This is a genomic window from Pseudoalteromonas sp. ATL1 (genome assembly GCF_058933015.1).
The window spans coordinates 57,672-115,342 of record NZ_JBZYXL010000001.1 but is presented as its reverse complement, the minus strand read 5'-3'; the positions used below and the strand labels follow the sequence as shown (position 1 = coordinate 115,342).

Genomic DNA, 57,671 nt, shown 5'->3' with positions numbered 1-57,671 from the left:
ACGCAGTTTGTTGCAGTTTAGACATGCAAAACTTGAACATGTTATGACACCAAGAACGGTTTTATTTAAGATCCACAAAGATATGACGGTTAATGAATATCTATCGGAGCACGGTTCGGTACCTTTCTCGCGTATACTGGTGTTTGATAAAAACAGTGATGACATCATTGGCTTTGTACATAAGAACGATATTATGCTTGCTTATCACAGGCTTGGTGAAGATTATAAAATCGGTAAGTTGGTTAAACCTCTTTATACGGTTCCTGAAACACTCAACGCAGCAACCTTGTTTCAAACTTTGTTGGAAAAGCGCGTGCATATAGCGCTAGTCATTGATGAATATGGTGATATACAAGGGATTGTGACTTTGGAAGATATGCTGGAGTCGCTCATGGGAATGGACATTATTGATGAGCGAGATCAGTCTACCAATATGCAGCAAGCCGCAAAGCGCAAATGGCGTGAACGCGTTGATGCGCACAGCCATTTGATCGAAACCGATTCAGAAGAGCGTTAGGTATTCGAGTTCATCATTCTAAGCCAAGAGTGGATCCAGCGGACAAATTCCGCCTTGGCTTTGGGTCGACTGATCAAAAAGCCCTGCATCAATAAATTATGTTTGTATCTGTCTAGATATTGAAGTTCTTCAATCCGTTCGATGCCTTCGGCGACAATGCCAATTTGTTCGTTTTGAGCGATGTCGATAAGGCCGTCAACAATGACTTGCGAAAATCTATCTGAGTCAATATGGGTAATGAGAGAACGGTCTATTTTTATTTCCGTGAAAGGGAGGGTTTTAAGTTGATTTATATTGGTAAAACCGGTACCAAAGTCATCTAATGAGATTGAAAAACCCCGCATACGTAAGCGGTTTAGCGTCTCAAGTTGCACGCTACTATTTAACGGAATATGTTCAGTAATTTCTAGAATAACATCCTCTGGCTTGAGTCGACTCAATTCTAAAATGAGCGATAACTTGTCTGGGCAATTCAGGTCATCTAATTGCACCGGTGATAGGTTAAAAGCCAGTGTCACGTTGTGAGGGAGTTCCGTACGTATTTCTCTAAACTCTTCCGTTGCTTTTTCAAACAATTGAAAAGTAATTAAATTGATGAGATCAAGATCTTCGGCCAGCGTGATGAATTGCTCTGGCATAACGGTATGTGTTTTTTGTTCAGTGACAATTCTTGCTAATACTTCGATGCTTTCGATTGACTTGGAAGCGCGATTGACTTTTGGTTGATAGAACGGCGTTATTTCTCTATGACTGATCGCGTGTAATAACTCCGACTGCGTGATGGGATCACAATTACGTTTTTCAGGTGCTATAAACGTTTCGAGTTTTTTGAGTAACCGGTCCACTTCTTTTAATTGGATGGGTTTGGTTATATTGCCTATCAGATGTGCGTTTGATTGACGAGCAAGGTTGGATGCTAAGTCGATAATCTTGGGGTCCATATCAGAAATGATCACCACGCCGCCGGGATATTTAATTTCACCAAGCTGACGGATAAACTCCATCCCATCCACTTCAGGCATATTTAGATCGGTAAAAATAGCATCAAAGCTTCTTGGTGCTTGCGCAATCTTCGCGAGGGCTTGAGAAGCGCTTGAACATGCGGTCACGTTTGTGATCCCAAGTTCGGTAAGCATCGCTTTCATAACCATCAAAATGGCTTGGGAGTCGTCTACGACCATGACTTGTCGGTTAGGCGTATTCATATCCAAATCCTTAGGTTGCGTATTCGCATCTCCTAAAGTCTAGTACACCTTGTATGAAATGTAATCAAAATACGTTTGAAATGCATGTTTGTCATGCGTGCCTTTAATTGGGATAATGCTGAAAACAACAATCTTCGATGATTTATGACACGAGTTGAATTTACCATTGGCGAGCATCGCTTCTCGGCATTTTTTAATAATGAACAGCTATTGCAGGTTTTTTACCAACAACAAGCGCTTGCGATTGAACCTATATCAGATGATGTTGTTGAGTGCACCTATGAGCATGGAGTATTGCAATTCGATACAACTCAATTAGGGACGCAGCAATTGGGTATATGCATCGATGGTGTCTCTTGGCAATGGCTGGCATTGCCAGCTACTCAAGTAGAGAATAAAAAAAGCATTTTTGGACTTGCCGCACTGGGCTTTAAGATTTTTAAAAGTGCAAAAGTGGTGAAAGCTGCATTAGCGGGCGCTTCAGTAGCAGGCTACGCGTGGTTATTTTCATGGCAATTTGCGCTCTTGTTGATTGCTTGTTTAGTTGTTCATGAGTACGGCCACGTTCGCGCTATGCAGTATTTTAAAATAAAAACCAAAGGTATTTATTTGATCCCATTTGTTGGAGGGCTTGCGGTCAGCGACGATAAGATAGCCACCCGTTGGCAAGATGTGGTGATTTCTTTAATGGGTCCCGCGTTTGGTCTAATTACCTCCGTTTTAGGTGTGATTTTGTATTATGCCACCGAGATGGAAATATTTGCGGGAGTCGCGGTACTGAGTGCGCTGTTGAATTTGTTTAATCTATTGCCCATCCTTCCTCTGGATGGCGGTCATGTATTAAAAAGTATCAGTTTCTCGATGCGTTCTTGGGTTGGATTATTGGTGTGTATGGGCGGTGTCGCTTTAGGGCTATGGATCAGCTACACATTCGGCTTGATGTTACTGGTGTTCTTTCTATTTATTGGAAGTCTCGAAATCTTATTCGAATGGAGGGCGCGCCATACATCTCATTTGTTGCCGCTAGATAGATATGGCCAGATATTTTCAGCTGTGATGTATGTCTTGGTTGTTGCAGGGCATGTGGCGGTGATGATGCATTTTGCAGACTCAGAAAGCGCTATACTGAGCCTGCCAATGAAAGTCTTAGCGAGCTGATCTCACTGTTTTGAAAACGGCTATGCCCAAGAGAGCAAAGCCGCGATGACTGCACCAGTGACCAACAGCTGCAGTAAACAAAAGCCCATAATGTCGCGGGCTTTCAAACCTGCTATGGCAAGAACAGGCAGTGCCCAAAATGGCTGGATAAGGTTAGTCCACGCATCTCCCCACGCGACAGCCATCGCAACACGGGCAATATCGGCATCAAGCATTTGCGCTGCAGGTATTACGATAGGGGCTTGCACGGCCCACTGCCCACCACCGGAAGGGACGAAAATATTTACAAGACCGGCACTGATAAAACTCCAAAATGGTAAACTTTCTGCGCTGCTAATGGATACAAATGCCGATGAAATCTGTTGGGCCAAACCAGACTCAACCATCACAGCCATAATGCCCGCATAAAAAGGGAACTGGATCACAATACCTGCACCACCTGTAATGGCATTTTGTAAACTTGTTAGCAATCTCTCTGGTGTTTGGTGAAGTAATATTGCCAGAAATAAAAATAGCCCAATCACACTATTGAGATTTAACTTCCCGCCAGCAATCGCAAAGTAGTAAATAAGATAACCACAGCCAAGCAAGCCTACAGTAATGCCAAGCCATTTACTTTGCTCTAAGCGTTGTGCGGGGGTGAGTTCAGTGTCATGCTGAATTGGGGCTTCGCTTTGTGCCTGTAAACGTTTTTTATCAACAGTGACTTGTAGTTCGTTAGGGGGTAAAAGCAACATGTTTAGAATTGGTAAAATGAGCAGTAATGCAACTAAAATCAGTAAATTAAAGCTCGAAAATAACGTGCTTTCAGTGCTGATAATACCGATGGCCTCTTGCGCAAAGTGTCCTTCACTGGCAATGGTTAATGGCACTGAACCCGACAATCCACCGTGCCATACAATAAATCCAGAGTAAGCACTGGCTACAAGTACACGGTAATCCACGTCTATATGTTTGGCTAATGCTTTAGCAAATAGCGCGCCAACAACAAGGCCAAATCCCCAGTTAAGCCAACTAGCCATCATTGCCACAATGGTCACCATGAGAATGGCATGGAAGGGTTTTTTGGCGACGTGAGCTAATTTATTCAAGGCCAGTACACAGATAGGGGTACTAGCAAGCATATATCCTGATACCAATATCAGTAGCATTTGCATTGCAAATTTAAGTAGGTTCCAAAAACCTTGGCCCCATGCTTCAACTGCCTGTATGGGGGTAAATGGTGTTACTGTACTGGCTAAAACGAGTACGACGAGGGTCAGCATTAATACAAATACATAAGGGTCGGGCAAGTAGCGCTCTACTAAACTACTCACTGGGCGCGTGATCCGATATAGCATAAATCATCCTGTCATTATTTTTTGCTCAATCATAGCTAACATTTAAACCAAAAGTTAGCCTTTTAGACTAAATTAAACATGCGCACGTTATGAAGTTTTTGCTTTAATATGTTGATTTATATTTGTTTATTGTTTTTGGCATGGTAAGTGTATTAGTTAACTCAGAACTGATTTGAAATAGAAATAAGAGAGGATGTTATGGCAGGACAAGGTTCAGGCGGTAATGTGATTGCGGCAATTTGTAATTTGTTTTTTCCTGGTTTAGGTCAGCTGGTGCAAGGTCGCGTTGGTGCAGCTATTCTCTTCGCATTATTTTGGGTAATTGCAGGAGCAACAACATGGATTTTAATTGGCTGGGTGCTGTTACCAATCGTTTATATCTGGTCAATTATCGATGCCGCTAGATATGTTGATTACTCAAGGTATGAGCGCCGCTAACCAAGCGGCGAGTGTCAATGCACTTAAGACAGTCGATAGCGCAACGCTACTGGCGAGTATTGCTTGCTGGCGCTTTAATTGGCGAGCAACGAGATAAGCATTGACACCAAGAGGTGAGGCACTCATTAACGTGACGACGGCAATTTGATCGTGGGGTAGGTTCAAACCCCACTTTGCCAACGTATACACACAAAGTGGTAATATAATGAGTTTAATAAGACTGACATACAGTGCGGTGCGCCATGCCTGTTTGATGGCGTAGTTAGTTAAACTGGCACCCAGTACAAATAGCGCGCTATAAATGACTGGATAGGCGAGTGCACTGGTGGTCGCGATAAGCATACTGGGCAGCGGCAATTGAATGAGGTTACACATAAGCCCAAGGCTAATGCTCACCACAATTGGGTTGAGCAACAGCGGTTTTAAAGCGCTTATCCAATGCAATTTTTTGTTCATTGCAAAGAAAAAAGTAAAGGAAAACAATAGGGCACTATGAAAGGTGATGATCATAAAGACCATGGCTCCGTGACTTGCGCCTAAGCTAGCAATAATAATCGGTAGACCCACAACCACTGTATTAGAATAGGTTGATGCGAGCGCGAGGAGTGCAGCGTCATCGGTATTTACTTTAAATAGGGTATGGGTCAACGCAAGACACGCGACATACACGGCGATAACGGGCACATAAAAACTAGCCAGCAACTCAGTCGATAGTACTTGATCCAAATTTGCCTTGTACATTCCTGTAAATAGGAAGATAGGAATGGCAATATTGAAAATAAGGCCTCTCAGCTTGTTTAACCAAGAGTTGTTAATGATGTTCTGTTTCATCGAAACAAAGCCAAGACATACACAAAGCACTAAAGGGAGTAAAATCGTTAACGTGCTCATGGCATTTGCTCTAAATGTAAATGCTGTCCATTATCCTAGTTTGCATGGTATGTCTCAAGCAAGAAAGCGTATAATGTGACGCAAAGAATGCAAAAATAGAGCAGTAATTTGGAATATCAATTTATCCGTGATCCTATCACGGGCTTTAAAGTAAAAATCAGCGATGAACATACGCTTGTTGGGCGCTGGTTGTCGGAAGAGTTACCACACGAAAACGTCGCGCAATTAATCACTCAAGCTAAGCAACTTGACGTAAGCAAACAGCCTATCGTTTTAGAGGGACGTGAAATTCGTTTTACCTTATCTCATGATGAAGCATTATTTGAAGCACACGCTTTATTTCATCAAACTGATGAGCTTGATCAGTATGCCGATGATGCCCTTGAGCTTGATGAACATGGCCTTTGTAATGGTTGTGGGTATGAGGACTTTATTGAATTGTTAGAGGCGTGGCATCTATTTCTAAATCGAAGTTAGATGCCATCGTCTATCACTTATTTGGCGTGCCGTAGATCTGCTCCGCACGGTGAAATAGCACCCAAGAGGTTAAGATATACTTATCGTTTGATATGGGTTTATTCCCTCGATGAGTATGCGTGAAATAACCAGGTGCAATGACCATGGTGCCTTTTTTAGGCGCTATTTTCTTCTGTTGATAATAGAACTCGGTTTCTCCCCCTTCGTGCACATCATTGAGGTAGAACATAAATAATAGTACACGGTGTAAGGCTTCGTTGTGTTCAAGTTGCGGATAAACTTCACTATGCCAATATGGATATCCCCCTTTATTGACTTCGTACTTTTGCGCTTGAATATTACCCAGGCGGAATAACTGCTGTACCAGAACGGGCAGTTGCGGCTTGGCCACTTCTTCAAAGTTATCAAAGGTCACATCCACAGGCTGCCCTGTTTTGGGGTGGTAAACTTTTAGTCCAAAAGCACCAATGATCATAAACAGGTGTTCTTCGGCATAGTTAAACACATGCTGTGCGGTTACCTGTTGAATGTGCTGCAGGTGTTGCGCATATTCTGGGTGTGCGTTTAAGTACAGATCTTGGCTGACTTTTTTGTTAAGGTCGACGCCACCAGATGTCGTGCCTTGTTTTAAATGTGGACTTTGTTCAAATAGATCAATAAATTGATCGCAAAACTCAGCACTGAGTGCGTTGTCATAAACGCCGATGAAATCTGTCATGTTGTACCTACAGTTATTGGAATTATTATGTTGTCAGAAAAATTGATGCCACGATTCAGCGAAACCGATGTTTTGGGCCATATAAACAATACCGTACTCCCCGTATGGTTTGAAGCCGCAAGGGTGCCAATTTTTAAAGTTTTCACACCGGATCTTAATCCACATCAATGGAAGCTGATTGTGGCGAAGGTGGAAGTAACGTTTAAAGGTGAGTTGTTTTACGGACAAGAAGTCGAAATTAAAACGGCGATAGAGCATATTGGCAACAGCTCGTTTGTAATAGTGCAACAGGCTTGGCAGCATGGGCAATGCTGCGCAGAGGGAAAAACGGTGATGGTGCGTTATGACTTCATCAATAAACGCGCTCAACTTTTATCAGAAGCGGAGCGCGGCCAGTTATCAGCCTTTATGGCTGAGTAGATTGTTTGAATTGATGGCCAATTGCGGCTGAAATACACGGCTTAACTTGGTAGCCGTAACTAGTCTCATCTTGCGAATTTTCGAGCTTAATGATCTCCAGTATTTCGTAATCGTTAAGTTCGATCACTCTACTGCCCTGAGTATGTTCGCAACGAGAGCGAGAGTCAGCCTCGTTTTCATAAATAAAATATGCCAAGAGTTGTTTTATTTTGCGTTGATAAGGCTCTGAGCGCTCTACATTACGTTGCGTCACCTTCTCCAGATCCTCAAGAGGTTGTTCCAAGTCTTCTTCTGTTGACTTATTCACATTTTGTTTTTCAGTGGAGTCTTCATCGCTTGTGTAAGACACGTTAACCTCTAGATCAGATACCACACTAGATAGTGTCTGATTTATATTATTCATTGCGCCTGTGTAGCTAGTTAATATAGAAAGTTGAACCAGCAGAAAGAGGCCTGCATTAAACCGAACAAAACCCGTAATGATAGGAAAGCGATATCCTGGTGCATGCCAAATGGTATGTAAACCAAACGGCCGTAATAGCACTAATAATACAATATAAATTGGGATGCAGAATTGGATCAGAAGAAGTACTAAAAGGCTTGTAGTAAAAAACCAAATGGGTACTGATAGCAGCACGCTTAAATTATGTGTGTATGGCAAATGATCGGCACTTACCCCTGTAATTTCATTAACCGTGCCTGAAGCTTGAACTAAGGCATAATTGGCGACGAAACCATAAAATAACAAAATAATCGCCTTGCCGGGCAAGCTATCCCACATGTGAATGAACTTTGGCCAAAACTCACTGACCATGGCTGTTAAAGCTAGTACTGTAATGAGTACAAGTAAGACAGTGCTTTGCTTGTCGTCATTGTAGTAGAACATGCTAGCGACGATTGCCATCAAATAGCAACGCTGCGAAAGGTTGAGGGAGTGCCAAAATGAGTTCAAGGCAAGAATGTGCTTTTTGAGTCTATCTCTTACAGTAGGGTAAAAGGGGAGATTTAGCATGATTATTATTCTTGTTAGGCGTAAAAAGGAATGTAGTCAAACTACATTCCTTTACGTATTAAAGTAAAGGTTTTAGATACTTGCCGGTATGTGACTGCGCACATGACGCGACTTCTTCCGGGGTGCCTGCAACCAATATTTGACCACCACCAGCGCCACCTTCAGGACCTAAATCAACTATCCAGTCGGCGGTTTTAATCACATCAAGGTTGTGCTCGATAACCACCACGGTATTGCCATGATCTCTCAGACGGTGGAGTACCACAAGCAACTGCTGAATATCGTGGAAATGTAGCCCCGTAGTTGGTTCATCCAGAATGTACAGCGTTTTACCTGTGTCGCGTTTTGATAGCTCACGAGCCAATTTAACACGCTGTGCTTCACCACCAGAGAGTGTGGTCGCGGCCTGTCCTAAACGGATATATGACAAACCCACATCCATTAAAGTCGACAGCTTACGATTAATGGCAGGGATTTTTTCGAAGAACTCATGAGCATCTTCTACTGTCATTTCTAGTACTTCATGAATATTTTTACCTTTGTACAGGACTTCGAGTGTTTCGCGGTTATAACGCTTGCCAGTACAGATATCGCAAGGGACGTATACATCAGGTAAAAAGTGCATTTCAACCTTGATAACGCCATCACCCTGACACGCTTCACATCGTCCGCCTTTAACATTAAAGCTAAAACGACCCACTTTATAGCCTCGAGAGCGTGCTTCTTGAGTACCCGCAAACAGCTCCCGAATAGCCGTGAATATACCGGTGTAAGTGGCTGGGTTAGAACGTGGTGTGCGACCAATTGGGCTTTGATCTATATCGATTACTTTATCAAAGTGATCTAGGCCTTTGATTTCTTTGTATGGTGCCGCTTCTGCGGTTGTCGCACCATTAAGTTCAGTGTGAGCCAGTTTGAATAGGGTGTCATTGATCAAGGTTGATTTACCAGAACCTGATACACCAGTAATACAGGTCATCAAGCCAAACGGAATGCGTAAGTCAACATCTTTTAGGTTATTACCCGATGCGCCAAATAGTTCTAACCACTTATCATTGCATTCATGGCGTTGCTTAGGCACTTCAATGGCTTTAGCGCCACTTAAATATTGGCCTGTGAGTGAGTCCGGGTTGTTTATAATGTCATCGCGTGAGCCTTGCGCGACTACGTGGCCGCCGTGTACACCCGCACCCGGGCCTATATCAATTATGTGATCTGCAGCGCGAATTGCGTCTTCATCGTGCTCTACGACGATGACGGTATTACCAAGATCGCGCAAATGTGTCAGTGTGCTGAGTAAGCGGTCGTTATCTCGCTGATGTAAACCAATAGATGGCTCATCGAGCACATACATCACGCCCACTAAGCCTGCGCCAATTTGACTGGCCAAACGAATACGCTGTGCTTCACCTCCTGATAACGTATCAGCACTTCGCTCCAGTGATAAGTAGTTGAGTCCAACGTTAATGAGGAATGACAAACGGTCACGTATTTCTTTAAGGATCTTCTCGGCAATTTGTGCTTTTTGTCCATGTAGCGCGAGGGATTCAAAAAACGCCATGGCTTCGCCAATGCTCATGGTAGTGACATGCGGTAAAGTCGTTTGTCCAATAAATACGTTGCGTGCTTCTTCGCGCAGCCTTGAGCCATGGCAGCTAGGACATGCCTGGCTGGTTTGGTATTTACTGAGTTCTTCCCGCACCGAGGTTGATTCAGTCTCACGATAGCGGCGATTCATGTTGTTTAGAACACCTTCAAATTCGTGATTACGGGTGATCAAATCACCTCGGTCATTACGATAATTAAAAGCGATTTTGGTTTTACCTGTCCCCTCTAAAATCACCTTTTGTGCATCGCTCGACAGGTCTTTAAAGGGCACTTCTAAATCAAACTTATAGTGTTCGGCAACCGATTGCAGCATTTGAAAATAATAAAAGCTGCGTTTATCCCATCCTTTGATTGCACCACCACTGAGGCTCAGTTCGGGGTTTTGTACAACGCGTTGCGGGTCAAAGTACTGACGCACACCTAAGCCATCACAGCTTTGACAGGCCCCTGCAGGGTTATTAAATGAAAATAACCTAGGTTCCAACTCAGTCATCGCATAGCCACAGGTTGGGCAAGCAAAGTTGGCTGAAAAGATAAGCTCTTCGGCATTATCATCTTCCATATTGGCTACCACGGCAATGCCCGACGACAACTCTATGGCGGTTTCAAAAGATTCAGCAAGACGCTGTTGCAAACCGTCTTTGACTTTAAAACGATCGACCACCACTTCAATGGTATGTTTTTTATGGAGCTCTAAAGTCGGAGGGTCGGACAAGTCACATACTTCTCCGTCAATTCTAGCGCGAATGTAACCTTGGCTGGCAAGCTGTTCTAGTAGTTTAACGTGCTCCCCTTTACGGTTTTTTACCACCGGTGCAAGTAACATGAGCTTACTGCCCTCAGGTTGCTCTAACACTGAGTCAACCATCTGGCTGATGGTTTGAGCCGCTAAAGGCAAGTCGTGAGTTGGACAGCGAGGTTCACCAACGCGCGCAAAAAGTAATCTTAAATAGTCGTAGATCTCGGTAATGGTACCCACGGTTGAACGAGGGTTATGTGATGTTGATTTTTGTTCAATTGAAATAGCAGGAGAGAGGCCTTCAATATGGTCAACATCGGGTTTTTCCATCAAGGATAAAAATTGTCGTGCATAAGCTGAAAGCGACTCAACATAGCGCCTTTGACCTTCTGCATATAAGGTATCGAATGCTAACGAGGATTTTCCAGAGCCCGACAATCCGGTTATCACGATAAGCTTGTCTCGCGGGATAGTAAGAGAAATATTTTTTAAATTGTGCGTTCGAGCGCCCCTGACTTCTATTTTATCCATTTTGACCTAACGACAAATTTGATTGGCAACAGTATTAGCGCAACAGTATCGCATACTTTGCCGAAAATTAACTTATCTTTGCTAAACGAACTAAACTAGAAATTAGGATCAACCTCAGAGCGATTATTTTGCGACGTTTGAGCTCGATTGCTTTTAGCTTTTTATTATTTTTCCAAAGTACAGCATGCTTTGCGACCGCTTCCGATTGTCAATTTATTGTTCGTTTTGAAAATTATTCGGCACAATCTCAACAAGATGACTCCCTTCGCTGGCACGGGCTTGACGTTGATTTTGCAAAAGCGCTTTTAGATGAAATGGGCTGTGGCTATCGATTTGTTAGCATGCCTTGGGGAAGGGCGCTTAAGATGCTTGAACAAGGCGGCATTGACTTAATGCTGAGTGTGTCAAAAACAGCGCAACGTATGCGTTACGCTTACTTTATTGGCCCACAGAGAATGGAAAATATCGTCTTCGCCACTCACGCGACGCGCCCTTTTTTTATCGCTACCATAGAGGATTTATTCTCGCTACCTATACCCGTGGCTATTCAACGTGGTGCATATTATGGCTCGGTGTTTGAGCAACGAATGAAGCAAGAAATAGATTCCGAAAAGCACTTTATTTATGTTGCAGACAATCAGTTAAAGTTAAACCTATTGCGACATGGTCGTATCGCGGGCTTTTTGGAAGAAAAATACAACATTATTTATCAAACAGAGCACAATCCTGACTTTGTTGAAATAGATATAGCGCCTGTAGTCGTTAACTCTGAACCTGTCTATTTCGCGATTAGCAAGCGAAGCGTCACAAAAATACAAATAGCCGCATTTGAAGAAGCGTTCGAGCGCTTACGCCATGCGGGAAAATTAGAACAAATTTTAAAAAAGTATAAGTTGGAGTAAGTTTTTTGATAGACTGTTGCGCGCTGAATTAAGCTGAGTTAACAGGTAATATGTCTAATCAATCTTTAAACCTTCTTGAGAAACGTGCTGCGTTATCATTGGCCAGTGTTTTTGCATTTCGTATGCTTGGCCTGTTCATGCTTATGCCTGTGTTGGCGATTTATGGACAATCATTAGAGCATGTTTCACCCATGTGGATTGGCCTCGCCATTGGTGCTTACGGTTTGACTCAAGCGTTACTGCAAATTCCGATGGGGTGGTTGTCTGATAAGTTTGGCCGAAAACCCGTGATTGTAGGTGGATTGCTTGTATTTGCACTGGGCTCGGTTATTGCCGCTTTGGCTGATTCGATTTACTGGGTCACCATTGGTCGCGCCTTGCAAGGTATGGGTGCCATTGCCAGTGCGTTACTTGCGCTTGCCGCTGATTTAAGTCGTGATGAACAACGCCCGAAAGTAATGGCGGTGATTGGCATGTGTATAGGCTTAAGTTTTGCTTTTGCTATGTTACTTGGCCCTATGGTGGCTGCAGCGTTTGGGATCTCGGGCGTATTTTGGTTAACGTCTATTTTAGCGTTATGTGGCATTGTGATTATTTTGTTCGTGGTGCCAAGTGCAGTCAATAAAGCACCGAAGGGAGATACCGTCGCTACTTTCGCAGACATCCGAAAACTCAGTCGTCATCCACAACTTTTACGTTTGGATTTGGGGGTGATGTTACTGCATTTAACGCTAACAACGATGTTTGTCGTATTGCCCGGGCAACTTATTAAAGATGGCTTGAATGCTGATGCGCATTGGCAGCTATACATTCCAGTACTTTTGCTTGCGTTTGTCTTGATGGCGCCTTTGATGATAGTGGCGATTCGTAAGCAAAAAGAAAAAGAAACCTTTTTAGCGTCTATTGCGCTGCTTGTCTTGAGTACATTAAGTTTAATGTGGTGGGCAAATTCAATCGTTGGTATTGCGGTGTGTATGTTGATTTACTTCATCGCCTTTAACTTCTTAGAAGCAACCATGCCGGCGCTGGTATCTAGAATTGCGCCAGCGTCTCAAAAAGGCTCCGCGATGGGGTTGTTTTCATCAGGACAATTTTTTGGGGCATTTTTAGGTGGAATATTAGGTGGTTACATTGCACAAAATTATCAAGCGAATGCAGTGTTTGCGGCGGTAGCCTGTGTTGGGGTAATATGGCTAATTATTGCATGGCAAATGCAGATCCCACCGAAAAGTAAAATTATCAGTTTAATGACTGAGTTGTCTGAGCCTAAGCAGGCAGAAGTACTGGCTGATAAGCTGGTTGCTTTACCCGGTGTGATCGAAGCGATAGTTGTCAGTGAAGAAAATCGCAGCTATCTAAAAATAGATGATAAAAAGTTTGATTTAAACCAAGCTAAGCAAGTACTTGGCTTGCATTAAAAAGTGTGAGGAGAGGGTGCCATGGCACGCGGTGTAAACAAAGTTATATTGGTTGGTAATCTAGGACAAGATCCTGAAGTACGCTATATGCCAAACGGCAATGGTGTTGCAAACATTAGTATTGCCACTACAGACAGCTGGAAAGATAAAAACACAGGCCAGTTGCAAGAACGCACCGAGTGGCACCGAGTGGTGTTATTTGGCAAGTTAGCAGAAGTGGCTGGTGAATATTTACGTAAAGGTTCACAGGTGTATATTGAAGGTCGTTTGCAAACTCGCAAATGGACGGATCAAAGTGGTCAAGAAAAATATACCACTGAGATCGTGGTAGATATGGGCGGCCAAATGCAAATGCTAGGTGGTCGTGGTGAGCAACAAGGCGGTGGTCAATATCAAAGTGCGCCACAGCAAAGTCAAGGTGGCTATGGTCAACAACAATATAGCAACCAAGCACCTCAACAGCAGCAGTACGGCCAACAATCTAATCAAAACCATGGTCAGTCACAGCAAGGTGGTTTTGCGCCTCAGCAAGCACCTCAGCAGCAAAGCAATGCGCACCAAGGTGGTGGTTTTGCGCCGCAACAAAGTGCGCCACAGCAGCAAGGTGGTTTTGCACCTAAGCCTGCACAATCTGGCGGTGCATCAAATCCAATGGAACCACCTATTGATTTTGATGATGATATTCCGTTCTAAGAACTGCGTTAGATAATCAAATTGAGTGAAAAGGCCCTATTTAGGGCCTTTTTTAATGTGCTATAAATCATGAATCGAGTATGGCGCTTTTGGATACGAATGGCTTTTCATCTATTAGTCAAAAGGTTAGATTAGATCTTTAACAATATATCTTTTATAGGGACGTGGAAGTGAAATATTTAACCATTGCTTTGTTATATGTGCTTAGCTTTTCGTTGTGCGCGGAAGTTGCATCACATGTAGATATCTCAATAATAAAGTCGAAGGACAATGTTTGGACATTAAATTATCGGGTAGATATACCAGTAAAAAGATTGGGTTTTATCCGGAATCCTGATCTTTCTCGGATTGAACGCTGGAAACCGTTAGATAATCGGTTTGAAATCACCACCATTGACGGTAAAGAGTATATTCAGACCAAAGATGGAAGCAAATTTAAACACGTTTCACTGAGGTTAACGCCTACTTACAAACCGCTCCCCAAAGATTATGCGCCTTTTTCTCCTTATTCGGATGGTGGTAATTTGATACATACGGGCCGTTTGTTTGCTTGTGCAGAACACTGTGATGACGAGGTGAATCAGTGGCAAATTTCTTTACAAACCTCTAAAAGTGAAAAAATCATTGTTGATGGTGATGTCTATCTAGGCGAAGCGAGTTGGAGTGATAGCAACGACGGGAAAAATATCTATGTTGGTACACAGGAGCTTGTGAAAACGGATAACGTGATTGCAGTTATTGATAATGGGTTACCTCATGAAATAAAAGATGCCCTTGACACTGAATTGCCAAAATTTATGGATTACTTCGAAAATCACTTGGGTAAGCGTCATGGTAATAAGCCAATATTATTTGCTTCCTATGCCAAGGTAAAAGGTGGCTCTTCACAAGGGGGAACGTTACCACAGCAAGTTTTTATGCATTGGAATATCGATGACTTGGACGAGCGAGTAAAAGACAAGCAGTTTATATATAAAACGTTGTGGTTTTTCGCCCATGAAGCTGCACACTTTTATCAGAGCAATGAAACTGAAGGGTTATTTGAGGGCAATAACGCAGCTTGGTTACATGAAGGACATGCTGATTGGCTAGCTGCAAAAGCGTTGTTAGCGCTTTATCCAGAAACGAAAGCCTATGTTGCTCGCAAAAGTGCACACCTTGAAGATAAATGTATAGAGGGAATGGAGCAACTGGCTCTATATGAAGCTGCTGATAAGGGGCGATTTGATTTGCACTATGCGTGTGGTTTTATGATCCATAGAGCCATTGATTTAGCGCTGCATAAGCAAAGTGGTGGACATAAAGATATATTTTCCTTTTGGCGGCAATTTATTCAACAAGCCAAATCTGAAGCATCAGAAGCGACTGTTTTTTTTAAAATGGCAGAGCAACAGCTACCATTACCGCTTGTTCATACTATCAAGAAGTTGGTTGAAACCAAGCTCGCAGATCCACAAACACAGCTTGCGAGTATGAAAATAAAGCTGTAACTGATTAGCGTTTAATAAAGGTTATGATAGCCAAGCACTTAGAGAGCTAATTAAAAGTCGCAATACTAAGCATGTGATACCGAGAAAAGGTAATAGTAAACAAGGAAATGACGACATTGATTGGTGTATATATAGATATCGTTACTTAGTTGAAAATGCGTTTTTGAAAATATATAAACATCGAGCAGTAGCAACTTGATATGACAAATTGGCTAGGAATTACATGAGCGTGGTAGCCCTTGCTTTCTCACTCATGTGGCTGCCGATGTGGGTTGATTAGAAAATGTACTTGAAAGATCAACACGCTCTAACAACGAATCCTAAAAGTATAAAAAATTCCTTTAGAATAGTGTCCTGACTTAGTTGTGCAGAATAAATAGCGAGTGAAAGATACCCAAAAAACACACCGCTCTGTAACCAGAGCGGGTGTAGAGCGAGGTTTAAAATGTGATTGAAATCAATCACGACTCGCTATTTATGGTGCACCAGGAGCGCCTTCTTGGCCCGGTACACCAGGGCGAGTACCCTGACTGAAATCACCAATGTTCTGCGCAAAGCAGGAATAACCTTGTGCAAAGTCATTGCCTTGACTGAAGTCCTTACCACCACTTATTGCGTCAAACAGTTCTAGTGGCAGATCCCACATTTTATTCGTAGACTTGCCTAGCTTCTCGCCCACTTGGTCCTGCAAATTCGTTGATTTTTTCATAATCAATTGTTCCATTTTCTGAGTTTAAAATTTTGAATTGTTTGTACAAGTTAATTTATGTACATAACGATATTATTGAATTTACAAAAATTAATCAAACTTTTGTATATTGTATCCAAAATTTGCTATGTGATGATTTTTTATTTATATTTGCTTTTTTCATTACACGTAAAACGAGTTGGCATGTTACATGGAGTGGTTATCAGTGAATCAGATCAAGTACGATAAAATTGACGCAGTAATAAAGCTTACAGAGCGCTGTAATATAGCATGTACTTATTGCTATATGTTTTATAAGGGCAGTGAATTATATCGTTCAAAGCCGACCAAAATGGGCTTAGAGACTACTCAGGCCGTGGCTAAATTCTTGAAAGAAGGTGCTGCTTTGGTTGGGGCTAAAGTCGTTCGGATCGTTATTCATGGTGGTGAACCACTGCTCGTACAACCAGTCGATTTTGAAGATTTTTGCGCGACACTAAAAAACACCATCGAAGGAGATGGTGTAGGTGTCCAGTTTTCATTGCAAACCAATGCAATGCGGATTAACAAACATTGGATCAAAATATTTAGTAAGTATCAGATATCAGTAGGCGTTAGCATTGACGGTAACAAGGAAGACAATGATAAAAACAGAATAGACCATAAAGGCAAAGGTACTTATGACAGGGTCATGAAAGGGGTCGATATTCTCAAAGGTGCCTACCAACAAGGACTAATATCTAAACCAGCGGTGCTTTCCGTTATTGACCCAGACAAAGATGGCGCGGAAGCGTTCAAGCATTTTGTAGAAGAAGTCGGACTCTCATGGATTGACTTTTTGTTGCCAATAGATACCCACGATACATTTGATCAAAACAAGGCTCGCGCGGTCGGAGATTTTTTGGTCGGGGCATTTAACGCATGGCTTGAATATCAAGACTCCGATATTCAAGTGCGATTCTTCGACAATTTCTATTCGTTCCTTACGGGGGTTGATCGCGCGACTGGGCAACAACTTAAAAATTCAAATGGTACTTTAATCCTCACTTTTTCCAGCGATGGAACCTGTGGTCCAGATGACACACTTCGCATGGTGGATGAAGCGTTATTTTCATTCGATGCAACAAAGGGAATGCTGGATGAATATTTGGCACAACCCAATATCAGGCACCTTGAACAAAGACAAGATGAAGTACTCGGTGACTGTAATAGCTGTGCGTGGAAACTTTATTGTAAAAGTGGAAGCGCCAACGGTCGTTTGGTAAATAGGTACAAAAAAAACAACGAATATTTAAACAAATCAGTGTTATGTGATGGCTTGAAAGAAGTTTATTCGGAGATGGCTGCAAGACTTATTGATGTTGGTTACCCAATCGACGTCATGGAACAGCGGCTTTCTGGTGAAGCTGTAGCAAGGAGTGCTTAGTATGCATGTGCGTTTGACCGAGAAATCACTTGTGCAGGGGCTTGCTGTCATAATGCTTTTTCTCAGCAATATGCTTAGCGCATGGGGCTTCAATCATGTTGGCGAGATAAAATCTGGTGGTATGACCTTTTTAAGGTACAAATCAAATACTTTACAGACTGAATACTTTATCAGCAGAGCAAAGCAAAACGCGCCAATATTGCTTTATATACAAGGTTCGGGCTGTCGACCTGTTTTTCTTTCCCCTTATCAGGGGGATTATATGTCCAGTGTTTTTTCATTGCTTGACGCCGCAGCACAAGGACGATTCGCTGTTATGGTGGTAAACAAGCCATTTGTCTCTTATGAAAAATCCGTTGAACAGAAACCGCGTAAACACGGTTGCTCTGCTCAGTATCACAACCAATTTTCATATGATAATTGGTTGCAGAGTATATCCGGTGCTTATCTACACGCAATGTCCTTACCATTCACAAAAAAAGATAAGGCTCTAGTGATAGGCATATCAGAAGGTGCTGTCATGGCTTCTGGGCTGGCAAAACACCATGCCTCTATCAGTCATCTCGGTTTAATCGGTGCAACCTATTCTCAACTGTTTGATTTTAATATCCAAGCTTTTGAAGGGGAAAGTGACACCGCGATACTCAAAGGGATTGAAGGAAATAGCAAGATTATCAGCAATATTCTCGCCAACCCATCAGATTCAACCCAATTTGTATGGGGGCACAGTTATTTGCGCTGGTCGAGTTTCTTGCGTGTATTTACTGCTAAAAATCTAGAAGGTACAGATGCGAAAATCAGATTGATCAGTGGTATGCAAGATGCCAGTGTCCCGATTACTTCAACAGAGGCGCTTTATAGTACGCTGTATCTGTCGGGGAAAGATGTTGATTTTTTTCGTGTGCCTGAGGCAAGCCATAGTCTTATGGTTCAGGGGGCGTCAGATATAATGCAGGTTCAGTCTTATTTTTCAGATATCAGAAATTGGTATTTTGATAGCGTAAATGAGTAAGTGTGAATATGGATATCGTACAGAGCTTAATTGGATGTGATAAATCACGGTTTCTTGCCGATTTTCGCGGTGATACCAGTTTCGTTGGAGAATATGAGGATACACTGAAAGCTAAGGGCGCATTTTCTGTTGCATTGTTTAACGATTATACCCAAGTCGCTGCTCGCTTAGGGTATTTAAAAATCGTCAACGGTGGTGCTTACGTTGAGGTTGGCTCGTCTAACCACGTCAATCTGCAGTTTATATGGCGTCATTTCTATAGTGGCTATTCGCTCATAATGAACAGTACCCACCTGTTTGTGCAGAGCATTTCAGATATTTGCCATCATTTGTCTTATTCATTGGGGGTCAGCGCACAAGCTAACGCCTATTTTACACCAGCAAATTCAACAGCATTTACACTTCATAGTGACAATCATGATGTTATCGTACTACAGCTATTTGGTGAAAAGCATTGGGAAGTACAAGATGACAGTCTTCCTCATCACGAGTTAACACTTAAAGCAGGCCAAAGTCTGTATATACCAAGAGGGGTAAAGCATAGGGCAAAAACCCATACTTGCAGCTCTCTACATCTGACGATTGGTTTAAAAAACATTTCACAACAAGATTTAGTTCGGCAATTGTTGGGCCAAGGAGGTGAGTTGGCTGAAAACATTTCGAATGAGCTTTTTTACGACGAGTCGCTATCGCAACAGATATTTGGTTCGATAGACGAAACATTGGGCAATGTCGTGGTGAGTGAGCAAAGTGTACGACGAGCTATTTCTGAGTTAAGACGCGGTGTTGCAAGAGCACAATGTAAAGGTGTGAGTGTTTATCACCCAGCACTCAATTTTTCACAAGTCATCTTCGAATCATATATCCCTTTTACATATAGTTATGTGTCTAACGGTGAAGTCGTGAAAGTTGAACAAGGCACCATTGGTGTGAGTTTTAGTTCGTCTGAGTGGGAAGCAGTGACGTTGATTCAACGTCACGAAACAATGCCAATCACTGAGCTATCAGCTATGTTTCCTTCGCTAGATGACAGTTTTTATGAGCGCTTATCGGTGCTTAATCTCGTCAGGTTTGAATAACAATTATGTCTGCCGTTGATGGTTTAAATTTGCCTTCGTCGCTGGTTAACCCCTATGTCGGTATTATCAGTAATGTGAATGAAATAATTACCAATAGTCCGCATGAAGATAACTTGCATTATTTTTCTGCGACAACGGGGGATTTGGCGTGTTGTTTTGGTCATACATTGGCAGATGACAATGTTGTTCATTGCGGGTCGAGCACTGATGCAGTGCGAGATTTTGCCGCACTAAAAGCTGTTGTTGAAACTTCAGAACGTTATGCCGCTGCTATTGTTGAGCCGTTTGAAATGTTATCAGGCGATGCGTTAACAAAAACAACTTGTGATTATTTAAGTGTCGAAGGTTTGCAATATCTAAGTGACTCAGGCACTGAAATAACAACGTATTCCATTTCTCTTAGCGCCCATTCTCACTGGGTAAAAGGGTATTCCGTCACCGAAGGTGTCTCAATACTCGCGCCAGTTAGGTGGGTCCATTTGTTGCCTGATAATGCGATGGTATCCGATTTTTTCAGTAACGATTCTACGGGAACCGCAGCGCATTTTGACTTTGAGGTGGCGGTGAACAATGCCATTTTGGAAGTCATTGAAAGGGACATGGTGGAAAACTTCTGGCTTATGCAGATTCAGTTTCCACAGATAGTCTTTGAACAATGCGAAAGTGAAGTGATAAAAGGTCTTGCGCAGCAGGATGATGTCGCATTTATTGAGCAACGCTACTATTTCTGTAAGTTGGAATTGGCGTTGCCTGTTGTCATAGCAATTCGACGAGTTTCACCTCCACTTGGCAATTTCGTTGTTTTTGGCGCTTCAGCATATCCAGATATCGAACGGGCAATGACGAAAGCGAGAAGTGAATGTGTCGCTGCGCAAATGGCGATTATCAAAGGCAATAAAAATGCACATTGCTACTCCCCTGAACAACTCGCTTTAGCATTTTTAGATGAATGTCATTCTGTCCGATTGTCAGATATTAAAGCGCAAGAGGAGCTTTTTGAGTCGCCAGTAGAAACCGTGACTCAGTTTTTGAAAAGTCGCTCGATGCAGTTGCTGATGTTTAATCTGACAACTGACGACATAAACCTTGTTGGGCTGAACGTTATCAAATGCATTGCTCCATACTTTCAACCGTGTAACGCTAATCGACAATTGCCGCGAATTATAAATACTCGTAGAAGTAGAGACGTAAGGTCCTTCCTGAAGACCAATCGAATTGGTCATGTCTCAAAATACAACCCTCAGCCGAATCCATTTTTCTGACGTTATGAATCAATCTGAAATATTTAAATTTACGGTTTGCGATGAGTTTGGTTCTCGTCTAAAAGCGAAAAGCAGGCAGTCTGTAACTCATATCGAACATGCTGAAGATGTGTTTGACGTCGCAGTTGTGGATCGCTTTAACTGGCACGCCATTGATGGATTTTATAATGTACAACCAGTTGCTAAACCGTGGTTTTTTGTTGCAGCAGCAACCCATCGAGTGATTGTAAGCCCAACATTTACCAAAAGTAATGTGTGCTTGTCATGTTTTTCTAAGAGGTGGCAGGCGAATATTGGGGTTTGGGATGTTAACAGGAAAGTTGAGACAGCGTTGCAATCACTGCGAGCACATGATGTAAAAATCGAAACTAAGGGAATGACCGATGACATATTGACACTCATTCTTGAATGTCTCCTCGCAAAAGTCTCGCAACAGGCTCATGAAAAGCTATGGGTATTAGATTATCTCAATTCTCGTCTAGAAACCTACACAGTCTTGCCCGTTCACGGATGCGAACGTTGTTTCCCAGCCCACGAAGAAGATAGACATCTTCGTGGTTTTTCAGCCTTATTCGGTTCGACGACACAATGAACATTTCTATCAATCCTGCACTGACATATACATTTCTAAGCGAGAAACTATTGCTAGTTTCGGGTGGAGTTAAAACACATATTATTGAAGATTGCGGGCAAATCAATTTTCTCTTACCGTTTTTGAAACATGACGAAGACGGCTATATGACGCCGAATACTGTGTATTTTTCAGCGCGAGGTAACAGTGCTCACGAAGGCAAGTTGCTTGAACGAGGTATATTAATTGATAGCGTGTTACTAACCAAATTGGCATTGCCCGCACATGAGCGTGATTACGCATTGCGATTTAGCCATCTCATTGATCGTCAGGGGCTTACGCATAAAAATATTGAGATCAGAAAACTCATCTGTCGCAATTTGCCTTCGCGGTTAATAGCACTGCTCGGTGCGCGGTATCCCATCGAATCTTATTGTGATAACGAATATGAAACACCTTACATTTACGTAGAAATCGGCCATCAAACAACGCAGAAATTCCAACTAATTATATACAAAGTTGGTGACACTTCCCGCGTGACGCATATTGCGTTTAGGGCACATCCGGTAGAAATGGCAATAGACTTTACACAAGTTTTTACGGAAGCACTTTGTGCTCATTTACTCATTCACTATATCGAATCTCTTCGGCTTGGGACGGGAGGGATAAACACAACATCTTATCCCATTGCCGATACCGATTTTTATCAAAAAAAACGGAAAGTCAATGTAACCAATAAAGTAGTGATTGATTGTAAGTCGACATATCTTGGCGAGGCGAATACCAATATTTGCGGAATTTCAGCAACCGTTAAAGCCATTGTAAGGTATGGTTTTGGACACGCTTTTGATAGGCAGACTCAGCAATTTAGGAGAGTCACCCCTTCAGCTGGTAATCTTTCGAGCAATGTCTGTTATCTCGTTAAATTTAACATTGAGCTGCAAGTGGGGGAGGTCTATTTATACGGCGGCCATCGTTCAGTATTTCATAAAATACGCACTATCAGCAAAGAAGTATTCGTGGCAATAACGCAAGATATCAATAGTACTGTACTCATCTCGGTAGCGAATATAGCCGCGCTGGAAAATAAATACGGATATAAAGCTTCGATGCTGGCTTATAGTGATGCCGGCGCTTCTGCATATAGTGTTTATGTAAGAGCAAATATGGCGGGATTCAATTGCAATATCAAAGAGGTGTCATGTTATCCAGAAATTTCTGGGTTGTTAAATTTACCAGCTTCTAAATCACATATTTTTGTCACGTCGGTAATGGTGATCGGGGGAGAGTCTGTTTTTTCCTATTCTATTGCGCAGCAACTTTCTTTGTTGCTTAAGCATCGTCGCTCTTTAAGAAGCCTATCAACACCGGCGGTATTGAGTACATTGGCAGGCCGCATCGAGTCTCAGGTACAAGAGACGTTCTTGAAACATGATGATGGCCAGTTACAAGGTGTTGAAATGTATCGTGTACTGCGACGCGGCTCAGCGTGCTGTGAGATAACTCGAGTTGACTGTGAGGGGGGGGGCGTTAAAAAAGTGGAACGTGATTTTATTTACTGCGCTATTAATCAACATGATTTGCGCGATGCGAGCTTAGTGTATTTATTCGTCCCTAAGCAACAAATATTGCAAATACATAACGAGCAAATATTCAACCAACAGAGATTCTGGGTTGGTTTTGCTGCAATGATGTACTGGATAGGCGCGATGAGGCAAGGTGCTTCCGGTACTCTCTATGGGGGATTTAGATTACCAATGAACACGACATCAGCTGTGCTATCAACACACAACGTTCAATGTCTTGCATTATGTTTAACTAAGTAAGTGCCATGAATATTGAGAATTTGTTTAGAAAAGAAGCCATCGAGCATAAACAAACGTCCATTGAAGGTAATGTCATTTTATTGCCTCCAGCGAAATTTAGATACCTGACAATGTTGCTTGGCGCTTTAGTTGTCTCGTTTTTCCTCTTTATGATCTTAAATACCTACACACTTAAAGAACAAGTAAGAGGTGTTGTTCATCCAAAACTGGGGGTTATTCAAGTCAAGGCGCCTCGCTCAGGCACGTTGAACGAAGTTTTTGTGACGTTCGACCAGCTTATTTCTAAAGACCAACCTTTGCTAAGTATCCTAAATGAAAAAAATATTTCTTCAGATCAAAATTTGATGATCGCAGAGATCATGAACATAGAAAACCAGATTGCAAACATTGGGAAAATAATTTCAGAAAAGAAGGCGAACAGAACAACCGAAGTCGATTATATCACAGATCAAATTCGCGATTTAATGCAATTGAAAAGCAACGTCGAAGCACGATTTGATATTATTACTCAGCAAATAAAACGCGAAGAAAATCAATTGGATTCCTTGTTATCCCTCAAAGCACAAAATCTACATTCAGAATATAATATTATCGAGAAAGAAAACACAAATTCATCAAGACAAATTGAGCTTCTCAGAATGAAGGAGTTAATTAAGTCATTTGAAATTGATATAAAAGAAGCGAATTACAAACTGGATTCACGACAATTCGAAGAAGAACTATTAAATTTGGAAAACAGAATATTGGCCTTAAAAGCCAACCAAGAATTGCTCCAATATGAAAAGCGTTTATTTCTTAAAGCACCTGAAAGCGGCACTATTGCTAGCGTTAACTTTAAACAAGGAGAGTACGTTGATGAAGGCGTGGTACTTTTAAAGATTCTCCCTCAAGGAAGCGACTTAGAGATTGTTTTGTATATTCCCACGAGTGCATCAGGGTTTGTCGAACCAGGGCAAAGTGTGAATATCAAATACGATGCATTCCCTTATCAAAAATTTGGAATGTATTCTGGCACCATTGTTGAAGTCGAAAAAGCATTGCTGTTCCCGTCAGAGTTAGCCATACCGAATCTTGTTTCTGAGCCAAGCTATAAGGCGACAGTTAGACTTGATGAGACGAAAATTAATGCGTATGCAAAGTCCTTTTCATTGCGAGCAGGAATGACCCTTGAAGCTGATATTATCATGTATGAACGTACTTTCCTCGAGTGGCTGTTTTCACCGATATTTAGTCTCAGGGGAGGGGTATAGCGTTGGACTTTTTCGAAAAGCGTACTCCGTCTTTTTTACAATCAGAAGCGACAGAATGTGGTCTCTCGTGCCTGGGTATGATAGCGTATTTTCACGGGTTTAAGAGCAACATGTCTCAGTTAAGAGGGATGTTCAAAATATCGAGTGAAGGCTTAACACTCAATGACTTAATTCGCTTTTCTGAAAAGTTAGAGCTACTTCCTAGGCCTGTAAGAGTCGAGCTTGACGCAGTTAAAAACTTGAAGCTTCCTTGTATATTACATTGGAAAATGGATCATTTTGTCGTCCTTAGAAAAATCAAAGGCAACAGGTTGTATATAAATGATCCGGCCAAAGGTGAAATCACACTTTCCTATAAAGAGGTGTCACCTCTATTTACAGGCATAGCTCTAGAGTTTACACCTACCAGCCATTTTAAAACTAAGCCAAAGCCGCCTTCGATTGGTATTCGCAGTTTGTTTAGCAAAATGAGTGGTTTCAAGCGTTCAATTCTACTCGCTTTTTCTATTTCAATATTACTGCAAGTTTTGGTATTGGCCGGTCCTTATTACATACAGATTGTTGTTGATGAGGTTTTATCGTCGCAAAGTACGGCGTTACTGGTTGTTTTAGGTATCGGCTTTACAATGATTCTATTGTTTGAAGTTGTCGCACAAGTGCTTAGGTCATTTACGATTTTAAACCTGAGTCAGAGCATGAACTTCCAGATGACATCGAATTTATTTCGTCATTTAATCAGGTTACCTACTGGATTTTTCTCATCCCGACACTTGGGGGATATTGTTTCGCGATTTAATGCCATTCATGATGTCAGAGCACTGTTGACCAATGGCCTTGTTGAGACGCTTCTGGATGGTGTAACCGCGATCTTTACGTTAATGATATTGTTGTTTTTTAGTCCATCGCTGACCGTCGTCATTCTTGTGACGTCCGGTATTTACTTTCTGATTCGATTGGCAATGTATGCGTCGTTTAAAAACAAAAACCAACAAGAGATAGAATCAATCGCTAGAGAAAATAGTTACTTCATGGAATCCGTCAGGTCTATTCAAACCATAAAGTTATATGGAATAGAGCATCTAATTGAAGGGCTTTGGCAGAACCTCATGAGCCGAAGTATCAATGATAATATTGCCATTTCAAAACATCAAATATCATATGGAGCGATTAATCGCACATTGTTTGGTGCGGAGAATATTATTGTTATTGGCTTCGCCGCGATGCAAATCATGTCGACACAGATGACTCTTGGGATGTTTTTCGCTTTTATGGCCTATAAACAAAACTTTATGGGAAAAGTTGCTAATCTGATCGAAAAATTTTTTGAATACAAGATGCTCGCTATTTCGATGGAAAGGCTTTCGGATATCGTGACAACTGAGCGAGAATATATGCATGAATCTACCGCCGAACAAACCAGTGTCGAAGGCCGTGTGTCGTTGGAAAATGTATCGTTCCGATATGGCGAAAATTCGCGCTATATATTCAAAAATTTATCTTTGAATGTTTCAAAGGGGGAGTTTGTATCTATTGTTGGCGCCTCGGGTTCAGGTAAATCGACAATCTTTAAGTTGCTGCTAGGTATCGAAAAACCTGTGGCTGGGCATATCTATATCGACGGTGTCGACTTAGCCAAAATTAATATGAAATATTTTCGACAACAAGTAGCATCGGTGATGCAAGATGACACGCTTATGTCGGGAAATCTGGAGCAAAATATTTCTCTATTTCATGACTCACCTTGTCATACGCGGCTTGTCGAGTGCGCTAAATTGGCTTGTATTCATGATGATATTTTAGCAATGCCAATGGGTTATAAAACACACATTGGCGAACTTGGTACCAGCTTATCAGGTGGACAAAGGCAAAGAGTATTGATTGCGCGTGCGTTGTATCGTCAGCCTGCAATACTGCTTTTGGATGAGGCAACGAGTCATTTAGATGTCGCATTGGAAGCAAAAATAAATCAAAACTTAACGGCAATGGGGATCACTAGGATTTCTATTGCTCATCGACCCGAAACTATTAATTCCGCTGATCGTGTAATTGATGTCAATAAACCCCTTGCTACAGAACTAATGCGAAAAAACGAGGTATGTGAGTTATGAGCAGCTTTTTTAAGTGTGCAACCGAATTAGCATTGCGTGTTGATGCTGAGTACAAAGCAACGTCCTATGATATTAACGCTTTCGCCAAAATCGCTTTTGATTGTATCCAACAATCTGGTATTACTTACGATGTGAGTGACAGAGAGTTGTTGGCTTACCAGTTGAAGAGTTTACCGTTGCTTGCAGACAACAAAGAAAACTTTAGTGATTTTCCAGTCATTTTATTCAGTAATTGCCATTTTATCGTACAAGCCTTGCACTGGTATAACGCTTCTACCAGCATTCATGAACACGGATTTACGGGGGCGTTTAAAGTGCTTCGCGGCTCAAGCATTGAAACGCAATTTACTTTTCAAGAACGGGAAAGTGTTGATGAAACCGTTCAATTAGGTGAATTGAAAAAAAGCAAAATCTCTCATCTGAAAGAAGGTGACATATCGTTGATTAATGGCGGAAAAGCCTATATTCACTCGCTGTTTCATCTTGAATCTCCCTCGATAACCTTGATTGTGCGAACACATAAACACGCTGCTTTCTCGCCACAGCGTAATTTTTACGGTGGCAGTATCGCGACCGATTACTTTCGGTCTATCAATGAAACACGAAAGCTGATAACTATTTTCCAAGTTGACGCCGGACGTTTGATGCCGCCTAATCATGCATTTTTTGAGTTGTTGGTGGAGCAGCTTGGCTTAAATCAGGTCATCGAATTGTTACTTGACTACAACGTTGGCGTTAAAGATCCGATGGTACAGGTGATCACCAACAAATACGGCAGTGCTGTAGCAGAGCAATTATTAACATCCATTCAAAGTGAGAAAGTCAAGCGGCAACTGATGTTATGGCGAGAACACATTAGCGACTTTACGACACGTGCGGTGCTCGCTACCGTACTCAATGCCTCGAATCGTAGGGAATGTAATGATTTGCTTAACAAGATCCTACCCGATGAAAATCCTGATGCGCTCTTAGCTAATGCGATACAGCGCCTGATAGAATCGCAAGTTATTAGTTTTTCGGTATCTGGTGAGCCACTTAAAGGCATGCTGACTTTTGCCTTATCTTCTTACACATTGGATGAGTTTGTTGGACAGTTTTACGAGGAATTTGACGAATACTCGGTCAATGCGCAAATGCCGAAAATTTCGAGCTTTTGGTACAAATTGACAACGATACCTCCCTTAAAAGTTATCTGGACAAACTAGTACATATTTCGGTATCTGATTTTGACTGGACATTCTCATAAAGCGCTTGCTACAGAGTTTTATGAGAATTGGCGTATAGGTAAAAGCGAATGTTAGCTTTTGACGATCGCGTGAAAAACTACTCAATATTCTGGATCTATCCTGCGAATGAGAGGGAAATTTCTGTATTTTCCAATTAATTAATGAGGTCTAAAATGATGAAGTCACCACTTTGGTCACCAGTTCACTGACATTTGATGTCATATCTCATTACTTACTCAATAGCCAATTTATCATTTTGTTATAACCAAGCTCGCAGATCCACAAACACAGCTTGCGAGTATGAAAATAAAGCTGTAACTGATTAGCGTTTAATAAAGGTTGAGTTAGCCACGAAAAGATCCCAATTGAGAGGATCTTTTTTTATTTTATAGACTTGGGAAAATACCTGACAAAGCCTTACTGTCATCCGCTTGGAGCATGCCTGATAACTTGAGTTTTGTTGCCTTGTGTACAACACTTAAACATACATAAATTGTGTTTGAACAAGGTGGCATTGGTGTATTTGAAGTCTAAAACATTGCTTCTAAAGGCAGGTTTTGCGTTAGCCACTTTGCTCGCGTTGAATGTCTTATTATTCCATCTCCTTCACTTGCAAATTCATCAGCGGGCTATGTCAGTTGTTGAACGAGTTGCGCAATTGCCTACGGAGCTTAGAAGCGAGGAAAATATCAGTGAAATAGCGCAGCAATATGGGATCAAATACATCACTGTGCCAGAAGAAGCGGGGAGCGACGCGAGTTTGTTTAGCGCTTCGGGTATCACTCTACAACTGGAACATCAAAAACCGTACATTAAGCATTTTTATATCATCACTTTTTTCAACATTTTGTTTGTTGGCTTTTTGGCCTTCTTTTATCGCTGGTGGCAAGTATATAGAGTCAGGCCTAAGCGATTTTTATCGGGTGAAAGCAATCAAAGTTTAACGGACAACAGTGCTTTGCCAGCAGTGGACCCAAGAAGCGCTGATAGCACTTTGTTTAATGTCTTTTTATTGGTTCGTTGGGCAGTCAAATTGGATGCGGTACTTGATGTAAAAAATCATTTTATCGTGGCGTTGCATAAGCATTTATCAAGCAAATCTCGATGTTCAATAAAGTACTTAAATTCAGGGGCACTTGCAGTCACTTATGAACAAGTTGCTTGGGGCGATGTGGCTGAACTTGGAAAAAGTTTACATGAAATCATGTTTCGTGTTACCCGAGAGCTTCGGCCTGATTTATCAAGAAAGCAGATAAAAGTGGGAGGCTGTTTTTATCAACAAGATGCGGAACAAGCACATGTTTATCAATTAGCACGTGCTGCCTTGGAAATTGCAGATAATAATGTATGGCAGCATGTGCATATGATGCCACTTAATAAAACCCATGAAACTGCGATGAACAGTAGTGAAGAAGATTTCATCCGATGTATTAGCAATGGCCAGTTTGTTTTATTTTTTCAACCCTTATTTGGTTTTCATCAGCAGGACATTATTCAAAATGAAGCGCTCTTGCGAGTACGACATGAGCAATTAGGGCTCATTGCCGCAAAACAATTTATCCCACAGTTACACAGTAAGAAAAACCTCGAGGTACTTGATAAAGCGATCGTTGAACATACGGTAATGGTACTTTCGAAAGAAAAACATCAAGCAAAGGTGAGTATTAACTTACATATTGCTAACTGGTTAGATGCAGAGTTTGTACAGTGGCTAGCAAATACGATCCGAGATTGTTCAATCGGGAAGCAATTAAGTTTTGAATTATCAGCGGACGACTACTACAAACATTATGAAAAAATAAACGCGCAGCAACTATTTTTTACCGGGTTAGGTGTATCGTTAATTATTGATCATGTCAGCGCACCGCTAATGGTGAATACACTCAGAGAAAATAAGCAGTTGGAAGCGATAAAATTGAGTGTGGATTTAGTACACGAATTAGATAAAAGTACCCAAAAACAAAAAACTATCAAGCAAATTATATATCAAGCGAAAAGACTAGGTGTACCCGTTTATGCTGTGGGTGTTGAGACGCAAGCTGAACTTGAATGTCTCAAAACACTGGGTGTAAACGGGGCTCAAGGTTATTACTTTGCAGAGCTGTTACAGCAAATGGAGTTAGTCGGGTATTAATTGGCGATACCTTAGGCCATCAAGCCCTTGTAGCCCGCCTGTATGAATGGCGGTAATGTAACTATTGGGTTTGAAAAAATCCGCCTCTATAAGCTGCCATAAAGCGTAAAACATCTTTCCCGTATAAACAGGTTCTAAGGGTAAATGGCACTGCTGTTTCATAATTTTGCAAAATTGCCAAAGCGCGTTAGAAAACTTGCCATAGCCGCCATCATGAAAATCGCACTGCAATTGCCAATTGGTTTGCTGTGCCGCATTAGGAAATAAGTGAATCACTTCATCTTTTAGGTAATGTCCTTGTTTGAGTACGGGAATACCGATGAACTGTGTATCAAGGGAACCGCCTTTTATCAAGCCGGCTAAGGTGCCGCCGCTCCCAACGGCGCAAATCACATAGTCTGTGTCAGGTAAACTGTGCGCGAGCTCTTCTACACCTTTTAATGCTGCTTGGTTGCTGCCACCTTCAGGAATGATGTAACAATGTGGGAATTGAGTTTGCAGTGAGTCTAGGTAGTCTTGATCATGCCTTCGTCGATATGTTGCTCTGTCCACAATATGTAAGTTCATCTGACATGCTTTAGCCATTTTAATGGTTGGGTTATTGAGATCTAAATGGGGCCCACGTATTACAGCATGTCCTTGTAGGTCAAATAATCGACTCGCCATACTTGCGGCGTAGAGGTGATTAGAGAATGCACCTGAGAAAGTAATAAACGCTTCCTTTTTCTGTTCTTGCATCGCTACAAGGTTGTATTTCAGCTTGCGCCATTTATTTCCTGCAATATGTGGGTGTAACAGGTCGTCTCTTTTTACGAACAAGTTCAACTTTTTTTGCTCTAATAGAGGGTGACGTATTTTCTGTAATGGGGACTCTGGCCAGTGGAGTGGTAGTGTGCTCATACTTATGACTGACTTTTTAAACGTATCTTGCCATAATTCTAACAGTTAAAGCGTTAAAATATGAGATGAGCACTGGCAACTCTGTGGTTAATAGTTGTAAACTCAGATAATAATGGCCGAAAGCTTGTGTTTTGCTTTGTAAGTACATAGCATTAAGAACTAACTATAAAAAATAACAAAGACCAAATAATTGCCGCGTTTTTGGGAATGGAATATATGCGAATAGCTTCTTTATCTTTTTTTGTCTCTGCCACTTTGATGGCTGCGAGTGTCATAACGCCTCATGCTGTGGCACAAGATACAGCGACGGTGACAGCCATTGAATCTCAACTTTCGGTGAAACAAACTGAGTTAGACAACTACACGCAACTATTAGACAAGCACCTCAGCGAAGAAACCAGACTACAAGCGCAACTAGAGTTATTAAGAAAGCGGTCATCTGATTTAGATAAAGAAAAAAATCAAGCGCTCGACGCAATGAACGATATGTATCGACGTTTGATTGATGATCCAACGCTAGACATTTCAGGCGCACAAAACCGCTATAAAGACGCGGTTATTAATCATAAAACAAACAAAGATGATATTACGATGCAGCTTGCGGCGATAGCTTCGCATCGTAAAGATATTGAGCAGATCAGAGTCACTAAGCACACTTTAATCAACACATTAGAGAGCTTGAAAGACCAACTTAGTACAGCCCGTGTTGAGCGTTTACGCAATGAATTTACACGTGAGGGGACGCTTGAAGTTGATCATACTATCAACTGTAAACGCACAGAAACGCTTGCAGCATGTGAGCAACGGGGCCAACAAATGGCACTGCAAAAAGCAACAAAACGTTTTGTTGATCAATTATTTGCAAATCTAACCGAACAACGATTGGTAGAGCCTAAGCGTAACCTTGCAGGTGCGCAAGTGCAGGTAATTAATAGCCATGTTGTGGATAGTGCATTCAGTGGACAAGGTAATTACAGTGTTAATTTAAGCGTGACCATGCGTGGTGATGTAAATAACAGCCGTCTTTGCAGCTTAATCAGCGTAGACAATCGTTTTTGCGCTGAGTATGGTACGCCTATGGCTGGCGCTGTAGGTTATCAAGCGAATTACCCAGCTGTGTATAGTGATAATCAATTAACGTTTAGCGAACAAGCGCAAAGTATTAGTAATGTGCAAGTGACACGCTTGCCTGCGGAGCCTGTGATTGAAGTTACGCATTCTACGACAAAGCAAACAACGAAACCTAAACCTCAGGCAACCGTTGAATTGACGCTTCGTTCAAATGTGTACGACGATGAAGTATTTATTAATGGTGTGAGCTATGGCTCGACCAAGTTGTCGGTAAAAGTACCTGTGGGAACCTATGACATCGAGGTACGTAAGCTAGGTTATGAGCCATTCAAAAAAACACTGACATTACGAAAGGCTAGAACAATCAATGCCAAGTTGGTAAAAAAGTCTGAGTCGATTGCTGTACCGGCACCCAAAAGCGAGCAGGAAAACAAACAACAATCAGAGGTAAAAATTGTTTCCACTACGCCTGAAAACAAGGTCGTGATTGTACCGGCAGGTACTTTTAAAATGGGCGATATTGCTGGCAGTGGGCTCGCTAACGAGCGCCCTGTTGTTGAGAAAGTGTTGAGCAATTCTTATGGTATGCAGAGCACCGAAGTGACAGTGGCCGAATTTCGTGCGTTTATTCAAAGCACGAGTTACGTAACTGCAGCCGAGCAGAGCCGAGGCTGTGCTTATTATAAAGATGGTGAGCCTATTTGGGATATAGACTACAACTGGCGTACACCTGGCTATGAGCAAGCGGATAACTTTCCTGTAGTATGTGTGTCATACGATGATGCAAAGGCCTATGCTAACTGGTTATCAGGTGAGAAAGGCGCACAATTTCGCTTACCTAACGAAGTAGAATGGGAATATGCTGCCAGAGCGGGAACTACATCAGAGTATCCGTGGGGAAATGAAATTGGCAAGAGTTTAGCAAACTGTGGGTGGTGTGGCAGTGAGTGGTCAAATAAAAGTGCTTCTCCTGTTGGCGAATTTTCGCCGAATCACTATGGTTTGTACGATACAGTGGGCAACGTTTGGGAATGGACTCAAAAGCGAGCATCTCAAAGCGGTGTGACGGTGAGAGGTGGTGCATGGAATTTTGCACCGAGCTTAGCACGAGTCTCTACACGCTTAGAACTTGCTACTGATTTTCGATCAAATTACATTGGTTTTCGACTGGTTCGAGAACGATAAAAATTAACGATGAGCGGTATTTACCGCTTGATATAAAGTATTTCTTTAAGGTTACCCAGCCTCATGTTTAAAAAATTACGCGGATTATTTTCAAACGACCTGTCAATCGACTTAGGTACAGCCAACACGCTTATTTACGTAAAAGAAGAAGGCATTGTTTTGAATGAGCCTTCTGTTGTTGCTATCAGACAAGAACGCGCTGGTGGTCCAAAAAGTGTTGCATCTGTAGGTACTGCGGCAAAGCAGATGTTGGGTCGTACACCAGGTAATATCAAAGCTATTCGTCCAATGAAAGATGGTGTGATTGCCGATTTCTATGTGACTGAAAAGATGCTTCAGCACTTTATCAAACAAGTGCACAATAATAACTTCATGCGTCCAAGTCCGCGAGTTTTGATCTGTGTGCCTTGTGGTGCCACTCAGGTAGAAAAACGTGCGATACGAGAGTCTGCAATGGGTGCAGGTGCAAGAGAAGTGTATCTAATTGAAGAGCCTATGGCTGCGGCAATTGGTGCGGGTTTACCAGTTTCTGAAGCAACGGGTTCGATGGTGGTTGACATCGGTGGTGGTACCACTGAAGTCGCTATTATTTCACTGAACGGCGTTGTTTATTCATCTTCTGTACGTATTGGTGGTGACAAGTTTGATGAAGCCATTATTAACTATGTACGTCGTAACTTTGGCAGCTTGATTGGTGAAGCGACTGCAGAGCATATCAAGCATGAAATTGGTTCTGCATTTAAGAGTGATGAGCCTGTCTCGATTGAAGTACGTGGTCGTAACCTAGCGGAAGGTGTTCCTCGTTCTTTCACCTTGAACTCTCATGAGATTTTAGAAGCATTACAAGAGCCGTTAATGGGGATTGTGAGCGCCGTTATGGTTGCATTAGAGCAATCTCCACCAGAACTTGCTTCGGATATCTCCGCACATGGTATGGTATTAACGGGCGGTGGTGCGTTACTGAAAGATCTTGATCGCTTGCTGATGGAAGAAACCGGTATTCCGGTAGTTGTTGCTGACGACCCATTGACCTGTGTTGCGCGTGGCGGTGGTAAGGCGCTTGAGATGATAGATATGCACGGCGGCGATGTATTTAGCTACGACTAATGAATCTACTATTTGGCCGTACGGTATCGCTACAACTGCGACTGACCGTCGCAGTAATGCTGAGTATCATACTTATTGTCGGTGACCGCTTTACCCAAGGCGGTACTATGATCAGGACTAGCCTTCATACCTTGGTTAGTCCTTTGTTGTATTTGGCGAGTATGCCTTATGAAGCATTTAATAGCGGCGCTAAAAGCTTGCAAACACGTGAGCAATTAAGCGAAGAAAATAACGCCCTCAAACGAAAACAGTTACTCCAAAGCGAGCAACTGCAACAGCTAAAACTTCTTGAGCGAGAAAACCAAAAACTAAGAGCTTTACTAGGGGCTTCGGCTCGAGAGAAAAATACCCGTTTGATAGCGCAGGTACTGTCTGTTCACTCTAATCCATACAGTCATCAGGTAGTAGTTAATAGAGGAACGATTGATGGCGTGACGGAAAGTCAGCCTGTCATAGATGAAATGGGCCTAGTGGGCCAGCTTACGCAAGTTGGCACAACCACATCTCGCGTACTACTGATGACAGATATCACTCACGCAACACCCGTGCGTATACTGCGCAATGATGTGCGTACGGTGGTCGAAGGGATCGGTAAGATCAATAAGCTGAAGCTTTCCCATGTCCCTCATAGCTTAGATGTGCGCATTGGTGACGTATTAGTGACTTCAGGGTTAGGTGGCACATTTCCAGAAGGTTATCCGGTGGCTGTGGTAACAGAGCTTAAGCGCGATGAAGGATTACCTTTTGCTCAAGTGTTTGCCGAGCCAATTGCACAACTCGATCGTATTCGTTTGTTACTCATTTTAGGGCGAACTTCACAAGAGAGCTTGAGCGATGATTAAGCGATATTATTTTCTGATTGCTTTCAGTGTGTTTCTCGCTTTAGTGATGGCATTGATGCCATTGCCTATTTCAGCCGAGCCTTTTAGACCCGATTGGGTATTACTGGTGTTAATGTACTGGTCTCTTGCCGTGCCACATCGAGTCAATATTGGCTGGGCCTGGGTCGCAGGTTTACTTATGGACTTGGCTATCGGTGCACCACTTGGCGTCAACTCGCTTACTTATTCGATTTGTATCTACATCACAGTAAGTAACTTTCAGAAGATCAGAAACTTCTCGATTTGGCAGCAAGCGGTCTTAGTAGGCCTATTTTTAACGCTTTATCATCTGTTGATATTTTGGTTAAACCATTTTTTACTGGATGTGTATTTTAGTCTTCATTATTTATGGCCTGCTTTAACGGGTATGCTTTGTTGGCCATGGATCTTTTTGCTATTAAGAAAATACCGTCGACAGTTTAGGATCCGTTAATGCGAGTGAAATTATATTTAGCGTCTGCGTCACCGAGGCGACAGCAGCTACTGAGTCAATTAGGCTATGATTTCAGCCAGTTTTCTGTCGATGCGGATGAAACACAGTTTGATAACGAGCCTGCGCTGATTTACGTAGAGCGCTTAGCATGTTTGAAAGCCCAAACAGCTGTTAAACGTGGCTATGTTGACAGCCCCGTGCTCGGTAGCGACACCGTTGTTGTTATCGATGGTATGGCGCTTGGAAAACCAAAAGATGAAGATGATTTTCGTCAAACAATGAAGCGACTATCTGGCCGAACTCATCAAGTGCACACCGCAATCGCTTTGGCAATGCCTGAGCGCATACTCAGTAAAGTGGTCACGACAGATGTCACTTTTAAGCACTTAAGTGACCAAGAGATCAGCGAATATTGGCAAAGCGGTGAACCGGCAGACAAAGCGGGTGGCTACGGCATTCAAGGCCTTGGAGGGAAGTTTGTTACTCACATATCAGGTAGCTACTTTGCCGTAATGGGTTTACCCTTGTATGAAACAAATGAACTAATTAAAGAATTTACCGAAGGGTTTTATGAGCAGTGAGCTTCTGATCAATGTTACACCGAGTGAAAGCCGTGTTGCGCTAATTGAAAATGGTGTATTACAGGAAGTACAAGTAGAGCGGATCGGCAACCTGGGTATTGTGGGCAACATCTACTTAGGTAAAGTGAGTCGTGTACTGCCTGGTATGCAGGCTGCATTTGTCGATATTGGCTTGGATAAAGCCGCGTTTTTACATGCTTCTGATATCGTCAACAGCGCTTCGTTTGAAGAAGGCGTTGATGAGCAACCCGTAAAAAAAGTGCAAGATATCCGTGAGCTAGTAAAGCAAGGTCAGTTCATTATGGTTCAAGTGGTGAAAGATCCGCTTGGCACCAAAGGTGCTCGCTTAACGACTGACATTACCATTCCATCGCGCTACTTGGTATTTATGCCGGATGCAACGCATGTTGGTGTCAGCCAGCGTATTGAAACAGAAGAAGAGCGTACTCGTTTAAAGAATATTGTGTCGCAATACAATGATGAGAATGGTGGTTTCATTGTTAGAACGGCTGCTGAAGGTGCCGCTGAAGCGGAGTTGAAGCATGATGCAGAGTTTTTAAAGAAGCTATGGAGCAAAATCGTTAGCCGACGCAAAAAAACCAGTAAAGCCGCAATTTTGCATGAAGATTTAAAATTGGCGTTCCGTACTCTTCGGGATTACGTTGGTGAAGATATGGAGCGCATCCGTGTTGACTCTAAACTGACTTACCAAGAGCTGAAAGTATTTACTGAAGAATTTGTGCCATTACTTGCGAAAGCCTTGGAATATTACCCCGGCGAGCGCCCTATTTTTGATTTATTCGACGTTGAGAGTGAGATCCAAAAGGCGCTACATCGCAAAGTTGAACTTAAGTCGGGCGGTTACCTCATCATAGATCAAACGGAAGCCATGACCACCGTTGATGTAAACACCGGTGCGTTTGTGGGTCATCGTAATTTAGAAGAAACCATTTTTAACACCAATGTTGAAGCAACCTCTGCCATTGCGCGTCAGCTTCGATTGCGTAATTTGGGTGGTATCATCATTATTGACTTTATTGATATGGTTTCAGACGAGCATAAGCGTCGAGTGCTGCATTCACTTGAGACTGCCTTAGCTAAAGATAGAGCAAAAGCGAATATCAATGGTCTATCCGCCTTAGGGTTGGTCGAAATGACTCGTAAGCGGACTCGTGAGAGTCTAGAGCACATTCTGTGTGACGTTTGTCCTTCGTGCTCAGGACGAGGTTCATTGAAAACAGTTGAAACCGTGTGCTACGAAATTTTAAGAGAAATAGTACGTGTTAATAGGGCCTATGATGCTGACAAGTTTATGGTGTATGCTTCGCCTGCTGTAAGTGAAGCATTGATCAACGATGAGTATCATAATCTGGCAGAATTGGAACTCTTTATCGGAAAACAGGTCAGTATTCAAACAGAGAGCTTATACAGCCAAGAACAGTTTGACGTCGTAATGATGTAAGGTGACGTAGCATCTAATGCAAGCCAAGACCATTTGTTTTTTTTGTATCCGCAAAGTGTGGCAAATTTTTGCTATCACACTTGTCACGCTTGCTGTTCTAGTATCCGTAGTTAAATACAGCTTACCTTATGCCAATGATCACCGGGTGGAAATTGAACGCTTAATTCATGAGCAGTTTGATGTGAGTGTGAGCATTGGCTCTATCAGTGCCAGTTGGGAAGGGAATGGCCCAGCTCTGGTACTGGAAAGCTTAACCTTTGTGGATAATCAAAGTGCGCCAATTGCTTTGTCTATCGCCAAAACGAGCCTACAACTTAACCTACTAGAATCGCTAAAGAATTGGCAGTTACGTTCAAATTACTTTGTATTGGATGGCTTTTCCGCGCAGGTTGATGTCTCCAAATTGGCCGAAGCCAATAATTCAAACGATTCCAACTTCGAGCAACAAGCACTCATTGAAAGCTTGTTTTTAGGTGAAACAGGGCATTTTTCAATTCGCTCAAGTCAACTTAATTTAAAAATGAAAAGCGGATTGCAGCATACGCTTTTACTCAATGATCTCACTTGGCAGAACGACTTCAATAGCCACAAAGGTGAAGGTGAAGTAGCTATTCCAGGGCTTCAGCAAGGGCACTTTTCAGCACGTTTAAATTTGCGTGGAGAAACATTACGAGAGTTGGCCGGGCAAGTTTACTTGCAGGCTGAAAATGTGGATATTGCCGAGTGGTTAACAGAGTATCTGGCAACACAGGAAAAACACATATCGACGGAGCTTAACGGTGAGCTTTGGCTTTCTCTAAACCAAGGTAAAGTTGAACAAGTTACTCTAAATACACTGCCAAGCAAGATGCAATGGCAGGCGTTGGATACTGTCCATGTGTTAGCATTTGAGCAAGGACAAGTAAAATTAGTACCTGAACATGAACAATGGTTGTTAAACAGTTCGGAGTTTAAGTTCTCTGCTGACGGTAAACCATTTTATCCGGTCAAATTACAAGCCAAATTTTCAGAGTTTGAGAAGCAGATTTGGTTTGAAGATATCAGCTTAGCCCTACTACAACAGTTTGCTGTGCTTGCCCGTGCCGACTGGGCGAACAATCTTGATGCGATAGACATCTCAGGCTCAGTTCAAGGTAAAATTACCTTACCGGCTCAGAGTGACCCACAAATATGGTTGAATATTCAAGCGCTCAAATGGGCAAACTTTGATGGAATTCCTGGAATAGAGCAGGGTCGTGTTGAACTCAACTGGCAAAATAATGCGGGTGTTGTCAGCTTATTCAGTGAAAATGCGAAGTTAGACGTTGGCTCAGCGTTTCGTAAGCCTCTGGCTTATGAACAACTCAATGCAGAAATACAGATTTATCAACAAGCAAATGAATGGCAGTTAAGCAGTGACAGTATCTGGTTTAACAATCGTGATTTAACGGTGGCCGCAGAAATGGCACTGCGCTTGAGTGAACAGCCAGAACTTGATTTGTACGCTGAAGTAATGGGGGGCAATGCCACAACTGCGGGAGACTACTTTCCGCAAACAGTCATGTCTAAAACACTGATTGATTATTTAAACCGCGGCTTAGTTGCAGGAAAACACCTCAGTAGTCGCGTATTGCTGTCTGGGCCATTGGCCAATTTCCCGTTTGAGCAAGGTGGTGGACGTTTTGAGGTCCAGTCAGATATCGTTGATGCAGAGTTTTTATTTGCACCGGATTGGCCGACGATTACGCAAGCAGATGCCATGTTGCACTTTGTAAATGAGCGAATGGATATATACGCGAAGTCGGGTTCGCTCATTAACCAAAAACTCAACGAGCCGGTTGTTGTTATTTTGCCCAATTTAAATCACGCCGATAATTTATATGTTGATATAAAGCACACGACACAAGCGCAGTCGCTGAAAGACTTTTTCCAACACACGCCATTAAAAGACCCCCTCGTGAATGTGTTAGATGTGGTACAAGCTTCGGGCGATGTGACTGGTAGCGTTAAACTAGACATAGATTTACATACGTTAGGAGTGCGTGCCGAAGGGCTTGTCGATCTGAATAACGCGGATGTATTTCTAGCCCAGCCGGGGTTGCGGCTTTCACAGGTTAATGGTGTTGTTCGATTCGTTGATGATCGTATAGAGTTAAAGCAAGCAGAGGCTAACTGGCTAGATATGCCTTTGCTCATTGATGTACTGGGTGATGGAGACAAAACGCGTTATGCAGTGGATATAAAAACCAGCTTACAGGCACAAGCTGATAAATTGCTTCCATATGTAGACGGCTTATTAGATGGTTACTTAGACGGCAATAGCGAGTTAAATACCCACGTTAAGTTAGATTTTACTGAGCAGGGTTTCAACTATATCGCTAAATTCAACTCCAATTTACAAGGCGTAAACAGCCATTTCTCAGTGCCCTATCAAAAGTCTTCTGAGCAAAGTTGGTCACTCAGTGGTGAAGTTCAAGGGGATGACATTTCAAATTTGATCACCGCAAATATCGCAGACAAACTATTTTTTAGCGGTATTTTAGACAATGACTCAGGACAAATAAACCAAGCTCAATTGAGCATAGGTTCATCAAATCAAAGCCTTGCGGGTAAAGGGCTTCAAGTAAACATAGTTCAAGATGATGTAATATTGGACCCTTGGTTAGACTTTATTGACCGACTCATTAACTTACCTAAAGCGCAGGATCCAGAATCTGCAATTTTGCCTCCTCTGGAGCTTATTCGTGGCCAGTTTACGCAAGTTCGTATTGCCAATACGCCTTTTAATGATGTTGAGATGCGCTTATTTGCAAGTCCTGATGGCATGACGGCGCGTATCAATGCAAAAGAGGCTCGGGTTTCAGCATTGCTGCCACCATCGGGCTCTAGTCGGCCGATACAAATAGACAGTGACTATTTACGCATAAACTTGATTGAGGCCGACACTGAGGTAGATAAACGGGAAGATGATCTCACTTGGCTCACACGTGTTCCTGCCATTGAGTTCAATTGTAGTGATTGCAAAGTAAAAAGTTATCAACTAGATAAAGTGACCATGTCGCTATTTGGTGATGGCACACAACTGCAGATCCCAGAGTTAGTGGTCGATAAAAATGAACACGTATTACGCGGTAAAGGTCGTTGGCAAAGTGGCAAAAGCTACTTTGATGGGATCATGAACAGTAAGGACATTGGTGAGTTATTTGATGAATTTGATTTAACTTCAACCATTAAAGATTCAAAAGCCAATGTTGCCTACCAGTTGGAATGGCAGGGGGCGCCTTATGAGTTTGATACTCAGAGCCTTCAAGGGGAAATAAACTGGGAGTTAGGCGAAGGTCACCTAGCGGAGATCAGCGACCAAGGTGCTCGGGTATTCTCATTGTTGAGTTTAGACTCGTTGATCAGAAAGCTGAAGTTAGATTTTAGAGATGTTTTTTCCAAGGGATTTTTCTACAACCAAATGAAAGGCAGTGTACAGTTGGACAAAGGGATAGCCTACACCAAAGACACCAAGTTGGATGGTGTGCCCGCCGATTTGAGTATTCAAGGCTACGCCAATCTCAACACACAAGAGATTAACTATGACTTATCAGTCGCGCCACAGGTTACCTCAAGCCTTCCTGTGATAGTTGCTTGGATGGTAAACCCTGTATCTGGGCTTGCTGCGTTGGCACTTGATAAAGTGATCCATTCGGCCCGTGTTATCTCGGAAATCAAATTTAAAGTAACAGGCACAATGAGCGAGCCTGTTGTGCAGGAAATTGATCGTAAAAGCCGCGAAGTTGAGATCCCACAAGCAGCACAAAATCAGCCGCCAGAACCAGAGCCTGTCAAACCCCCTGAGCCGAAACCTGACGTGGTGCCTGTAACAGGTTAGCTCTCATAAGCAATTATTTTTGGAGTCTAAAATATGTCTTCCCCCCGTATTGTTGCCGTGCAAATGTGCTCTACGATGGACCCTGAGGCTAATTTTTCAGTATTAGAAAATTGCTTACGCGAAACTGAAGTTGATGCTCCCACATTAGTCTGTTTGCCCGAAACCTGGTTGGCGTTTATGCAAAATGGTGAGCAGTCCTTGGCGTTTGCTCAACAGTATCAAACTTGGGTGGAGCGATTGGCCACGTTATGCAAAGCGCATAAAGTTTGGTTAGCTGCGGGTACAATGGCCGTCCAAGGAGATAATGGGCGTTACTATGCGGCAAGTTACTTATTTAATGATGAAGGCGAAGTGGTCGCGCGTTATAACAAAATTCATTTGTTTGATGCTGACGTTGCCGATGGCAGTGGTGGTTACCAAGAGTCCCGTTTTACCATTGCGGGGGATGACATCGTGGTGGTCGATAGTCCATTTGGCAAAATCGGCTTAAGCGTGTGTTATGATGTGCGATTTGCTGGGCTTTACCAGCAAATGCGCCAATTAGGTGCACAATTAATATTAGTACCCAGTGCATTTACTACGGTAACTGGAGCGGCGCATTGGCAACCGTTGCTACAAGCGAGAGCAATTGAAAATCAGTGCTATGTGGTGGCCGCAGCACAATGTGGTGAACATGAAAATGGCCGCAAAACCTACGGACATAGCCTAATATTATCTCCATGGGGAAATATAATGGCCGATGCACATACCAATTTGGGCATGATCAGTACCTATATCGATCTTGCTCAGTTAGAGCAGATCCGCGCAGATATGCCGATACAGGCACACAACCGATTTAAGAGCGAGTTTTATGAATAGTGTTGAACAGAATTTATTAACCAACAGCCAGCTTACGAGAGAACAGCTCGAACAAACGCTCAGTTATATTCATCAACATAAGGTGGATTATGCCGATCTGTATTTTCAGTCGAGCCATCATGAAACTTGGGTGCTAGAAGACGGCTCAGTGAAAGAGGGCAGTTATAATATTGAGCGAGGGGTTGGCGTCCGTGCAGTTGCTGGTGAGAAAACTGGGTTTTCCTACTCTGACGCCATCAATATTGAAGCATTGAATAAAGCGGCGATGGCGGCACGTAGTATTGCGCAAGCGGGTGAAGATAAAAAAGTACAAGTGTTTTCGCAAGTGAGTGCGTCACGGCAATTCGAGCCCGCGCAACCGATCCAAAGTATGACGGATACCGATAAAGTGGCATTGCTACACGAGGTAGAAAATGCCATTCGTGAGTTGGCTCCTGATGCGCAGCAGGTTGTCAGTTCAATCTCCGCTGTTTATGAAGAAGTGTTGATAGCGGCAAGCGATGGCACATTCGCCACCGATATTCGTCCACTTATTCGTTTAAATTGCTCTGTATTGCTTGAAAAAAATGGTCGCCGAGAACGTGGTAGTGCTGGCGGCGGAGCGCGTTTAGATTATGGTTATTTTAAAGAGTTGGTGGATGGTAAACCTCGTTGGCTTGCTTATGCACAAGAAGCTGTACGCCAAGCAAAAGTTAATCTTGAGGCTGTGGACGCCCCAGCGGGCACGATGCCAGTTGTATTAGGTGCTGGATGGCCCGGTGTGTTACTACATGAGGCTGTTGGTCATGGTCTAGAGGGGGATTTCAATCGCAAAGGCGCATCGGCGTTTAGCGGTAAAATGGGTGAGCAGGTTGCCTCAAGTTTATGTACCGTAGTTGACGATGGCACGCTTGCCAATCGCAGAGGTTCGTTGAATGTTGACGATGAAGGCACGCCCGCTGCTTATAACGTACTCATTGAAAATGGTATTTTAAAAGGCTATATGCAAGATAAGCTCAATGCTCGTTTGATGGGCGTTGCACCAACAGGAAACGGACGCAGAGAGTCTTATGCACATTTACCCATGCCGCGTATGACCAATACCTATATGTTGCCGGGACAAGATACGCAAGCGGACATTATTAGCAGCGTTAAAAAAGGTATTTTTGCACCAAACTTTGGCGGTGGTCAGGTTGATATTACCTCAGGAAAGTTTGTATTTTCTGCTTCTGAAGCTTACTTGATTGAAAATGGTAAAATTACAACGCCTATCAAGGGCGCTACTTTGATTGGTAATGGCCCAGATGTGATGAACAAAATATCAATGGTAGGCAATGATTTAGAGCTTGATAGGGGCGTTGGCGTATGTGGCAAAGATGGTCAGAGTGTGCCTGTTGGTGTCGGTCAACCTAGCCTCAAAATTGATGAGATCACCGTGGGTGGTACGGCTTAGTTTATAAGTCGTGCACAGATAAAAAAACCAGCTCGGGCTGGTTTTTTTATTTTCTATGATAAGTTAAGGCATCATGACTGTTTTTAAGTATTGAAACAGTTCTTTATAGCCCTTGGCAGGCTTTTCGTCTTTTGCTTCCTTTGCCGCCTGACGAACTAATTGGCGCATTTTCTGGCGCTCTAAAGATGGGTACTCATCGATTAGTTCGTTAATTTTGCTATCACCTTGGGTGATCAACTCATTTCTGACTAACTCAATTTTATTGAGCATGACGTCCGCTTGATTGTTCTTATTCAGCATTAAATCAATTGCCGCTTCAATTTCAGCCACATTATCGGTTAGGCGCAAGGTCTTGGTAATGTAGTTGATATGGCGTCGATACGCTTCGCTTTTTTGACGGATCTTATCCGCTACAACCATAGCTTCAAGCAAGTCATCACTGAGCGGGAGTTTATCACGCTGCTTTTTTGCCATGCCAGCAAGGTCTTGAGCCAGTTGCTGGTACTGTTGCGCGTCGCGTTTTAGCTCGCTTTTTGATACGTAGATGATCTCTTCTTCAATGTCAGGTTTGTTTTGCTTAGCCATGATTTGTACAGGTTTAACCAATTTGTCGTAAGTATATCAATTTTCCTACACAAATGCTTCGCTTGAATGGGGCGATAGTTTCGATGTGTGTTAGCATTAAAAGAGAATAACCATTTTTGAGAGATGATCAGTATGCAGGGATCTCAATATGACCCTATTTATAAGCAAATAGATGAAGTGAAAGAAGCCGTTTCCGAAGTGTTGAGCCTCGCGAAAAAGTTGGGGGCTACTTCTGCTGAGGCAGCGATGTCGAGCACATCGGGGTTATCGGTGAGCACGCGTATGGGGGAGGTGGATACGATTGAGTTCAATCAAGATGGTGGCCTAGGTATCAGTGTTTATGTTGGCAACCATAAAGGTAATGCATCAACCGCTGATTTAAGTCCACAGGCTTTAAAAAGCGTGGTAGAGAAAGCGATAGATATTGCAAAGTTCACCTCAGATGATCCGTGTAATGGCGTTGCTGATAGAGCGCTAATGGAGATGAACCCGCCTGATTTAGATTTGTATCATCCATGGGAAGTAACACCTGAGCAGGGCATTGAACTGTGCTTGGAAGCTGAAAAAGCAGCACTCAATGCAGATGAGCGCATTGTAAACTCGGATGGAGCAAGTTTTGCCAGCCATCAAGGTTTAAGGGTTTATGGTAATAGTCATGGATTTTTAGCGGGCTTTCCTCGCACTCGTCATACCTTGAGTACCATGGTGATTGGTAAAGAAGGCGAACAAATGCAACGGGATTCTGCTTACTCGATTTCGAGAGAAAAGCAGGGCCTTAAATCGGCGAAAGAGATTGGTTTAGAAGCGGCGCAAGCCACCTTAGATAAGCTGAATCCCCGCAAGCTCAAAACGATGCAAACACCCGTTATATTTCGTGCTGATATCGCGAATAGTTTGTTTGGACACTTGGTTTCCGCGATTGGCGGTGGTGCCTTATACCGCAAATCGAGTTTTTTGCTCGACCAACTGGGTAAGCAAGTGTTTAATCCTTGCGTGAATATTTTGGAGCGTCCTCACCTGCCAAAAGGGCTTGCATCGAGCCCGTTTGATAGCGAAGGGGTAAAAACCCTAGACAGAGATATTATCCACGCTGGTGAATTACAAACTTATTTACTTGCCAGTTACGCAGCGCGTCGTTTGGGAATGACGGCCACGGGTCATGCTGGTGGTATCCATAACTGGTTAGTGCAGCAAACACATGACGATCTAAACGCGCTATTAAAAGAAATGGGAACCGGCTTGTTGGTTACTGAGCTGATGGGTCAAGGTGTCAGCACTGTGACTGGTGATTACTCTCGCGGTGCAGCAGGTTTCTGGGTTGAAAACGGGCAAATACAATATCCGGTAAGTGAAATTACGATAGCGGGCAATTTGCAAAACATGTTCAAGGGTATTCAAGCATTAGGTGGCGATATTGAGCGCCGAGGTGCTGTGCAAACGGGCTCGGTATTGATTGAGTCGATGCAAGTTGCAGGCGCATAATTTTTGATGTATGAGAAAAAAGGGCCTCAAGGCCCTTTTTTAATGACTGTTAGATCAAGAACCAAGTGGCGGTGCCAAGGAAAGCGAATATACCGACAATATCCGTGACGGTGGTCAGCACTACGCTGCCCGCCAAAGCAGGGTCAATATTCATGCGTTTGAGTACAATCGGGATACTGGCACCAGCGATACCTGCAGCAAGTAAGTTCATAAACATGGCAAAGGCAATGACGGCGCCCAAGACAAAATCCCATTGCCATAATGCGACAACACCTGCAATCAATATGGACCATAAAATACCGTTGAGCGCACCGATGGCCAGCTCTTTACCCAATATAAAGTTTTGGTTAGTTTGATTGATATGGCCTAGTGCAATACCACGAATAACCAAGGTCAAGGTTTGACTACCTGCGACACCCCCCATGCTGGGAACAATGCCGTTGAGTACCGCTAAGAAAGGTAAAATATCGAGTGTGCTTTCAAAGAAGCTGGCAACGAAAGCTGCCAACAACGCTGTAAGTAAGTTTATACCTAGCCAAATAGAACGACGCTTCGAACTCTTAAATACCGGTGCGAAGGTATCTTCTTCGTCATCAAGACCGGCCATACTCATGAGGCTGTGTTCAGCATTTTCACGAATAACATCAACGATATCATCAATGGTAATACGGCCAAGTAGATGCGCATTATCATCGACGACTGCAGCGGAGATCCAGTTATGGCGTTCAAATAATTGCGCGACTTCCGTTTCATCCATCGTGATTGGGATAGACTCTTTGTCCGTATCCATCAAATCTCGTACGAGCTTATCGGGAGAGTTAGTCAACAAACTATTGAGAGAAAGTGCGCCGATAAAGCAGTTGTCTTTATCAACGACATATAAATCGTCGGTGCCTTCAGGTAACTCCCCCCTGAGACGTAGATAACGCAGCACGACATCTAGCGACACATCGGGACGTATGGTCACCGTGTCGGTATTCATCAAGGCACCAGCAGAGCGCTCTTGATAAGAAAGCGCTTGAGTGGCACGCTCTCTGTCTTGTGTGTCCATTGCATCGACTACGTCTTGATACACCGTTTCGGGTAAGCTTCTTAAAACCTCACCCAGGTCATCATCGTCCATGTCTTCCGTGGCCGCGGCGATCAACTCGGGTTCCATCTGTACGATGATGCTCAAACGAACATCTTCAGACAGTTCTTCTAGAACATCACCTTGAATATCAGGATCGACAAGTTGCCAAAGTTGACGACGAACTTTATGAGGGGATGACTCAAGCAGTAGTGCGGTATCACATGGAGCAGTTTCAGCTAAAATACGCCTAACTTGAACAAATTGCCCACTATTTAAAGCCTGCGTAACTTGCTGCAGTTGTTGTAGTGTATAGTCTTGTTCAAGGGCTTCAGGCATAGGCTTCCTATCATTTTGTTATTTTATTTATAAAAAATGCCTAATTAAGAAGAAGCTGAAGATACAGCTAAGATATGAACGGGAAAGTTAGGCACGACATCTTGCCTAAGAGTTTAACGTAAATTTAAATGTCTTACCAAGTATCTGTGGGGAAATTATCTCTGTAACTGAATTGCTAACTCATTCTTGTTCATGAAACTTTTGTGCAATTAAATCACCGATTGCGGCCAGTGCACCTTGTGCATCGGGACCATCACACACCACTTTCACCTCTTTGCCTTGACTACTTTCGAGTAAAAGTAGTGCAAGTACGCTGTTGCCATCCGCTGATTTTTCGTCTTGGTAAAGCGTTATTTGTGCATCAAACTTGTCAGCGAGTTGGGCAAGCACTGATGCTGCGCGCGCATGTAACCCGCATTTGTTTTGAATTAAAAAAGTATCTTCACAACGCATAATTCTACTTATCTTGTTCTCTGTGGCGAATTTTAATATTCGGGTGGGTGCGAGCAAAGCTTTCACCTATGGTTTGTGCTAAATAGACGGAGCGGTGTTGACCGCCGGTACACCCAATAGCAATGGTCAGATAGCTGCGATTGTTACGCTCTAAATGGGGAAGCCACGTTTGCACGAAAGTTTGAATTTGCCAGGTGAATTTCTGCACTATGCTGTGGTTGGCCAAGTAATCTTTGACGGGTTGATCGAGTCCAGTTAAAGGCTTCAGTTCAGGTTCCCAATGCGGGTTGGGTAAAAAACGTGCATCAAAGACATAATCCGCTTCTTTTGGAATACCATGTTTAAAACCGAACGACTGAAAGGTAACAATAAGTTGTTTATCTTTTTTACCTAAAATACGTTCTCTTATGGTTTCTGCTAGTTGATGAACACTGAGGTCAGTGGTATCGATGAGTACATCAGCACGCGAAGTGAGCACATCCAGTAGTTGTTTTTCCTCACGAATGGCTAAATCTAGCGGCAGATCGTTCATCGAGAGAGGGTGTAAGCGACGAGTCTCTGAAAAACGTTTTATTAATGTATTATCATCACTGTCTAGATAAAACAGCATCGGGTTAGCAAAGCCAGGTAGGTACTCTAGAATATCGTTGAAATCTTGCTGCTCTTTGGGGAGGTTGCGCACGTCAATACTGACTGCGATTTTATCAAAGTTGTCAGAAACACTTCTGACTAACGAGGGCAGCAAATTCACGGGGATATTGTCGACGCAATAATAGCCCAAATCTTCAAGTACACGTAGCGCCACTGATTTTCCTGAACCAGAGCGGCCACTGACAATGATTAATTCCATAATGCTTCTCTTAGTTACCTAGTGTGCTGAAGCAATAATCTCATAAAGTTCATCATCATTGCTAGCATTCCTTAGCTGTTTACAAAACTCTTTATCATTAAGTTTTCCTGCAATCTCTGCCAATGTCTTAAGATGTTGCTGATTATCACCTTCAGGCACTATCAGTGCGAGAAAAATATCAACGGGTCGATTGTCTATCGCATCAAAAGGAATACCTTGCTGGTTGACCAAGAGCATAGCGGTTACTTGTTCAATGCCGGCCATTCTGCCATGAGGAATTGCAATACCTTTACCGATCCCTGTACTCCCTAGCTTTTCTCTCGTCATTAATGCGTTCAAAATATCATGCTGGTTTAACTGAGGCAGCTGCTCATGCGCCAGTTCACTGATGTATTCAAGGACACGTTTTTTGCTATTAAAAAGGACCGCAGCTTTACTGCAGTCCTTGTTTATAATCGAGCTTAGTTTCATGATTAGTGTCGAGTAAGCTTCTCTTTATGTTTGATCACTTGACGATCTAGCTTATCAATAAGCCCGTCGATCGCCGCATACATATCCTGATGTTCCGTTGAAGCAAATAACTCTCCACCATTTACGTGTAAGGTGGCTTCGGCCTTTTGGACCAGCTTTTCAACATCTAAGATCACGTGCACATTATTAATGTGATCAAAGTGCCTTTCTAGCTTCGCAAACTTGTTGTTGACATAGTCTCTTAATGAATCAGTGATTTCTACATGACGACCAGTTAAATTTAGTTGCATAAGCATTTTCCTTCTTTGGTAATACGTCTAAATCAAGCTTTTACGCTGGTTAGACGGTGGAATGGCTAACGACTCCCGATATTTTGCTATGGTGCGTCGGGCCACCTTAATTCCTTGCTCCGCTAATATGTCTGCTATTTTGCTATCGCTCAATGGCTTTGCGGTATTTTCAGCAGCTATTAACTTTTTGATAAGCGCTCGAATCGCTGTAGATGAGCACTCACCTCCGTTTTCTGTACTTACATGGCTGGAGAAGAAATACTTCAGCTCAAAAATGCCCCTTGGTGTGTGCATATATTTTTGTGTTGTTACGCGAGAAATAGTTGATTCGTGCATTTCGACCATCTCTGCAACATCGTTTAACACCATAGGTCGCATTGCTTCAGGACCATGTTCAAAGAATGCCTGTTGTTGCTGCACAATGCAATTGGTAACTTTCATTAAAGTTTCATTTCTGCTCTCTAAGCTTTTAATAAACCACTTAGCTTCCTGTAAGTGCGAGCGAATAAACTGACTGTCAGAGCTTGATTTTACGGAACGAGACATGGCTGCATAGTGATCATTGACGCGAATTTTTGGCATGCATTCTGGGTTTAATTCTACCACCCAACGGCCTTTTACTTTCTTCACCGATACATCAGGAATGACGTATTCAGATTCTTCTCGAATGATGCTGGCCGCAGGTTTGGGATTTAAGCTGTGAATGAGCGTCATTACTTCTTTTAATTCCGCTTCTTTAAGCTTTGTCTTTTTCATCAATGTTCGATAATCACGACTCGCAAGCAACTCAATGTGCTCGTTTAAAATCATTTTTGTTTCAGTTAACCAAGGCGTGGTTTTTGGGTCAAACTGATTTAACTGTATACACAAGCACTCTTGAAGGTTACGAGCACCAATCCCTACTGGGTCGAATAACTGAATACGTTTAAGCACGGCTTCAATTTCATCAAGTTCGATGGGTTCGCCTGAGTGACCATCGTTAATACTATCTAGTATTTCTTCAGTGCTTAAGGTTAGTGTACCGTTATCATCAATGGCTTCAACGATAGCCACCGCAATTCCATGGTCAATGGGACTAAATGGTGTGAGTTCCAACTGCCACATGAGATATTCATGTAAGGTTTCGGTGGTTTCACCTTGGTAAATCGTTTCATCTTCAGGCATTGGGCCGCTGCTCGCGGCGGGGGCCGCGCTCATATATTCGTCCCAAGTTACATCCATTGCCAATTCGTCGCTCACGGTATCTTTACTCAGTGCGGCGTCGGAGTCCATCTCATAATCACTCACAGGTTCACTATCGTGGTTGTCATCATGAGAATCGTCGTGGCTATTATCTTTACCGTTTTTTTCTTGTAAGGAGGTATCGAGATCCGTGTCAGACTCTTCCACTTCCAACAGAGGATTGCTATCCAGTGCTTCTTGGATTTCTTGCTGAAGATCTAGCGTACTCAACTGCAACAGACGTATTGCCTGCTGTAGTTGTGGTGTCATGGTAAGTTGCTGCCCCATGCGCAGCTGTAACGATTGCCTCATGTACCTTTAACAATCCTTCTAATCTCTATTATTATTGTGACCTAGAATGTTTTAACTATAGCCTGAATTGCTCACCAAGGTAGACATCTCGAACGGTTTGATCCGCCAAAACATGCTCTGGCGTTCCCGACGCGATAAGCTCACCATGGGACACAATATAAGCTTTTTCACATACATCAAGGGTTTCTCGAACATTGTGGTCGGTGATCAGTACACCGATACCACGATTTTTTAAATGCTCGATAATTTTCTTTATATCTAACACCGAAATCGGATCAACACCAGCAAAAGGCTCATCTAACAGGATAAATTTAGGGTTTGCGGCTAAAGCGCGAGCAATTTCTACCCTTCGGCGCTCACCACCCGACAATGCCATACCTAAACTATCTCTAATGTGTTGAATATTAAACTCATCTAACAACTCGTTCAGTATTTGTTCGCGTGCTTCTTTATTGAGCGAGTTACGAGTTTCTAAAATGGCCATGAGATTTTGATAAACAGTTAACTTTCTAAATATTGATGACTCTTGAGGGAGGTAACCAATACCTAGTCGAGCACGATTGTGCATTGGTAGTAAGGTAATGTCGTGGTCATTAATGCATACTGAACCATGATCGCTGGGTACTAATCCAACAATCATATAAAAACTCGTTGTTTTTCCCGCACCATTTGGTCCAAGCAGCCCGACAATACTACCAGCTTCAACACTTAGACTGACATTTTTAACGACCTGTCGCCCTTTATAGCTTTTTGCTAATGCAGTTGCAGTTAATACGCTCATGCTTAATTACCTTTGCCAGCTTTCTTTGGATTTTTTTCGGGAACCAAAATTGTGTGTACTCGTGCGTTGTCTTGCTCACCGCGTTCTGCACTGATGAGTTGTTTTTCCATATCATATATTATTGACTGTGCGCGAATAATTTGACCTGCTTGGTTTATTTTTGCATCCCCTTTGATCTCTAAGGTGCGATTGGCTACGTCATAGCGAATTTCTAGTGCACTTGCCGTTAGCTCTGTACCATCCGGCTGTTTTTCTGAAAATCGCGCTGGAGAACCCGTTGCGACCAGCAACTGCTTATTGTCACCAAGTTCTTCTCTTCGATGTACTTCTAGCTTATCAGCATTGATTTTTCGATTGCCGTGAATGATTTCGACATTTTGCTCGAAAATCCCAATATTGGTTTTCAATTGCGCTTGTTGTTTGCCTGCTTTAATTGATACCTCATCGGCAGAGTTTGTTGATTGAGCGAGTGCAAGCTGGCCGAATAGTAGGCCGACCACAGCGAGTGAATACATGAGTTTATTGGTCATAATAAATAGTTCGAGTATGGTTAATGAGTTCAATAATATCTGTGTTTAAATCGGCATAAAGACCTTTGCCATTAATCTTCAAGCTAGGCCCTGTGATCTCGACAGGTCGCTCCGATTGCATCAGACGTTCTTTTATTTCAACGCGGATATTATCTGCTTTTATCAAGTTAATCATTGCGCCTGTTGTTAGGTTTTTGGCCTCAACATTGCCTTCCAACATGAGCGTATTATTTTCGTATAGCGTTGCTTCTGTTGCCGATATCAGCCAGTTTTGTGGGCCGTTATAAAGCGTAAAAACGGGTTTAGTAAAATGACTAAAGCCGAGCTCTTGATACAATTCCATTTTGTCAGCGGTCACCGTGTAACTTTTTATGCCCGTTTCATTGTACGATGTTTGTTGTAACTGCATCGCGATGTAGTCGGGCTTAGCGATAACATCATTTTGCTTATTGAGCTGATTATCATTTTGCGTTAAATACGGATACCAAAGCCATGTCATTGCGATGACAAAAATCGCGAATATGAGTACTCGAGTATTACTCATCATACACATCCCAACATGGAGTTTGGCCAAAAGCTGAACATGTTGTCACCATAGTTATGGCGTTCTGAACTATTGATGAATGGCTTCACGATGCTTACAAAGAACTCCATCATGTTAAAGCACTCCCGCACGTAACAAATCCTGTGTGTTTAGAGCCCCAATGGGACGCTTTTCATCATCTATGACTACTAAACCATTAATTCGTTTCGTTTCCATAATGTTAAGTGCCTCTGCAGCTAACATATGCTCAGTTGCTGTCGTGCAGTTAATGGTCATGGCTTGATGGATAGGTGTGACATGCAAATCAACGCGTTGCTCGATAATACGGCGTAAATCACCATCGGTAAAAATCCCCTGTAGCTGACCTTGTTCATTAACAATAGTGGTCATGCCGAGTCCTTTGGAAGACATTTCAAATAGGGCATCTTTGATGGTACTTAAATGAGAGACCTTGGGTACTTGTTCACCTTTGTGCATAATGTCGCCCAATGTGAGTAGCAAACGCTTGCCTAACGAACCACCAGGATGAGAAAGAGCAAAGTCATCGGCAGTAAAGCCTCTGGCTTCTAAAAGCGCAACGGCCAGCGCGTCGCCCATAACCAGTGTTGCAGTTGTACTGGCTGTTGGCGCGAGTCCAAGCGGGCATGCTTCCTGAGATACGGCAATACATAAATGAATATCAGACAATTTTGCCATAGAAGATTCAGAGTTACCTGTCATCGAAATGGTTTTGGCACCAATGCGTTTGATGACGGGAATGATATTGAGTACTTCACTTGTTTCACCTGAGTTTGAGATCAGTAACACAACGTCTTGTTTGGTGATCATGCCTAAGTCACCGTGGCTTGCTTCACCCGGGTGAACAAAAAAAGCAGGGGTACCGGTGCTGGCAAAGGTTGCTGCAATTTTATTGCCTATGTGGCCAGATTTACCCATACCTATCACTATGGTTCTGCCTTCGCAGTCAAAGATTGCCTGACAGGCGGCAGCGAAATGTTGATCTATGTATTGGCTAATTTCTTGGATCGCTTGACGCTCGATTTCAATAACGCGTGTGGCTGTATCTTTAAACTGCTTAGATAACATGGCTAAGATCCTAGATAATGTAATACATGTAACCAATAAAGCTGCCCAGCAACAAGGCCCCTTCAAAACGATTAATACGGCGCGAGCCCGTTAAGCTTAAGCTCATTAGTACTAGCGCTAATGTCGCTGCGAGCATTATATATATATCTCTTGTGGCAATATTGGTATCGATAGTTGCAGGATTGATAATGCCAGCGATAGATAACACCGCGAGAATATTGAATATATTAGAGCCAATAATGTTGCCTAGTGCAAGGTCGTCTTCTTTTTTAAGTACACCTGCAACACAAGCGGCTAATTCAGGCAAGCTAGTTCCAACCGCGATGATAGTTAAACCAATCAACAAATCGCTCATGCCAAAATATTTGGCAATATCAACGGCGGCATCGACTAAGTAGCCCGAGCTTACAGGTAACAGTATCATCCCCACAGCTAACCAAAACAATGCTTTAGAGGTAGGCACATCATTTGGTACTTCTTCGCATGCTTCACTAACAAGTGGATCATCCCCACCAATGCCTTTTTTAGTGATAATTATCAGGGCAAGTATAAAAGCAATAAAGCCAATCAGGAGTGCCGTACCTTCATAAAAGCTAAAGTGGCTATCACTGACAATGAACCAAGCCGCCAGCGACACCAATATGAGCAAAGGCATTTCTCTTTTTAAGATGCCTGAACTGACTGATAAAGGTCTTAGTAAGGCGGTAACGCCTAACACAAGCAAAATATTTGCGATATTTGACCCTATTGCATTCCCTACAGCAGTATCCGTTTTGTCAGCAAGCGCCGCTTGTCCAGCAACCATCATTTCAGGCGCTGATGATCCCATTGCTACTATGGTTAAGCCGACGATTAAGGTGGGCACGCCAAAGTTTTTCGCTAAGGCTGCAGCTCCGTATACGAAACGGTCGGCGCTCCAAACAAGTGCTGCAAATCCAAGGAGCAAAATGACAAAAGATAAAACCATAAAAAGGGAAGCCGATTGATTAACGAACATTGGCGCAAATAGTATCAAATACACTTGCAAAAGTATAAGTAATTGAAGGCTTTTGAGTGTGAAATGACGTGTTATTTAGGTTTTACTCAGTCACGCTATATTACAAAATTTTACGAAAACTTTTTTCCTTCACAGGGCAAAAAATCGTATTATGACAAAATCAGAAAAAGTAGATGTGGAGAGCGACTTGTCGCAAGCAATTGTAGAAATCAAGGATGTGACGTTTTCACGCGGTGATCGGATCATCTATAAAAACATGAGTTTCTCCGTTCCAAAAGGAAAAATCACGGCCATTATGGGCCCAAGTGGCATTGGGAAGACGACCATGCTGCGTTTGATCGGGGGCCAATTAAAACCCGACCAAGGTGACATTCTTTTTGAAGGGCAAAGTATTCCAAGCATGTCGCGAAAAGCGCTATACGATATTCGTACCAAGATGAGTATGCTGTTTCAAAGTGGCGCATTGTTTACCGATATGTCGGTATTTGACAATGTTGCTTTTCCACTACGTGAGCACACTAAGCTGAGTGAAGAGTTAATTCGCCTCGTTGTGTTAATGAAGCTTCAAGCCGTGGGTTTGCGTGGTGCCAAAGATTTAATGCCATCGGAACTGTCCGGTGGTATGGCGCGTCGCGCAGCCTTAGCAAGAGCAATAGCCCTTGACCCTGAACTTATCATGTATGATGAACCCTTTGCTGGTCAAGACCCGATCTCAATGGGCGTATTAGTGAAACTAATAAAGTCGCTCAATGAAGTGTTAGGGTTATCGTCATTGATAGTCACTCACGATGTAACTGAGGTTTTGAGTATTGCCGATCATGTGGTGATCATCGCTGAACAAGGCGTGATAGGATGTGGTACACCTGAACAGATGCTACAACATGAGTCTGAGTTGGTGCAGCAGTTTTTACAAGGCCTTTCAGACGGCCCCGTCCCATTTCATTATCGTGCTAAAGGGTATGAGGAAGAATTGTTATCAGGAGCGGCATCGTGATTGATTTATTACAAGCGATAGGTCACAAAACCCTAAGTCGTTTTGCTTCTCTTGGTCGCGCAACGCGCATGTTATTCGGTGCGCTAGTGAGCATGCCTAACTGGCGTAAAGGCCCTGCATTACTCGTTCGCCAACTTTATATGGTAGGCCACCAGTCCTTGTTGATCATCATGGTGTCGGGTTTGTTTATCGGGATGGTGTTAGCGCTTCAGGGTTATACCGTATTAGTAGGGTATGGCGCGGAAGATAGCTTGGGACCACTAGTTGCGTTGAGTTTGCTACGAGAACTTGGCCCCGTGGTCACGGCGTTATTATTTGCAGGTCGTGCAGGCAGTGCCTTGACGGCTGAAATTGGCTTGATGAAAGCAACGGAACAACTCTCGAGCTTGGAAATGATGGCAATAGATCCATTACGTCGCGTGATCTCGCCACGTTTTTGGGCTGGTTTTATCAGTATGCCATTACTGGCGCTGATATTTTCTGCGGTTGCCATTTTAGGCGCCCATTTGGTGGGGGTTGATTGGTTGGGGGTTGATTCAGGTAGTTTCTGGTCAATTATGCAATCGCAAGTCTCATTCGAAAAAGATATTTTAAACGGCATGATCAAGAGCTTTGTGTTTGCCCTTATCGTGACGTGGATAGCGCTCTATAAAGGCTATGATTGTATTCCCACATCGGAAGGGATCAGCAAGGCAACAACAGAGACGGTAGTGCATTCTTCATTGGCAGTGTTGGGGTTCGATTTCCTACTAACTGCTGTGATGTTTTCAGGTTAAAAGGTTTTAAATACAAATGAATACACGGAAAATTGAAATACTAGTAGGATTATTTGTGGCGCTTGGTGTTGCAGCGTTTGCAGTCCTAGCACTAAAAGTAGCGAACTCAGGGATCAGCGGCAATGGTGAAACCTATACGCTAAACGCTAAGTTTGAAAATATTGGTTCACTAAAAACGCGCGCGCCGATAAAAGTAGGCGGTGTCGTGATCGGTCGTGTGGACGGCATTAGCATTCATCCACAAGAATTTGTGCCAGTGGTGTCAATGAGCATTGATGCCAGTTATGAATGTCAGTTTTCAGATACGACGTCAGTGTCTATTCTTACATCTGGTATCTTAGGTGAGCAGTACTTAGGTATTTCGCCAGTTATTGCCTCTGAGTCAGCAAAACAAAGCTGTTTAGGGAATGAAATAGTGGGTGATGGTGGCTCTGATTTAGATGACTTATTTGGTGTACAAAGCAAAGCACTAAAAGATGGCGATTTAGTCACAGATACAAAATCGGCGCTCGTGCTTGAAGAGCTGATTGGCCAATTCCTATTTAATCAAGGTGGTGAGTAATAATCATGATGGTAAGAATAATGTTAGCTGTCGCGGTGCTTGTCGCCAGCTCATTTGCAATCGCAAAAGCGCCCGTTGATACCAGTGACCCATATAAAATGGTGCAGCAAGTCGCGGATAATACCTTTAAACGCATTGCTAAAGAGCAAGCGATCATCACGCAAGACAAAGAACATTTAAGAGTGATTGTTGAACAAGAGCTTTTGCCTTACATTGACTATAAGTACGCATCGTATCGTGTATTGGGTAGCTATATTCAAAAAGTAAGAAATATCACTAGTAAAGAAGAGAAGCAAAAAGCGATAGAAAACATCAAAACCTTTATCGAGGTATTCAAAAATTACCTTGTCGCCACGTACGCAGGAGTATTCACGCAGTATAGTAATCAGCAAATTGAGTTTGCACAAAGCAAAGATTTTAG

Annotated in this window: 53 protein-coding genes and 1 pseudogene (2 of these 54 cut by a window edge); 34 read left to right on the top strand and 20 right to left on the bottom strand. The window is 42.8% G+C overall.

All coding sequences use genetic code 11. The features are described 5' to 3' along the window. A protein-coding gene (locus tag AC5FX4_RS00525; RefSeq protein ID WP_493604615.1) for a CNNM domain-containing protein crosses the window boundary here: on the top strand, positions 1-517 show its final stretch. Its footprint begins 548 nt before the window's first position; the window shows 517 of its 1,065 coding nt (coding positions 549-1,065); its start codon lies beyond the left edge, outside the window; it ends in the stop codon at positions 515-517. On the opposite strand, the gene AC5FX4_RS00520 is transcribed toward AC5FX4_RS00525, so the two are convergent. Continuing rightward, positions 514-1,722 carry an EAL domain-containing response regulator gene (locus AC5FX4_RS00520; RefSeq protein WP_493604614.1) on the bottom strand — a complete coding sequence of 403 codons (1,209 nt, stop codon included), beginning with the start codon at positions 1,720-1,722 and terminating at the stop codon, positions 514-516. The two genes, AC5FX4_RS00525 and AC5FX4_RS00520, sit on opposite strands and share 4 nt — an antisense overlap. Positions 1,723-1,866: 144 nt before the next feature. Here AC5FX4_RS00520 and AC5FX4_RS00515 point away from each other — a divergent pair, with 144 nt between their 5' ends. Then, positions 1,867-2,880: a site-2 protease family protein gene (locus tag AC5FX4_RS00515; protein WP_493604613.1), complete on the top strand. Its 1,014-nt coding sequence runs from the start codon at positions 1,867-1,869 to the stop codon at positions 2,878-2,880. 20 nt (positions 2,881-2,900) lie between these two features. On the opposite strand, the gene AC5FX4_RS00510 is transcribed toward AC5FX4_RS00515, so the two are convergent. Continuing rightward, positions 2,901-4,220 (bottom strand): short-chain fatty acid transporter, encoded by a 1,320-nt coding sequence (locus AC5FX4_RS00510; protein ID WP_493604612.1) that lies wholly within the window; start codon positions 4,218-4,220, stop codon positions 2,901-2,903. A 198-nt stretch (positions 4,221-4,418) separates the two neighbouring features. Here AC5FX4_RS00510 and AC5FX4_RS00505 point away from each other — a divergent pair, with 198 nt between their 5' ends. Continuing rightward, a complete protein-coding gene (locus tag AC5FX4_RS00505; RefSeq protein ID WP_476294181.1) occupies positions 4,419-4,658 on the top strand; it encodes a hypothetical protein in 240 nt (79 codons plus the stop codon). Here the strand turns inward: AC5FX4_RS00505 and AC5FX4_RS00500 are convergent. Next, a complete protein-coding gene (locus tag AC5FX4_RS00500; RefSeq protein ID WP_493604611.1) occupies positions 4,638-5,549 on the bottom strand; it encodes an AEC family transporter in 912 nt (303 codons plus the stop codon). The two genes, AC5FX4_RS00505 and AC5FX4_RS00500, sit on opposite strands and share 21 nt — an antisense overlap. A 108-nt stretch (positions 5,550-5,657) precedes the next feature. Here AC5FX4_RS00500 and AC5FX4_RS00495 point away from each other — a divergent pair, with 108 nt between their 5' ends. Continuing rightward, a complete protein-coding gene (locus AC5FX4_RS00495; RefSeq protein ID WP_493604610.1) occupies positions 5,658-6,026 on the top strand; it encodes a YacL family protein in 369 nt (122 codons plus the stop codon). Positions 6,027-6,039: 13 nt separating this feature from the next. Here AC5FX4_RS00495 and AC5FX4_RS00490 read toward each other — a convergent pair whose 3' ends face one another. Continuing rightward, on the bottom strand, positions 6,040-6,744 hold the full coding sequence (locus tag AC5FX4_RS00490; protein WP_493604609.1) for a 2OG-Fe(II) oxygenase: 705 nt from the start codon (positions 6,742-6,744) through the stop codon (positions 6,040-6,042). 27 nt (positions 6,745-6,771) lie between these two features. Here AC5FX4_RS00490 and AC5FX4_RS00485 point away from each other — a divergent pair, with 27 nt between their 5' ends. Further along, complete coding sequence (locus tag AC5FX4_RS00485; protein WP_493604608.1) at positions 6,772-7,164, top strand: acyl-CoA thioesterase; 393 nt, start codon at positions 6,772-6,774, stop codon at positions 7,162-7,164. On the opposite strand, the gene AC5FX4_RS00480 is transcribed toward AC5FX4_RS00485, so the two are convergent. Next, on the bottom strand, positions 7,151-8,176 hold the full coding sequence (locus AC5FX4_RS00480; protein ID WP_493604607.1) for a hypothetical protein: 1,026 nt from the start codon (positions 8,174-8,176) through the stop codon (positions 7,151-7,153). The two genes, AC5FX4_RS00485 and AC5FX4_RS00480, sit on opposite strands and share 14 nt — an antisense overlap. Positions 8,177-8,234: 58 nt before the next feature. Continuing rightward, entirely contained in the window at positions 8,235-11,054 is a 2,820-nt protein-coding gene (gene uvrA / locus AC5FX4_RS00475) for an excinuclease ABC subunit UvrA (protein WP_493604606.1), read from the bottom strand. Positions 11,055-11,182: 128 nt separating this feature from the next. On the opposite strand from uvrA, the gene AC5FX4_RS00470 reads away from it, so the two are divergent. The 5 genes and pseudogenes from AC5FX4_RS00470 to AC5FX4_RS00450 all read left to right on the top strand — a co-directional run. Beyond that, a complete protein-coding gene (locus tag AC5FX4_RS00470; protein ID WP_493604605.1) occupies positions 11,183-11,956 on the top strand; it encodes a substrate-binding periplasmic protein in 774 nt (257 codons plus the stop codon). 50 nt (positions 11,957-12,006) lie between these two features. After that, on the top strand, positions 12,007-13,374 hold the full coding sequence (locus tag AC5FX4_RS00465) for an MFS transporter (RefSeq protein WP_493604604.1): 1,368 nt from the start codon (positions 12,007-12,009) through the stop codon (positions 13,372-13,374). Positions 13,375-13,395: 21 nt separating this feature from the next. After that, positions 13,396-14,067 (top strand): single-stranded DNA-binding protein, encoded by a 672-nt coding sequence (gene ssb, locus AC5FX4_RS00460; protein WP_493604603.1) that lies wholly within the window; start codon positions 13,396-13,398, stop codon positions 14,065-14,067. 170 nt (positions 14,068-14,237) lie between these two features. Continuing rightward, positions 14,238-15,557 carry a hypothetical protein gene (locus AC5FX4_RS00455; RefSeq protein ID WP_493604602.1) on the top strand — a complete coding sequence of 440 codons (1,320 nt, stop codon included), beginning with the start codon at positions 14,238-14,240 and terminating at the stop codon, positions 15,555-15,557. A 13-nt stretch (positions 15,558-15,570) separates the two neighbouring features. Then, positions 15,571-15,837, top strand: a pseudogene (locus AC5FX4_RS00450) (transposase); the annotation flags it as partial. 195 nt (positions 15,838-16,032) lie between these two features. Here AC5FX4_RS00450 and AC5FX4_RS00445 read toward each other — a convergent pair. Beyond that, positions 16,033-16,266, bottom strand: a complete 234-nt coding sequence (locus tag AC5FX4_RS00445; RefSeq protein ID WP_493604601.1) for a hypothetical protein — start codon at positions 16,264-16,266, stop codon at positions 16,033-16,035. A gap of 205 nt (positions 16,267-16,471) precedes the next feature. On the opposite strand from AC5FX4_RS00445, the gene AC5FX4_RS00440 reads away from it, so the two are divergent. The 10 genes from AC5FX4_RS00440 (at position 16,472) to AC5FX4_RS00395 (ending at position 30,139) form a co-directional block, all read left to right on the top strand. Further along, positions 16,472-17,671 (top strand): radical SAM protein, encoded by a 1,200-nt coding sequence (locus tag AC5FX4_RS00440; protein WP_493604600.1) that lies wholly within the window; start codon positions 16,472-16,474, stop codon positions 17,669-17,671. A 1-nt stretch (position 17,672) separates the two neighbouring features. Beyond that, positions 17,673-18,683 carry an alpha/beta hydrolase family protein gene (locus AC5FX4_RS00435; protein ID WP_493604599.1) on the top strand — a complete coding sequence of 337 codons (1,011 nt, stop codon included), beginning with the start codon at positions 17,673-17,675 and terminating at the stop codon, positions 18,681-18,683. An 8-nt stretch (positions 18,684-18,691) separates the two neighbouring features. Beyond that, positions 18,692-19,762 carry a JmjC domain-containing protein gene (locus tag AC5FX4_RS00430; RefSeq protein WP_493604598.1) on the top strand — a complete coding sequence of 357 codons (1,071 nt, stop codon included), beginning with the start codon at positions 18,692-18,694 and terminating at the stop codon, positions 19,760-19,762. 5 nt (positions 19,763-19,767) lie between these two features. Beyond that, positions 19,768-21,024, top strand: a complete 1,257-nt coding sequence (locus tag AC5FX4_RS00425) for a YcaO-like family protein (protein WP_493604597.1) — start codon at positions 19,768-19,770, stop codon at positions 21,022-21,024. 4 nt (positions 21,025-21,028) lie between these two features. Beyond that, entirely contained in the window at positions 21,029-21,616 is a 588-nt protein-coding gene (locus AC5FX4_RS00420) for a TOMM precursor leader peptide-binding protein (RefSeq protein WP_493604596.1), read from the top strand. Next, on the top strand, positions 21,613-23,421 hold the full coding sequence (locus AC5FX4_RS00415; protein WP_493604595.1) for a hypothetical protein: 1,809 nt from the start codon (positions 21,613-21,615) through the stop codon (positions 23,419-23,421). The genes AC5FX4_RS00420 and AC5FX4_RS00415 overlap by 4 nt, the downstream gene beginning before the upstream one ends. Before the next feature lie 5 nt (positions 23,422-23,426). Further along, on the top strand, positions 23,427-24,671 hold the full coding sequence (locus tag AC5FX4_RS00410) for an HlyD family secretion protein (RefSeq protein ID WP_493604594.1): 1,245 nt from the start codon (positions 23,427-23,429) through the stop codon (positions 24,669-24,671). 2 nt (positions 24,672-24,673) lie between these two features. Further along, complete coding sequence (locus AC5FX4_RS00405; protein ID WP_493604593.1) at positions 24,674-26,779, top strand: peptidase domain-containing ABC transporter; 2,106 nt, start codon at positions 24,674-24,676, stop codon at positions 26,777-26,779. Next, entirely contained in the window at positions 26,776-27,984 is a 1,209-nt protein-coding gene (locus tag AC5FX4_RS00400; protein WP_493604592.1) for a cupin domain-containing protein, read from the top strand. The genes AC5FX4_RS00405 and AC5FX4_RS00400 overlap by 4 nt, the downstream gene beginning before the upstream one ends. A gap of 652 nt (positions 27,985-28,636) precedes the next feature. Continuing rightward, on the top strand, positions 28,637-30,139 hold the full coding sequence (locus tag AC5FX4_RS00395; protein WP_493604591.1) for an EAL domain-containing protein: 1,503 nt from the start codon (positions 28,637-28,639) through the stop codon (positions 30,137-30,139). Here AC5FX4_RS00395 and AC5FX4_RS00390 read toward each other — a convergent pair. Then, positions 30,125-31,039: a 1-aminocyclopropane-1-carboxylate deaminase/D-cysteine desulfhydrase gene (locus AC5FX4_RS00390; RefSeq protein ID WP_493604590.1), complete on the bottom strand. Its 915-nt coding sequence runs from the start codon at positions 31,037-31,039 to the stop codon at positions 30,125-30,127. The two genes, AC5FX4_RS00395 and AC5FX4_RS00390, sit on opposite strands and share 15 nt — an antisense overlap. A 216-nt stretch (positions 31,040-31,255) precedes the next feature. On the opposite strand from AC5FX4_RS00390, the gene AC5FX4_RS00385 reads away from it, so the two are divergent. From AC5FX4_RS00385 to tldD, 9 genes are all read left to right on the top strand, one after another. Then, a complete protein-coding gene (locus AC5FX4_RS00385) occupies positions 31,256-33,295 on the top strand; it encodes an SUMF1/EgtB/PvdO family nonheme iron enzyme (protein ID WP_493604589.1) in 2,040 nt (679 codons plus the stop codon). Between the two features lie 63 nt (positions 33,296-33,358). Beyond that, positions 33,359-34,402, top strand: coding sequence for a rod shape-determining protein (locus tag AC5FX4_RS00380; RefSeq protein WP_070983148.1), 1,044 nt, complete (start codon positions 33,359-33,361; stop codon positions 34,400-34,402). Beyond that, positions 34,402-35,244 (top strand): rod shape-determining protein MreC, encoded by an 843-nt coding sequence (mreC, locus tag AC5FX4_RS00375; RefSeq protein WP_493604588.1) that lies wholly within the window; start codon positions 34,402-34,404, stop codon positions 35,242-35,244. The genes AC5FX4_RS00380 and mreC overlap by 1 nt, the downstream gene beginning before the upstream one ends. Continuing rightward, positions 35,237-35,716, top strand: a complete 480-nt coding sequence (mreD, locus tag AC5FX4_RS00370) for a rod shape-determining protein MreD (RefSeq protein WP_493604587.1) — start codon at positions 35,237-35,239, stop codon at positions 35,714-35,716. The genes mreC and mreD overlap by 8 nt, the downstream gene beginning before the upstream one ends. Continuing rightward, complete coding sequence (locus AC5FX4_RS00365; protein ID WP_493604586.1) at positions 35,716-36,297, top strand: Maf family protein; 582 nt, start codon at positions 35,716-35,718, stop codon at positions 36,295-36,297. The genes mreD and AC5FX4_RS00365 overlap by 1 nt, the downstream gene beginning before the upstream one ends. Continuing rightward, positions 36,287-37,759, top strand: a complete 1,473-nt coding sequence (gene rng, locus AC5FX4_RS00360; RefSeq protein ID WP_493604585.1) for a ribonuclease G — start codon at positions 36,287-36,289, stop codon at positions 37,757-37,759. Before AC5FX4_RS00365 ends, rng begins: the two co-directional genes overlap by 11 nt. Before the next feature lie 16 nt (positions 37,760-37,775). Then, positions 37,776-41,618, top strand: coding sequence for a YhdP family protein (locus tag AC5FX4_RS00355; RefSeq protein ID WP_493604584.1), 3,843 nt, complete (start codon positions 37,776-37,778; stop codon positions 41,616-41,618). Between the two features lie 33 nt (positions 41,619-41,651). Continuing rightward, entirely contained in the window at positions 41,652-42,476 is an 825-nt protein-coding gene (locus AC5FX4_RS00350) for a carbon-nitrogen hydrolase family protein (protein WP_493604583.1), read from the top strand. Then, the gene (gene tldD, locus AC5FX4_RS00345; RefSeq protein ID WP_493604582.1) at positions 42,469-43,908 is read left to right on the top strand and encodes a metalloprotease TldD; all 1,440 of its coding nucleotides are present in this window, start codon (positions 42,469-42,471) and stop codon (positions 43,906-43,908) included. The genes AC5FX4_RS00350 and tldD overlap by 8 nt, the downstream gene beginning before the upstream one ends. 63 nt (positions 43,909-43,971) lie before the next feature. On the opposite strand, the gene yjgA is transcribed toward tldD, so the two are convergent. Further along, positions 43,972-44,493, bottom strand: a complete 522-nt coding sequence (gene yjgA / locus AC5FX4_RS00340) for a ribosome biogenesis factor YjgA (protein ID WP_493604581.1) — start codon at positions 44,491-44,493, stop codon at positions 43,972-43,974. 132 nt (positions 44,494-44,625) lie between these two features. Between yjgA and pmbA the strand changes: the two genes are divergently transcribed. Beyond that, positions 44,626-45,975, top strand: a complete 1,350-nt coding sequence (pmbA, locus tag AC5FX4_RS00335; protein WP_493604580.1) for a metalloprotease PmbA — start codon at positions 44,626-44,628, stop codon at positions 45,973-45,975. A 49-nt stretch (positions 45,976-46,024) separates the two neighbouring features. On the opposite strand, the gene mgtE is transcribed toward pmbA, so the two are convergent. The 11 genes from mgtE to AC5FX4_RS00280 form a co-directional block, all read right to left on the bottom strand. Next, complete coding sequence (gene mgtE / locus AC5FX4_RS00330) at positions 46,025-47,383, bottom strand: magnesium transporter (protein WP_493604579.1); 1,359 nt, start codon at positions 47,381-47,383, stop codon at positions 46,025-46,027. A gap of 180 nt (positions 47,384-47,563) precedes the next feature. Further along, positions 47,564-47,836, bottom strand: coding sequence for an HPr family phosphocarrier protein (locus tag AC5FX4_RS00325; protein ID WP_493604578.1), 273 nt, complete (start codon positions 47,834-47,836; stop codon positions 47,564-47,566). A 4-nt stretch (positions 47,837-47,840) separates the two neighbouring features. Continuing rightward, positions 47,841-48,686: an RNase adapter RapZ gene (gene rapZ / locus AC5FX4_RS00320; protein ID WP_493604577.1), complete on the bottom strand. Its 846-nt coding sequence runs from the start codon at positions 48,684-48,686 to the stop codon at positions 47,841-47,843. A gap of 18 nt (positions 48,687-48,704) precedes the next feature. Further along, positions 48,705-49,157 carry a PTS IIA-like nitrogen regulatory protein PtsN gene (ptsN, locus tag AC5FX4_RS00315; RefSeq protein WP_493604576.1) on the bottom strand — a complete coding sequence of 151 codons (453 nt, stop codon included), beginning with the start codon at positions 49,155-49,157 and terminating at the stop codon, positions 48,705-48,707. Positions 49,158-49,159: 2 nt separating this feature from the next. Next, positions 49,160-49,447, bottom strand: a complete 288-nt coding sequence (gene hpf / locus AC5FX4_RS00310; protein ID WP_476292646.1) for a ribosome hibernation promoting factor — start codon at positions 49,445-49,447, stop codon at positions 49,160-49,162. A gap of 27 nt (positions 49,448-49,474) precedes the next feature. Continuing rightward, positions 49,475-50,980 (bottom strand): RNA polymerase factor sigma-54, encoded by a 1,506-nt coding sequence (locus tag AC5FX4_RS00305; protein ID WP_493604575.1) that lies wholly within the window; start codon positions 50,978-50,980, stop codon positions 49,475-49,477. Between the two features lie 55 nt (positions 50,981-51,035). Further along, positions 51,036-51,761, bottom strand: coding sequence for an LPS export ABC transporter ATP-binding protein (gene lptB, locus AC5FX4_RS00300; RefSeq protein ID WP_493604574.1), 726 nt, complete (start codon positions 51,759-51,761; stop codon positions 51,036-51,038). A 2-nt stretch (positions 51,762-51,763) separates the two neighbouring features. Further along, entirely contained in the window at positions 51,764-52,291 is a 528-nt protein-coding gene (gene lptA / locus AC5FX4_RS00295; protein ID WP_493604573.1) for a lipopolysaccharide transport periplasmic protein LptA, read from the bottom strand. Then, the gene (lptC, locus tag AC5FX4_RS00290; protein ID WP_493607745.1) at positions 52,281-52,835 is read right to left on the bottom strand and encodes an LPS export ABC transporter periplasmic protein LptC; all 555 of its coding nucleotides are present in this window, start codon (positions 52,833-52,835) and stop codon (positions 52,281-52,283) included. The genes lptA and lptC overlap by 11 nt, the downstream gene beginning before the upstream one ends. 114 nt (positions 52,836-52,949) lie before the next feature. Next, positions 52,950-53,921 (bottom strand): KpsF/GutQ family sugar-phosphate isomerase, encoded by a 972-nt coding sequence (locus tag AC5FX4_RS00285; protein WP_493604572.1) that lies wholly within the window; start codon positions 53,919-53,921, stop codon positions 52,950-52,952. Between the two features lie 10 nt (positions 53,922-53,931). Then, positions 53,932-54,888, bottom strand: a complete 957-nt coding sequence (locus AC5FX4_RS00280) for a calcium/sodium antiporter (RefSeq protein ID WP_493604571.1) — start codon at positions 54,886-54,888, stop codon at positions 53,932-53,934. Between the two features lie 181 nt (positions 54,889-55,069). On the opposite strand from AC5FX4_RS00280, the gene AC5FX4_RS00275 reads away from it, so the two are divergent. The 4 genes in view from AC5FX4_RS00275 to AC5FX4_RS00260 are tightly spaced (at most 16 nt apart) and all read left to right on the top strand, a layout consistent with a single transcriptional unit that may run on beyond the window. Continuing rightward, on the top strand, positions 55,070-55,912 hold the full coding sequence (locus tag AC5FX4_RS00275) for an ATP-binding cassette domain-containing protein (protein ID WP_493604570.1): 843 nt from the start codon (positions 55,070-55,072) through the stop codon (positions 55,910-55,912). Further along, a complete protein-coding gene (mlaE, locus tag AC5FX4_RS00270; protein ID WP_493604569.1) occupies positions 55,909-56,688 on the top strand; it encodes a lipid asymmetry maintenance ABC transporter permease subunit MlaE in 780 nt (259 codons plus the stop codon). The genes AC5FX4_RS00275 and mlaE overlap by 4 nt, the downstream gene beginning before the upstream one ends. A 16-nt stretch (positions 56,689-56,704) precedes the next feature. Then, positions 56,705-57,250 carry an outer membrane lipid asymmetry maintenance protein MlaD gene (mlaD, locus tag AC5FX4_RS00265; protein ID WP_493604568.1) on the top strand — a complete coding sequence of 182 codons (546 nt, stop codon included), beginning with the start codon at positions 56,705-56,707 and terminating at the stop codon, positions 57,248-57,250. Positions 57,251-57,258: 8 nt separating this feature from the next. Then, positions 57,259-57,671, top strand: partial view of an MlaC/ttg2D family ABC transporter substrate-binding protein gene (locus tag AC5FX4_RS00260; RefSeq protein ID WP_493607744.1) — the 5' portion only. Its footprint extends 262 nt past the window's final position; the window shows 413 of its 675 coding nt (coding positions 1-413); its start codon is at positions 57,259-57,261; its stop codon lies off the right edge, out of view.

Coding starts and splice junctions, on each gene's coding strand:
- AC5FX4_RS00520 (WP_493604614.1), bottom strand. CDS start 1,722: ATGAATACGCCTAACCGACAAGTCATGGTCGTAGACGACTCCCAAGCC.
- AC5FX4_RS00515 (WP_493604613.1), top strand. CDS start 1,867: ATGACACGAGTTGAATTTACCATTGGCGAGCATCGCTTCTCGGCATTT.
- AC5FX4_RS00510 (WP_493604612.1), bottom strand. CDS start 4,220: ATGCTATATCGGATCACGCGCCCAGTGAGTAGTTTAGTAGAGCGCTAC.
- AC5FX4_RS00505 (WP_476294181.1), top strand. CDS start 4,419: ATGGCAGGACAAGGTTCAGGCGGTAATGTGATTGCGGCAATTTGTAAT.
- AC5FX4_RS00500 (WP_493604611.1), bottom strand. CDS start 5,549: ATGAGCACGTTAACGATTTTACTCCCTTTAGTGCTTTGTGTATGTCTT.
- AC5FX4_RS00490 (WP_493604609.1), bottom strand. CDS start 6,744: ATGACAGATTTCATCGGCGTTTATGACAACGCACTCAGTGCTGAGTTT.
- AC5FX4_RS00485 (WP_493604608.1), top strand. CDS start 6,772: ATGTTGTCAGAAAAATTGATGCCACGATTCAGCGAAACCGATGTTTTG.
- AC5FX4_RS00480 (WP_493604607.1), bottom strand. CDS start 8,176: ATGCTAAATCTCCCCTTTTACCCTACTGTAAGAGATAGACTCAAAAAG.
- uvrA (WP_493604606.1), bottom strand. CDS start 11,054: ATGGATAAAATAGAAGTCAGGGGCGCTCGAACGCACAATTTAAAAAAT.
- AC5FX4_RS00465 (WP_493604604.1), top strand. CDS start 12,007: ATGTCTAATCAATCTTTAAACCTTCTTGAGAAACGTGCTGCGTTATCA.
- ssb (WP_493604603.1), top strand. CDS start 13,396: ATGGCACGCGGTGTAAACAAAGTTATATTGGTTGGTAATCTAGGACAA.
- AC5FX4_RS00445 (WP_493604601.1), bottom strand. CDS start 16,266: ATGAAAAAATCAACGAATTTGCAGGACCAAGTGGGCGAGAAGCTAGGC.
- AC5FX4_RS00435 (WP_493604599.1), top strand. CDS start 17,673: ATGCATGTGCGTTTGACCGAGAAATCACTTGTGCAGGGGCTTGCTGTC.
- AC5FX4_RS00430 (WP_493604598.1), top strand. CDS start 18,692: ATGGATATCGTACAGAGCTTAATTGGATGTGATAAATCACGGTTTCTT.
- AC5FX4_RS00425 (WP_493604597.1), top strand. CDS start 19,768: ATGTCTGCCGTTGATGGTTTAAATTTGCCTTCGTCGCTGGTTAACCCC.
- AC5FX4_RS00420 (WP_493604596.1), top strand. CDS start 21,029: ATGAATCAATCTGAAATATTTAAATTTACGGTTTGCGATGAGTTTGGT.
- AC5FX4_RS00415 (WP_493604595.1), top strand. CDS start 21,613: ATGAACATTTCTATCAATCCTGCACTGACATATACATTTCTAAGCGAG.
- AC5FX4_RS00410 (WP_493604594.1), top strand. CDS start 23,427: ATGAATATTGAGAATTTGTTTAGAAAAGAAGCCATCGAGCATAAACAA.
- AC5FX4_RS00400 (WP_493604592.1), top strand. CDS start 26,776: ATGAGCAGCTTTTTTAAGTGTGCAACCGAATTAGCATTGCGTGTTGAT.
- AC5FX4_RS00395 (WP_493604591.1), top strand. CDS start 28,637: ATGTCAGTTGTTGAACGAGTTGCGCAATTGCCTACGGAGCTTAGAAGC.
- AC5FX4_RS00390 (WP_493604590.1), bottom strand. CDS start 31,039: ATGAGCACACTACCACTCCACTGGCCAGAGTCCCCATTACAGAAAATA.
- AC5FX4_RS00385 (WP_493604589.1), top strand. CDS start 31,256: ATGCGAATAGCTTCTTTATCTTTTTTTGTCTCTGCCACTTTGATGGCT.
- AC5FX4_RS00380 (WP_070983148.1), top strand. CDS start 33,359: ATGTTTAAAAAATTACGCGGATTATTTTCAAACGACCTGTCAATCGAC.
- mreC (WP_493604588.1), top strand. CDS start 34,402: ATGAATCTACTATTTGGCCGTACGGTATCGCTACAACTGCGACTGACC.
- mreD (WP_493604587.1), top strand. CDS start 35,237: ATGATTAAGCGATATTATTTTCTGATTGCTTTCAGTGTGTTTCTCGCT.
- AC5FX4_RS00365 (WP_493604586.1), top strand. CDS start 35,716: ATGCGAGTGAAATTATATTTAGCGTCTGCGTCACCGAGGCGACAGCAG.
- rng (WP_493604585.1), top strand. CDS start 36,287: ATGAGCAGTGAGCTTCTGATCAATGTTACACCGAGTGAAAGCCGTGTT.
- AC5FX4_RS00355 (WP_493604584.1), top strand. CDS start 37,776: ATGCAAGCCAAGACCATTTGTTTTTTTTGTATCCGCAAAGTGTGGCAA.
- AC5FX4_RS00350 (WP_493604583.1), top strand. CDS start 41,652: ATGTCTTCCCCCCGTATTGTTGCCGTGCAAATGTGCTCTACGATGGAC.
- tldD (WP_493604582.1), top strand. CDS start 42,469: ATGAATAGTGTTGAACAGAATTTATTAACCAACAGCCAGCTTACGAGA.
- yjgA (WP_493604581.1), bottom strand. CDS start 44,493: ATGGCTAAGCAAAACAAACCTGACATTGAAGAAGAGATCATCTACGTA.
- pmbA (WP_493604580.1), top strand. CDS start 44,626: ATGCAGGGATCTCAATATGACCCTATTTATAAGCAAATAGATGAAGTG.
- mgtE (WP_493604579.1), bottom strand. CDS start 47,383: ATGCCTGAAGCCCTTGAACAAGACTATACACTACAACAACTGCAGCAA.
- AC5FX4_RS00325 (WP_493604578.1), bottom strand. CDS start 47,836: ATGCGTTGTGAAGATACTTTTTTAATTCAAAACAAATGCGGGTTACAT.
- rapZ (WP_493604577.1), bottom strand. CDS start 48,686: ATGGAATTAATCATTGTCAGTGGCCGCTCTGGTTCAGGAAAATCAGTG.
- ptsN (WP_493604576.1), bottom strand. CDS start 49,157: ATGAAACTAAGCTCGATTATAAACAAGGACTGCAGTAAAGCTGCGGTC.
- hpf (WP_476292646.1), bottom strand. CDS start 49,447: ATGCAACTAAATTTAACTGGTCGTCATGTAGAAATCACTGATTCATTA.
- AC5FX4_RS00305 (WP_493604575.1), bottom strand. CDS start 50,980: ATGAGGCAATCGTTACAGCTGCGCATGGGGCAGCAACTTACCATGACA.
- lptB (WP_493604574.1), bottom strand. CDS start 51,761: ATGAGCGTATTAACTGCAACTGCATTAGCAAAAAGCTATAAAGGGCGA.
- lptA (WP_493604573.1), bottom strand. CDS start 52,291: ATGACCAATAAACTCATGTATTCACTCGCTGTGGTCGGCCTACTATTC.
- lptC (WP_493607745.1), bottom strand. CDS start 52,835: ATGAGTAATACTCGAGTACTCATATTCGCGATTTTTGTCATCGCAATG.
- AC5FX4_RS00285 (WP_493604572.1), bottom strand. CDS start 53,921: ATGTTATCTAAGCAGTTTAAAGATACAGCCACACGCGTTATTGAAATC.
- AC5FX4_RS00280 (WP_493604571.1), bottom strand. CDS start 54,888: ATGGTTTTATCTTTTGTCATTTTGCTCCTTGGATTTGCAGCACTTGTT.
- AC5FX4_RS00275 (WP_493604570.1), top strand. CDS start 55,070: ATGACAAAATCAGAAAAAGTAGATGTGGAGAGCGACTTGTCGCAAGCA.
- mlaD (WP_493604568.1), top strand. CDS start 56,705: ATGAATACACGGAAAATTGAAATACTAGTAGGATTATTTGTGGCGCTT.